Below are 57671 nucleotides of genomic sequence, written 5' to 3'. Positions count from 1 at the left end.
CGTTGAGAGTGGGTGCGTGTTGTCAAAAAATGAAAGCAGACGCATCAGAATGCCTTCTACAACAGCATCCGGACAGGATGCCCCGCAGGTAAGAAGAATAGTAATCTGCTCTTTCTCCGGAAGATAATTCTCGGTTATTTTTTCTGTTTTTTCATGCATGTCAAAATGCCGGATCAGGTTTTTGTCCAGAAGTTTGTCAGCAGAAGAAATAAAATAGGTAGGTAGTTTTTGTTCGCAGAGCTCTACGAGGTGTGAGGTATTGGAACTGTTATACCCTCCGGCCACAAGGGCAAGATCTGCCGAATGCCGCAAGAGCGCATAAGTTGCATCCTGATTATCGTTGGTGGCATAGCAAAGCGTGTCGCGGGTGTTGGCAAAGTGGTCATCTACCTCGTCGGCCCCTAGCTCAAAATGCCGGATCATGACCTGTTTGAGAAAATCGGCAATCCCTTGTGTATCAGAAGCCAACATCGTTGTTTGATTCACTACACCGATCCGGGTGAGGTCTTTGGCAGGGTCGAAGTTTTCGGAATATTGCCCGCTAAACTCTTCATAGAATTTTTCCAGGGGACTTTCTCCCGTTATGTAAGCAGCAAGGCGCTGAGCCTGCTCCATGTTTTTAACCACTACCGTCGGAGCAGACTCCTTGCTGTGCGAAAACGTCGCCCGGGTTTCTTCGTGCATCGGCTTACCATGCACCACAACCGTATAGTTTTTTTCACCAATCTGCGCTGCCCTATTCCAGACTTTTTCCACAAATGGGCAGGTCGTATCGTACTGATACGCATCAATGCCCAAACTCGAAAGCCGGGCCTGAATCTCGACCGTAGTGCCAAAGGCAGGCACTACTACGACATCTTCGGGTGTTAGCTCTTCCCAGGCGATCAGCTGATTTCCTTTGGTATCCATAATGAAGCGTACGCCCCGATCCTGTAAATCACGGTTTACATCAGGGTTATGAATCATTTCACTGAGTAGAAAAATCCGTTTTCCGGTATTTTCAGAGATCGCTTTGTAGGCTATTTCAATGGCATTTTCGACCCCATAACAAAATCCGAAATGCCGGGCAATCAAAAATTTTACCGGCCCAAAATCAAGCTCTGTGGGCTTGAAGTCCCGTTTGAGTTTGTCATTTTTCCGACGAAATTCTTTAATTGGAGAAATAACACGGCTTCTGTAAAAATCAGGAATGTCAAATGTTTTCATAGAAGGAACCTTCTAACAAAGGGTTTTTAATCTAAAATCAGCATAAACAAGATATAAGTAGCTGTTAGCTTTTAGGTTATTAGCCATCAGATCTTATGTTGTTGTAAATCAACACTTTGTGATATGATTAAACATAATATAATTTTGCACAAATACTTATAACTGCGCTGACGTTCTAGTACAAAGATACGGTAGCTTTCAGAACAACAAGCAGGCGTAAGGCTTTGTTCGTTGAAACGCAGGATTCAAAAAAGTCCGTATTTTAAAATAATTCAGCATCTGTGCAACTTCCCGTCCCCGGAAGTGTCTTTTATCCAGAACGTTCAAAACTAAACCTTCTGCTTGGAAACAAAATTGTACACCGACCGGCATGTCGAATTGGTGGAACGCTGTAAACTCGGTGAGCGGAAGGCTCAGTATGAGCTGTACAGTCAGTATTCCAGAGCCATGTTCAATGTTTGTATGCGGATGCTCAACCACGAGGGCGAGGCCGAAGATGTGTTGCAGGAAGCTTTTGTAGATGCCTTTACGCACATTCATCAGTTCAGGCAGCAGTCAACCTTTGGTGCATGGCTAAAGCAAATTGTGGTCAATAAGGCAATCAATCAGCTTCGCAGCCGCAAGATGCAGTGGGTGGATGTGGACGAATGGCTATTGACCGGTGAGGAAGTGGCCTCAGCAGAAGAAAACCACGAGTGGCAGGAAGATCAAACTTTTGAAGTAGCGCGGATCCGTCGATGTCTGGAACTTTTGCCAGCCGGGTATCGGGTAGTACTTACGCTCTACCTCTTTGAAGGATACGATCATGAGGAGATTGGAGAAGTGCTCGGGATTAGTGAAACTACCTCCCGGACACAATATATGCGGGCCAAACGTAAGTTGCTGGAAGTCATGAAAACCCATTAACTTTTGTAATAATTACCCGGCACTGCGTCCGGAAAATTTCCTTCTTTTTGCCACTATTTCCTTTATATAATTTGAACAATTTTTTACAATTTAACTAAGGAATGTACAATGAAAAAGTCTTCTGACAAGAAAGATCGGCTGGAACGATTTGTACGTGATAATCGGGAAGATTTTGACGTATGGACGCCCTCCGATGCGTTATGGGGACGCATCGCCCCCGCACTTGGGGAAGCAAATCAGACGCCCCCCCTGTCCGAAAAAAAGAACAGGCACTTGGGAAGTTGGGGCAAGGCTTATTTTGACTGGCGCATTGCGGCCGGAGTAATCCTGGCTCTAGGAGTTTCCTATCTGTTTTACCTGAATAATAAATACGGCGTTACCCGCGACCCGCAGGTGGCGCTCTCAGCCCCTGCCTATGCTCGTGAATTTACGCAGTATAATCAGGCAATTGACGAAAAAAGGATGGAGCTCGTTCGTCTCACCACGGACAATCCGGAGTTATATAAAGAATTCTCGACGGATCTGGATCGTCTTGAAAAAAGTTATAGCAACCTTCGGTCCGAACTGCCGCAGGCGCCCAATCAGGAAGCGCTTATTCAGGCTATGATCCAGAATTTGCAGTGGCAGGTAGAGCTCCTCAACCAACAGTTAACTATTTTACAACGAATTAAACAGGCTGACAAACGCCATGAAAATAATCCAATCAGTTAAGATCCTGCTCTTTGTGGTAGTGCCCGTAGTGGCTGCCTACGCCGGAGAAGCAGCCCTCATCGAAAAACGCAAAACGCTGGTAAAGGTCTACGATGTACAAGCTCGTGATCAGCTTTCGGTGGACAATCAGTATGGACAGGTAAAAATTAATCTTTGGGATCGAAAAGAAATTCGGGTAGACATCGTAATTAAAGCCAATGCGCCTACCGATCAGCGGGCAGTTGACTATCTGAATTCTATTTCGATTGACGAAAAACGGGAAGGAAATATCATTATGCTCCGCACCCGCATCAACCGCGAGCATTTTGGCAATAACAACTGGAACTCCTGGCGCAGCAAACCGGGTGAAAAGAATTTTATCCAAATCGACTACGTAATATCGATGCCGAAAGGCAATGCCCTGATTGTCAAAAATCAATTTGGCAATACCACCATTCCGTCTTTTCAGGCTCCGCTAACGGTTCTGACGCGCTACGGTGATTTTTTTGCGGACGATCTCGAAAACGCAAAAAATAGTATTGAGGTAGTCTATGGCAATGCGAAAATAGGCAAAATGGATGCCGGAAAACTCGAATTCAAATATTCGACACTGAACCTTGCACAGGTGCGCAACCTCAACATTATCAACAAATTGGGGAAGCTACATATTGGCGAGGTGGGTACGCTGGAAGCCGACATTGACTACTCAGGAGCTACTATTGGCCGCATCAGCGAATCATGTAATGTAAAGCTCAATTTTTCCGACAATTTTAACGTCGACCAACTCCCCCAAACTGCCGAGCGGGTGCATATTCAGGCGTCATATTCGTCGGTTATTTTGCCAGCCGAATCCAGTCAGTTTGACGTAACGGTCTCTAACGGTAATTTCCGCCTGCCTGCCAATGTCAAAGTTTTGTATACCAATCAGCCCAATAAAGCAGAAGCACAGCATACCACCCGGCAATATTCGGGCAAAGTAGGCAACGGTACCGGCAGCCTCATCAAGGTAGTTTCCAGATTTGGCGATGTGCGGCTGAAAGAATAAGATTTATAAAACAAAGGGTTAAAAGTAGCGAAAGGAATGGCCACGGGCTGTTCCTTTTTTGTTTTTTTACAAAATCACCGTACGATTATCCTGAATAAAAACCCGGTCATTAAATACCAGTTTCAGTGCCTTGGAAAGCACCAATTTCTCCGTATCGCGGCCCAGCGTAGCCATGTCAGCGGCAGTTTGGCGGTGGTCTACTTCTTTCACATCCTGCGCGATGATCGGCCCTTCGTCCAGATCATTATTGACAAAATGAGCCGTAGCCCCGATAATTTTTACGCCTCGCTCATACGCTTGTCGATAGGGATTGGCACCCATAAAGGCCGGTAAAAATGAGTGATGAATGTTGATAATCCGGTTGGCATATTGCTCCACAAAGCCCGGTGTCAGTACGCGCATGTATTTGGCCAAAACCAGATATTCGGGCTCATAAATGGCCAATGTCCGAAGGAGAGCTTCTTCATGTTCTTCGCGGGTTTTGTGCTCGTGCGATACGTAGTGAAACGGAATCCCGAATTTACTGACCAACGGCTGCAACACATTGTAGTTGCTCACCACCGCCTGAATCGTGGCGTCAAGTTCATCAAACGCATACCGAATCAGCAACTCCCCCAGGCAGTGGTGCTCGCGCGTAACCAGAAGCACTATATCTTTTTTCTTTTTTGGATTAATCCTCAGTTCTATTCCTTCCGGCAATTCCGCCCGGAGGGTCTCGGTGAGTTGCGTCAGGTCGGCATCACCTTCAAACTCTGTACGCATAAAAAAACGCCGCGAAGGACTAACGTACTCATCGTTTCGGATGATATTCTGATTGTTCTCAAACAGAACACGGGTAACCAGGTAAATCAGCCCTTTGTGATCGGGGCCATTCATTAGTAGTATATGACGGTGATTCATAGAATATCTATTAGCCAAAAAGTTCGCAGTCACAAAGTAACAACATTGCCCGGGTCGTCAAAATAGCAGGCCAAAACCTGAGACGGATTGAAATCGTTTCTCCTAGATTTTTTATATAAATCCTTCACTGAAAAAATCATGGAATGGCTGACGGATGCCTGTAAGTAAAGTTATCGGATTCGATACTTTCTTTATCCAACATGCGAACATTTAAATTTATCAGTTAAAAATTCTTTACCTATGAAGAAAATAACCATAGCAATAGCCGCAATAGTCTTCCTTTTGGGAGGACTGACAGAGGTTTTGGCCCAGAAAAAAGGAAAACCGCTGTACACGCATCCATTGGGCGTGCAAGCCTACACCTACCGAAATCATTTCCCCAAAGATGTGGAGAAAACCCTCAACATTATTCAGTCATTGGGCATTACCGAGCTGGAAGGTGGTGCGCCCAAAGGCCTTACGCCTGAGCAGTTTAAGAAAATGTGCGATGATCGGGGCATCAAAATCCCATCGACCGGAGCAGGCTACGACGAGCTCGTAAAATCTCCCGAAGAAGTGGCCAAAAGAGCCAAAATTCTGGGCGCTTCGTACGTGATGGTTGCCTGGATTCCTCACGAAAGAGGAAATTTTACGCTGGAAAATGCAAAAAAAGCAGTAGCCGATTTCAATCAGGCTGGTAAAGTTTTAAAGGAAAACGGCGTTACGTTTTGCTACCACAACCACGGCTACGAATTTCAACCCCACGGTGATGGTACCCTGATGGACTACCTCATTCAAAACACCAATCCTGAATACGTTTCGTTTGAAATGGATGTACTTTGGACGCAGTTTGGCGGTGGAGATCCTGTAAAACTACTTAAAAAATATCCTACCCGCTGGAAACTGATGCACCTGAAAGACCTCAAAAAAGGGGTGAAGGGCGATTTGACCGGTGGCACGCCCGCCGAAAACGATGTGCCGCTTGGAACGGGTCAGGTAGCGATGGAAGAAGTAATCCGCACAGCCAAAAAGGTAGGTGTGAAGCACTTTTTCATTGAAGACGAAAGCGATCAGGAACTCGAATTTGTACCGATCAGTATTGCGTATTTGAAGAGTCTGAAACAATAAGTAAAGGTTTCGTTGCTAAGGAACCTTCATGCATCCTTACAGGTTTTAAAGCCTGTAAGGATTTTTTTCTCAACCCCATGGCCGAAACACTCACGCTTCCTGCAACCACCTCGCGGGCCGAAATCTACGAAGCACTACATCCGCAACTCGAAGCGCTGCTTGCCTCCGAAAGCGATTTGATCGCCAATCTTGCCAACGTAGCCGCTGCGCTCAAAGAAGCGTTTGGCTTTTTTTGGGTGGGTTTTTACCTGACCAAAGAAGGTCAACTCGTTTTGGGACCATTTCAGGGGCCGCTTGCCTGCACGCGCATTCCGTTTCACAAGGGTGTTTGCGGGGCCTGCTATACGCGACAGAAAACTATTTTGGTGCCCGACGTAGAGCTTTTTCCGGGGCACATTGCGTGTAGCTCGGCTTCCCGGTCCGAAGTAGTGGTTCCCGTTTTTCACCGCAACGGCAGCGTTGCCATGGTATTGGATGTCGATAGTGACAAGCCAGACGATTTTGGCCCGGCAGATGTAGCCGGACTGGAAAAGCTGATGGCTCTTTTAGAAAGAAAATTATAAAGAAATCCTAGCAAAAAGCATCCTTAATGTGCCGGATTGAGAGCCCGCCGTTGGGCAAAATCAGTACCGACACGATGTCAAATCGAACATCAAAGTGCCAGTCGGTATCAAAAATATACTGTTCGGCAGCTTTCATGATAAGTTTGGCTTTAGTGTAGTTCACAAACTCCTCCGGCATGCCAAAGCCCGTACCGCTGCGGGTTTTTACCTCTACAAAAATCAACAGCTTGTTGTGCTCCGCAATGAGGTCTATTTCGGCGTGCCGATGCCGATAATTTTTTACCAGAATTTTAAATCCCTGTTCCTGTAAGTACTCTGCCGCCCGGGCCTCGCCCCAGTGTCCTATGTCGTTGTGTGTAGCCATCCGAACATTTTTGGTTCAAAATACTGTTATTTGTAAAAGAAACAAAGCGACCATCGGTCCGGCGTTCTTTTGATTATACCCTTTATGAATTCTATAATTAATAAAAAAACCAAGGTTATCAACCTGGGCCCCATGGGCTATCAGCAAGCCTGGGACTATCAGGAGCAGCTTTTTGCTGAAATCGTGGCTGTAAAAATTGCCAATCGGGGCCTTCTTCCTGACCAACAGCTACCTACGCCCAACTACCTGCTTTTTTGTGAGCATCCGCATGTGTATACGTTGGGCAAAAGCGGAAAACAGGACCACTTACTACTCGATGAAAAACAACTGAACGATATTCAGGCACAGTTTTATAAAATCAATCGGGGAGGCGATATTACGTACCACGGCCCCGGGCAGTTGGTGGGCTATCCGATTCTGGATCTGGACAATTTCTTTACGGATATTCACCGCTACATGCGAACGCTCGAAGAAGGGATCATTCGTACCCTGGCGCATTTTGGCCTGGTGGCAGGACGCATTGACGGCCTGACCGGCGTGTGGCTCGACCATGAAACGCTGCAAAATCCTCGAAAAATTTGTGCGATGGGCGTGAAGGCCAGTCGATGGGTAACGATGCATGGCTTTGCGCTCAACGTTAATACCGATCTGCGTTTTTTTGGACACATTGTGCCCTGCGGCATTGATGACAAGGCCGTTACGTCCATGCAACACGAACTGGGTGCTCCGCTTGATTTGGCGCAGGTGGCAGACATTTTGAGTAAACATCTCTCCGAGCTATTTCAGCTGGAATTAATACATTCTGAAAAAGAACATTTGCGATGAAAAAAGATATTCCATTTTTACCTGTTGAAGGAATTCAGGTAGCTATTGTACACAAAACTAACGAGTTAAATACGGACGAATGGCAGGTTGTGCTCATTAACCGTAACCCGCAAACTATTACGTCCATTTTTGTAACATCCAAAGGATACAGCAATTCGGAGTCAGGAGATTCTGCCGGGCAAAAGACCTCCACGCTGCGGCATTTTTTTCCCGAAATCGAATCTGGTGCGCATGTAATTGTTGAGCCTATTATGCCCGAAGTTTTTCATCTTACGAATGAGTATTGGGTGAGTTATTTTATTGAAAATCAGGTTTACGATAAAAAGTTTATCTTCGTACCGGACAGCATACTTAAAGAAAACCTGATAGCTATTGACCCCTTGGGGCTGTCGGGTGTACTTCATGAGTAAGTTTTCTGCACAACCCGACTTCTGCATGTATCATTTTTGCCTTAGCTAACCTCACCTATGACCGAAGAATTTCGCCGCCGAATCAAAAACCTGCTCCTTCTGGATATCGAAACCGTAGCTGCCTGCCCGTCCTATGACGATTTGGATGAACGCATGCAGCAACTTTGGGACAAGAAAGCCGGGAAGCTTCGCAAAAGTGAGGACACCCGCACCAATGCCGAGATGTTTTATGAGCAGGGTGCTATTTATGCCGAATTTGGCCGGGTAGTTTGTATTGCCTTTGGCGGTTTTTTTATGGACGAACAAGGCGAGCCGTCGCTGAAAGTCCGGTCTTTTTCTAATACCGACGAAGCGGCGCTGCTGCGGGAATTCAAAGCCTTACTCGAAAAATACCCTGCCGATCAGTTGATTTTGTGCGCACACAATGGCAAAGAATTTGATTTTCCCTACCTGTGCCGTCGCATGTTGATTCACGGTATTGAGCTGCCAAAAGTCTTGCAGATTCAGGGCAAAAAACCCTGGGAAATCCTGCATCAGGATACGCTGGAAATGTGGAAATTCGGGGATTATAAAAACTTCACCTCGCTGGATTTGCTCGCCAGTATTTTCCAAATCCCGAGCAGTAAGGATGAAATGAGCGGCGACCGGGTCACGCCCGTTTTTTATGAAGAAAATGACCTGGAAAAAATATGCCGCTACTGCCGCGAAGACGTGGTCGTACTGGCGCAGGTATACCTTAAATTATTTAGTCAAAATTTGATTGCCGAACCAAATATCGTGCGAATCAACTAACATGAAAACCTCAAAGTAAACTATCTTTTGAGGTTTTTTACCAATAAAAATATGAAAAGAAAAACATCCCCACGGGAACATAAAGAAAAGAAAGCGAATCCAAATCGTACGTTATTGTCGTTTGTGGATAGCCTGAAAGCCGATATTGCGGCTTTCTTTGAAATCAATCATCCCGCCACCTTTCGTGCACAGGACGTTCACGATCATTTTGGAGCCACGGATAAAAAGCTGCGGCAACTGGTTAACGAACTCATGCACGAACTGCACGATTCAGGAAAACTACTGCGACAAAACGACGGCACGTACAGCCTTGCCGATACTGCTGCCGTCGAAACCGGACTTGTAGGCCGCGTAGACCACGTCAATCGCAATTTTGCTTTTGTAATCAGTGAAGGACAGGAAACCGATATTTACGTAGAAACCGATTTTCTGAAAGGTGCACAGGACGGTGACACCGTACGCGTGCAGGTGTTTAGCGATGGCCGAGCCCGCGGACAGCGCCTCGAAGGCCGGGTAACCGAAATCGTGACTCGCGGACGTACGGAGGTAGTTGGAGTAATCGAAATATGGCCCAAGTACGCACTCGTAGAGCCCGATCACCGCAAACTCTACGAACCCATTCACATCCCGCTCGATCAGATTCAGAAAGCCAACGATGGCGATAAAGTTATTGTAAAAATCGTGCAGTGGCCTTCCCGCACCCGCAAAGCCGAAGGCGAGGTGATTGAAGTATTGGGGAAAGCAGGCGACAATAATGCCGAAATGCACGCTATTTTGGCCGAATTTGGCTTACCAAACCGTTTTCCGGAAGAAGTAGAAAAAGAAGCACAGGCGATTTCGGAAGTCATTTCGGAGGACGAAATTGCCCGCCGAAAAGATATGCGGGGCGTAACAACCTTTACCATTGACCCCGTAGACGCCAAAGATTTTGACGACGCGCTCTCGTTGCGCTACCTCGAAAATGGTCATGTCGAAATCGGCGTTCACATTGCGGACGTATCGCACTATGTGCTGCCCAATACAGAACTCGAAAATGAAGCCTTTCGGCGGGCTACCTCAGTCTACCTCGTAGATCGTACCGTGCCGATGCTGCCCGAAAAGTTATCCAACGGACTATGTTCGCTGCGACCCAACGAAGATCGTCTGGCTTTTTCGGCGGTTTTTGAAATGACTACCAAGGGCAAGCTGATCAGCGAGTGGTTTGGTCGCACGGTTATTCACTCCGACCGTCGGTTTAGCTACGAGGAAGCTCAGGAAGTACTCGAAACTTCGGTTGGTGATTATCCCGAAGAACTTACGCTGCTCAACACACTGGCGAAAATTCTGCGGAAAGAGCGTTTCAAAAAAGGCGCTATCAACTTTGAAACCATTGAAGTGCGTTTCCGGCTCGACGAAAACGGAAAACCGCTGGGTATTTATCAAAAAGAACGAAAGGATTCCAATAAGCTTATCGAAGAATTTATGCTTCTGGCCAACCGCCGCGTAGCAGAATTTGTGTTTGGTCTAAGCAAAGGAAAAACCAAAAATACAATGGTTTATCGGGTGCATCAAGCACCTGATGCCGACAAGCTTCAAAGCTTTGCTACATTTGTGGCCAAACTGGGCTACACGGTTGAGGTGGATGATGAAAAGCAAATTGCTAAGTCCATGAACAGCATGCTGAGCGAAGTGGAGGGCAAGCCCGAGCAAAATCTGATTGAGTCACTTGCTGTTCGCACAATGGCAAAGGCCCGCTACACAACAGAAGATTTGGGGCATTTTGGCCTGGCATTTCGGCGATATTCTCACTTTACGTCGCCCATCCGGCGCTATCCCGACGTGCTGGCGCACCGCCTGCTACAAAAATACCTCGACGGCGCTGAGGCAGTTAACAAAGACAGTTTAGAAGACGCCTGCCGGCATTCTTCTGAACGTGAGCGACTTGCCGCCGAAGCCGAACGCGCCTCCATCAAATACAAGCAGATCGAATACATGAGCAGCATGGATCACGAGCGCGAATTTGCCGGTATCATTACGGGCGTAACCGAGTTCGGGATCTTTGTGGAAATTACTGAAACTGCCTCCGAAGGTTTGATTCGGGTATCTGACCTGGGCGACGATTTTTATGAGCTTGATAAAGAAAATTACCGCCTTGTAGGCCAACGTACCAAGAAAATATACACGTTTGGCGATCAGGTAAAAGTGCGCGTAAAAGAAACAAACCTGGCTCGCCGTAGCATGGATCTTCTGCTGGCCGACAGCCCGCAGGCAGGCACCCGCAGCCGCCGGATCGAAGCGACCAAAGCCACGAAAGCCGCCCGCCGGGGCACTTCTTCTAGGTCGGGGAATGCCCGAGGGAAAAGTAAAGCAAAAAGCAAAGCGTCGTCGTCAACAGGTAGACGAAAGCGCTAACCGATAGCCGTCAGAAATGGCGGCTATTTTTTTGGATTTTTTACTCCATCCGCAAGATTCAGATTTTGGAATTTTGAGAAAAATGCAACTTTTGCCGGGAAACAAAACATACTTTTCATGACCATTAAAAATAGCGCTCCGAAAGACCTTCCTGAAATATTTCGTTTGTATAAAATCGCCTCTGCTTATCAGGAAAAGAAAAAGACCGTGGTCGTTTGGCCCGAATTTGAAACTCAACTCGTCGAAACCGAAATTGCCGAAAACCGCCAATGGAAGCTTTTGATTGACAATCAGATTGCATGCGTGTGGGCAACGACCTTTGATGATGCCGAAATTTGGGAAGAACGAAACGCCGATGCCGTAGTTTATATTCATCGCATCGCCGTAAATCCTGAATTTAGAGGGCGCAATTTCGTGGCTCATATTGTCGAGTGGGCCAAAGAATACGCCAAAAGTCATCAAAAAGAATTTGTCAGGCTTGACACAATCGGGAACAATACCGGGCTGATTGCCCACTATCAAAAAGCCGGATTTGAGTTTTTAGGAATTTTTACCCTTAAAAGCACCCTGGGATTACCCGCACATTATCAGAACGGTCCGGTGAGTTTGTTTGAAATAAAACTTTGACGCACGTCTATTTTTTAGGATGCAAAAACTAGCGGATTATTTCCGAACCCATCTGCGGCAGGAGTTTGACCTTGGGCTTTATTTAAAAATAGGCGCGCTACTCGTACTACTGCTCACGATCAATTATAGCCTGGATCTCGAAGATCGAATTATTGATAGTTATATCGGCAAGCCAATCCGAATTTTCTGGTACTTTTTGCTGTACGCAACGGCCTATTACAGCGCCTTGCTGCTCTGGATCGGGCACACCCGGCAGTGGCCGCTCCTGCGTAGTCCAAAGCTTTGGCTGTATTCGCTGTTTGGGTTGAGCGTGATGGCCTGGGACGGCGGTTTTTATGGGTATCAGGCATGGAGTAAACAACTTTTTGACGGTCAGATTTATGCGTATGCCTTTTATAGCCTCTCCAATCTCTCGTCCGTCCTGACCACTTTTTTACCTTTGGCGTTCTTTTACTTTTTGATAGATAAGCAGCCTTCCCGCTTCTACGGTTTGTTCAAATCCCAAAACGTTCTGCCGTATTTATTACTCCTTGGCGGCATGGTGCCCCTGCTTGCGTGGGCCTCTTTTCAGCCGGATTTCCTGCAAACGTACCCAACCTACCGCAGCACATCCGCGCATACGTTCTTTGGTGTTCCGCCCTGGGCAACAGCCCTCGCCTATGAACTGTTCTATGGCTATGATTTTATTGCTACGGAACTGTTATTCAGAGGGTTTCTGGTTATTGGCCTGGCACGACTGCTGGGAACGGGAACGGTGCTACCGATGGTCGTTTGCTATGCTTCCCTGCATTTTGGAAAGCCACTGGGCGAAACCATCGGTTCTATTTTTGGCGGGTACATTTTGGGCGTAATTGCCCTGTATTCCCGCAGCATTTGGGGCGGCATTCTGGTTCATGTGGGCATAGCCTGGGCCATGGAACTAGCTGCATGGTTACAGAAATAGAGGGTTGTTTTTGAGTGATTAACTGGTTGAATCTGTCTGGTTTGAAAGTTCTACTCTTCCTATTAAAAAGTACTTCAAAGTAGGATTGAGTGTCAAAAGTCTTCTTTTCAAAAAACAAACCAAACGTACCAATGAGCGGATTTTTCTCCAAAGCAGCTTCTCTGATTTTCCTGGTTCTCCTTCTGATTCCGGTCGCTCAGGCGCAGCGTTCTCAACCTCAGGATTCAGACTGGATTTCACTTTTCAACGGCAAAGATCTCACCGGCTGGGATATAAAAATTGCGGGGCACGCTCTGAACGATAACTACCAAAATACCTTTGTTGCCGAAGACGGCATGATCCGGGTGAAGTACGATGGCTACAAAACTTTTGATGGAAAATACGGCCACATCTACTACAAACAGCCTTTTAGCTACTACCGCTTGCGATTTCAGTACCGCTTTCTGGGCGATCAGGTGCCCGGCGGAGACTCCTGGAATGTACGCAACAGCGGCATTATGCTGCACTCCGAACCCGCCTGGAATCTCGGCAAAGATCAAACGTTTCCTGTTTCGCTTGAAATGCAGTTTTTGGGTGGTTTAGGTAGCGGAGAGCGCGCCACCGGCAACCTCTGTACGCCAGGTACAATTGTAGATATTAACGGCAAACTTGCCAACGAACATTGCATCAATTCTACCTCCAAAACCTATCATGGCGATCAGTGGGTCAAAGGTGAGTTGATTGTGTACGCTGATTCTGTCATTCATCAACTCATAGAAGGCGACACCGTGCTGACCTACACAAATGCCCGCATAGGCGGCGGCTTTGTGAGCCCTTCGCATGATTTCAAAATGGGGAAGTTTACCAAAGAAAGTGCCGAATCCTGGATGAAACTCGACAACACGCCTTTGAAGGAAGGGTACATTGCGCTACAAAGCGAAAGCCACGCGATTGACTTTAAAGATATTGAACTGCTTCCTCTCAAAGGATGCATGGACCCGAAAGCTTCCAATTTTAAATCGTACTACCAAATCAACGATAAAGGAGCATGTACGTATAAATAAAGTAAGATTTTCATGTCACATTTTCCTACCCTGACTTTCCGGCGCTTGCAGAAAGTCAGGGTATTTTGCTTGCCCAATAGTTAGCACAACAAAAAAAATCTTCAATCTATCGCCCTATTGACATTTTTACCTATTTTCACCGTTCGTTTAGTAAAAAGAGCTACTTATTTTTGGTAAAAGCTCTGATTTACCCAATTTTTTCACAACCTAATTCCTATCGAATTACACCCGAATCAACATGAAAAGAAGAGAATTCATGCAACTGTCCGGTCTGAGTTTAGGCGCACTTGCCCTACCTTCAGGACTGGTCATGGGGCGAGAAGTATCGGCAGAACAGCTCTTACAACCCGGGGCGGATGTCGCATTCAAAAAACAACTGGCGGATATTGCCCTCAACGCCGCCCGCAGCAAAGGAGCAACCTACACCGACGTACGCATCGGGCGCTACCTGCAGCAGTACATTTTTACCCGTGAAACGCAGGTGCAAAACGTAACTAATGCGGAGTCTTACGGCGTGGGGATTCGGGTGATGGCCAACGGAACCTGGGGCTTTGCCGCCACGAGCGATGTGACGCCCGACGGCATTGCAACCTGTGCGGCTACTGCCGTGGCAATTGCTAAAGCTAATTCAAAAATTCAGACCGAACCCGTCGTATTAGCTCCGCAAAAAGGCGTGGGCGAAGTGAGCTGGAAAACACCTTTAACCAAAAATGCCTTTGAGATTCCGGTTAAAGAAAAAATTGACCTGCTCATGAACGTCAATGGCGAAGCACTCAAATATGGGGCAGCTTTTGTAACGTCAAATCTATTTTTTGTAAATGAGCAAAAATATTTCGCCTCCACTGATGGCTCTTATATTGATCAGGATATTCACCGCATTTGGCCTACGTTTACCGTAACGGCAATTGACAAAGCCGCCGGAAAATTTAAAACCCGCGACGCAATCAGCTCGCCGATGGGCATGGGCTATGAATACCTGGACGGGCTGGCTTCGGAGAAAATCCCGGGACCAAATGGCCTGGTAGGCTACCGCAACTCCTACGATATGATTGAGGATGCGACTATGGCAGCCAAACAAACGAAAGAAAAAATGACCGCCAAGTCGGTCACGCCCGGAAAATATGACCTCGTGCTTGACCCCAACCACCTCGGCCTGACGATTCACGAGTCCGTAGGCCACCCGCTCGAACTAGACCGCGTGCTGGGCTATGAAGCCAATTACGCCGGCACAAGCTTTGCGACGCTCGACAAATGGAAGTCGGGGACCTTTAATTATGGCAGCAAACTGGTCAATATTGTGGCGGACAAAACACAGCCGTATACGTTGGGCACCGTTGGTTATGACGACGAAGGCGTGCCCTGCAAAGAGTGGGATTTGATCAAAGACGGTATTTTGGTTAACTATCAGGCGATCCGCGATCAGGCGGCAATCATCGGCGAAAAAGAGTCGCACGGCTGCTGCTATGCCGACAACTGGAACTCGGTACAGTTTCAGCGGATGCCAAACGTTTCGCTGCGGCCGGGTACCGAAAAGCGCAGTGTACTGGACATGATTAAAGGCGTTGAAAAAGGAATTTACATCATCGGTCGCGGCTCGTATTCGATTGATCAGCAACGCTATAACTTTCAGTTTGGCGGACAGCTTTTCTACGAAATCAAAAACGGCGAACTCGTAGGGATGCTCGACGACGTGGCCTATCAGTCCAATACTCAGGAATTCTGGAATTCGTGCGCGCAGCTTTGTGACAAAGACGACTACCGTACCTTCGGCTCGTTTTTTGACGGCAAAGGGCAGCCTTCGCAGGTCAGTGCGGTGTCGCACGGCAGTGCTACCACGCGTTTCAATGGCGTAAATGTGATCAATACCGGACGTAAGATTTAACCCCCAATCAACAAAAAAATATGGCCATCTTAACCAAAGAAGAAGCTAAGAAAATTATAGATAAAGTACTCTCGTACTCCAAAGCCGACGAAATGAGCGTGGCCCTGAGCGGCAACCGCACCGGCAATATCCGGTATGCCCGCAACTCGGTATCTACTAGTGGCGAAACGACCAACTTATCGTTGTCAGTAACGGCCGTTTTTGGAAAAAAATCGGGCACAGCTACAATCAATGAATTTGATGATGCCTCGCTGGAAAAAACCGCCCGCCGGGCCGAAGAAATAGCGCAACTGGCGCCCGAAAACCCCGAATATGTGCCGATGCTAGGCCCGCAGAACTACCTGGAAACGGCCTCTTTTGCCCAAAGCACCGCCGACATCAACGCTGAATACCGCGCTCAGGCGGCATTTGACAGCCTTGATCCCTGCCGCAAGAAAAACCTGACGGCCGCAGGCTACCTCGAAGATACCGCCGGTTTTTCAGCAATCGGAAATAGCAAAGGGTTGTTTGGGTATAATAAAGCGACCTCCGTCGATTTCTCCATTACCGTCCGCACGGCCGACGGCCTGGGTTCGGGCTATGCGATTCGGGACGTGAATGACGTGTCAAAGCTCAGCACCAAGGCTGCTACCGAAGTAGCGATGCAAAAAGCGCTGGCGTCGGTGAATGCCCGTGCCCTCGAACCCGGAAAATATACCGTCATTCTGGAACCGGCAGCTTCCGTTGATCTTTTGGGCAATATGATGCGCAGCATGGACGCCCGTAATGCCGATGAAGGCCGTAGTTTTTTGAGTAAAAAAGGCGGCGAAACCCGCCTGGGCGAAAAGCTTTTCGATGAACGCGTGACGATCTATTCCGATCCTGCGAATATCGAAATTCCCGGCTCGCCTTTTGGTGGGGGCGGTGGACGCTTCGGCGGGGGTGGCAGCGATGGCCGCCCGCAGGAAAAAGTTGCGTGGATTGAAAATGGCGTCGTTAAAAACATGTACTACTCGCGCTATTGGGCCGAGAAAAAAGGAGTTAAGGGTGTCCCGCCACCTTCCGGTTTTATCATGATGGGCGGCACGCAGTCGCTGGCCGATTTGATAAAAAGCACAGAAAAAGGGATTTTGGTCACGCGCTTTTGGTACATCCGGGCCGTTGATCCACAAACACTGCTCTACACGGGCCTCACGCGTGACGGTACGTTTTATATCGAAAACGGGCAGATCAAGTTTCCCGTCAAGAACTTCCGATTCAATGAAAGTCCGGTTATTATGCTCAATAACCTGGAAGCAATGGGCGCGCCGCAGCGTATCGGTGGCAACCTGATTCCACCGTTGAAAATCCGTGACTTTACCTTTACGAGTCTTTCAGATGCGGTATAGGCACTGCTGAATCTGATTTTTGTTGGGAGGTGATTGTTTGCCTCCCAACGAATCTTTCTCTGTCTGAACTTCTTTCGGGCAGATTTTATTCCAAAAAATCAATCTCCTTTTTATCAAAATAAAACTTTAACCTAAAATATATAAGCCATGAATCGCAGAGATTTTATGCAACTGACTGGCCTTAGTGCAGGTGCTTTCATGCTTCCGGACATTCCGGTTTTTGGACGTAATGTAGCGCCTGAGGCTCTGCTTGATAACGCTATTGATGTAGCCACCAAAAAACGGCTTGCCGATGCAGCCCTCAACGCGGCCACGGCCAAAGGTGCCACCTACGCCGACATTCGGATTGGGCGGTATCTCAACCAATTTGTCATTACACGGGAAGATAAAGTTCAAAATCTGGTCAATACGGAATCTTATGGCGTGGGTGTGCGCGTCATTGCGGACGGTTGCTGGGGCTTTGCGGCCGTGGTAGATGCCAAAAGCGAAGCTCAAACAGCGAAGGCCGCCGAAGAAGCCGTGGCGATTGCGAAGGCCAATGCCAAGCTTATGAAAGAGCCCGTGATTCTGGCTCCGCAAAAAGGCTTTGGGGAAGTAAGCTGGAAGGCTCCTATTACCAAAAATGCCTTTGAAGTTCCTATCAAAGAAAAGGTAGACCTGCTGCTGACGGTAAACAGCGCAGCCATGAAAAACGGGGCCAATTACGTTAATTCCGTACTTTTTATGGTCAATGAGCAAAAGTACTTTGCCTCCACCGACGGCTCCTACATTGATCAGGACATTCACCGGATGTGGCCCAATTTTACGGTCACAGCGATTGATCCGCAGAGCGGTAAGTTTGCAACCCGCGACTCGCTGAGCTCGCCGATGGGCATGGGCTACGAATATTTGCAGGCCAATCCTACTGACAGCGTAAAGGGCATCACAACCCGATACAACATGGGTTATGACATGCTGGAAGACGTAACGGCTGCTGCACGTCAGGCCAAAGAAAAACTCTCGGCCAAATCGGTAGAGGCCGGCAAGTACGACCTCGTGCTGGATCCGTCGCACCTGTGGCTTACGATTCATGAGTCGGTGGGCCACCCGCTCGAACTGGACCGGGTGCTGGGCTATGAGGCCAATTTTGCCGGAACTTCCTTTGCTACGCTGGATAAATGGCAAAGCAAGAATTTTAACTATGGCAGCAAGGAAGTAACGCTTTTTGCCGACAAAACCCAACCCGGGTCGCTGGGAGCCGTAGGCTGGGATGACGAAGGCGTAAAAACCAAGCGTTGGGATTTGGTAAAAGACGGTACGCTGGTCAACTATCAGGCAATCCGCGATCAGGTACACATCATTGGCGAAAACGAATCGCAGGGCTGTTGCTACGCTGATAGTTGGGGCTCCGTACAGTTTCAGCGGATGGCCAATGTATCGCTGGCACCGGGCAAAACTCCGCTGTCGGTGGAGGATATGATCAAGGATGTCAAGAAAGGTATTTATATCATCGGCGACGGCTCGTTTTCGATTGATCAGCAGCGCTACAATTTTCAGTTTGGCGGTCAGCTTTTCTATGAAATTAAGGACGGTAAAATTGCCGGAATGCTCAAAGATGTTTCGTATCAGTCGAACACACAGGAATTCTGGAACTCGTGTGCACAGATTTGCGACGAGCGTGATTACCGCCTGGGCGGCTCGTTTTTTGACGGAAAAGGGCAGCCAAGTCAGTCGAGTGCCGTGTCGCACGGAAGCTCAACTACGCGTTTTAATGGGGTTAATGTGATTAATACAGGCAGAAAAATATAACAACTTATGGCCATCATTCTTACTGAAACTGAGGCTAAAACACTGCTTCAGAAAGTATTGAGTTATTCAAAAGCAGATGAATGCGAAGTAAATCTGCTGGGAGAGCAGCGCGGCAATATTCGCTATGCCCGCAACGAGGTGTCAACAAGCGGCGGCCAAATCAATCAGAACCTGACGGTACAGTCGGCATTTGGCAAGAAGGTAGGGGTAGCGTCTATTGATGAATTTGATGACGAATCGCTGCAAAAAGTGGTGCGACGCTCAGAAGAATTAGCGATGTTGGCTCCCGAAAACCCGGAGTACATGGGCGTACTCGAACCTCAAACCTACGGAAAATCCAACGGTTTTTTTGAGTCTACCGCCAATGTTACACCCGCTAAACGAGCTGACGCCGTGGCCCAAAGCCTGAGCCAAACCCGGGAGAAAAATCTGGTAGGCGCGGGGTTTCTGGAAGATTCGCGGGGGTATAATGCCATGATGAACTCCAAAGGGCTGTTTGCGTATTACCCAAGTACAAACGTTAATTTCTCTCTCACCGTCCGCACGCCCGACGGCAAAGGCTCCGGCTACGTGATTCGTGGGTTTAGTGATTTTAAAAAACTCAATACCCAAACAGCTACGCAAATTGCCGTTCAGAAATGCCTGGGCTCAGCGGAGGCCCGCGCGCTGGAACCTGGAAAATATACAGTCATTCTGGAACCGACCGCCGCTTCGGTACTGCTCGAAAATATCTTTTTCAGCCTGGATGCCCGTTCGGCAGACGAAGGGCGCTCGTTTTTGAGCAAGCCCGGCGGCAAAACCAAACTCGGCGAGAAAATTGTCGATGAGCGTGTTACGATTTATTCAGACCCGGCCAATCCTGAATTACCTGCCTCGCCCTGGTCGGGCGATGGCCGCGCGCAGGAAAAGACCAATTGGATCGAAAAAGGAGTGGTGAAAAACCTGGCGTACTCACGTTTCTGGGCGAAGAAAAAGGGCGTCAAAGCCACGCCTTTCCCCAACAACCTGATTATGGCCGGAGGGACTTCCAGCATGGAAGCGATGATTAAAAGCACGAAACGGGGGATTCTGGTAACGAAACTCTGGTACATTCGGTCGGTAGATCCGCAAACACTGCTATTGACCGGCCTCACCCGCGACGGTACGTTCTTTATTGAAGATGGCGTGATTAAATATCCGGTCAAAAACTTTCGTTTTAATGAAAGCCCCATCATCATGCTCAACAATCTGGAAGAACTCGGCATACCGGAGCGAACCGTGAGCACGGAGTCTGACCGCAACTACCTGATTCCGCCCATGAAAATCCGGGAGTTTACGTTTACCAGTCTTTCGGATGCTGTTTAATACAATCTAATTTTTTTACAAAAAAGCCCGGAGAAGCTTGTCTGTTTTGCTTTCTCAGCACTTTTTCGGGCTTTTTATCGCTCATGAAACCATTCTTTTTCACGCGCATACAGTACGCATCCGGCGATTGGGACACCGATCAGCGCATGCCTTCCAATATTTTACATTCGTTGGTAGAATACACCACCCTGCCCGTAGATGAAAAAGAAAAGACGGTTCAGCTGGGCAGCCCCGAAATTTTCAAAAGCCCTTTTTGTTATTTAAGCGGGCACAAGCTCGTGGAGTTCTCGGCGCAGGAACGCGATACCTTCCGAACCTACGTCAACAACGGTGGTTTTGTGTTTGTGGACGACTGCAATCATGACATCGACGGGCTGTTTGCCAAGTCGTTTGAGCAGGAAATGAGCCGCACTTTTGGTCCGCAGGCGTTGCAGAAAATCCCGAATAATCACCCGATTTACACCAACTTTTTCCAGTTTAAAGACGGTCCGCCTACCACGTCCTTCGAGCTCAACGGCTGGGGCGACGACCTCGTGCATGACTATCTCAAAGCCATCATTATCAATGGCCGCATTGGCCTGTTATACAGCAACAAAGACTATGGCTGTGAGTGGGATTATGATTTTAGAAATAAGCGTTGGCTGGCCGAAGACAATACGAAGTTTGGTGTTAATATTATTCTGTATGCTCTAACGGCCTGACAAATCTCACTGTGAGCGTATTTATGAAACGACTTTTTACTGAAAAATGAAGTTCGTTTTATTCTAATTAATCTCTTCTTACCAATTGCATTTACCTGTGGAAGCAACAACCGATTTAACTCATTATAAAGCACTTGTAGCCAAACTCCCGATTCTGCGGCAGGAAATTGGAAAAATGATTGTGGGGCAGCAGGAAGCAATTGGCGAAATCCTGATTGCGCTGCTAGCCGGCGGACATTGCCTGCTGGAAGGCGTGCCCGGACTCGCCAAAACGCTGATGGTAAAAACGATGTCTGAAACGCTGGACATGAGCTTCAAACGCATTCAATTTACGCCCGACCTCATGCCGGGTGATATTGTCGGAACGGAGATTCTGGAAGAAGATCATGAGTCGGGGCGAAAGTTTTTTAAGTTTAATAAAGGTCCGCTTTTTGCTCACATCGTACTGGCCGACGAGATCAACCGAACGCCTCCCAAAACGCAGGCGGCACTGCTGGAAGCAATGCAGGAAGGACGCGTGACCTACGCCGGTGCTGATTATGCCCTACCGAAGCCTTTTCTGATTATTGCAACCCAAAACCCCATCGAACAGGCCGGAACGTACCCTTTACCTGAGGCACAGCTTGACCGCTTTTTGCTTTACATCAAGCTCGACTACCCCTCGGAACTGGAAGAACTTAACGTGCTCAAAAGTACCACCGGAACCGCCAAACCCAGCCTGCAAACCATCCTGACTGACCGCGACATTCTGGATTTACAGCTCCTGACGCGGCAGGTACATATCAGCGATGAGCTGCTGGGCTATATTAATCGCCTCGTGCGGGCTACCCGTCCGCACGAAAGTCCGTCGGCCTTTGTGAAGCAATGGGGAGAATGGGGCGCCGGCCCCCGCGCAGGGCAGGCACTCGTGCTATGCGCCAAAGCCAATGCCGTGATACAAGGGCGATTTGCGGTACTGCCGGAAGATATTAAGACGCTGGCTTTCCCGATTTTGCGGCACCGACTGGCCCTGAATTTCAAAGCCGAAGCCGAAGGAATTACGACTGATCGGGTCATTGAGGAATTAGTAAAAGAAATAAAAATTTAACACAAAACTCCCTGACGAGCGTACAAAAAACGGCACATGGCTCACCTGGCAAACGATTTATTAAAACTCAACAACCTGCAATTGGCAGCAAAAATCGTCAGCGACGAGCTATGGCTGGGGATTCACGGCAGCCGAAGGTCTGGCGTAGGCACGGAGTTTGAACAATACCGACACTACGAGCCCGGCGACGACCCCAAGCGAATTGACTGGAAACTTTACGCCCGCACCGGGAAACATCAGGTGCGCGAGTCGGCGACGGAAAGTAATCTGCACATTCGGTTTGTGCTGGATCTTTCGGGCTCCATGAACTACGCCGAAGGCAACGTGTCGCGCCTGCAATACGCCCGAATTTTGCTGGCTTCGCTGGCCTATCTGGGCTATCGACAAAACGACTCGATGAGTTTGTATGGCTTGCAAAACGGCCGGGTTGAAACGTTGGCTGCATCGGGCAAACAATCTTTTCAAAAGATTTTGTACGGCCTTGAAAAAGCACAGGCCGCCGGAAGCTGGGACCGTCAGTCGGCTGCATTTCCTGAATTTTATACCCGGCAAAAGGAAGTAGTCGTGATGGCTTCTGACCTGCTTCAGGTGCAGGACGAGTGGATTCAACTCGTGAAGAGCATCGCCAATCCGCGCCGGGAAATTGTCATTTTTCAGCTTTTGGGAAAACAAGAGTTGAATTTTGAGTTGAAAGGATTTATTCGATTTAAAGATCTGGAAAGTGGTAAAGAACTGGAATTGAACGCCGAGGCCGTACGCGATACGTTTCAGCAGCAGGCGACGGACTATCTGCAACAGCTCGACGAAGCCCTGCGGATTCCGTACGTACACCTGATTCGGCTGAGCCTGAGCGACCCGATTGCCCCCGTAATCCGAACCTTTCTAGCCAAAAGAAAAGCCTGATGGAGTTTATAAATCCTGCGATGTGGTGGGCCGCAGCGGCCGTGGCTATTCCGATTGCCATTCATTTGTGGCATCAAAAAAAAGGGCAACTCATGCCGTGGGCGGCTACGCGTTGGCTGCTTGAAAAAAATCAAACGCCTCAGCGGGGCCTGCGGCTCGAAAAATGGCTTCTCCTGCTGCTTCGCTGCCTGCTCGTGCTGCTGCTCGCTATGATTTTGGCGGAGCCTTTCCTGAAAAAAAATGATTCATCGGCTACTTTACCCACGGTTCATCTGGTTCAGCCGGATGAATTTATTCTGGAAAACTACCGATTTGAACTCACCAAAGCACAGCAAGACGGCGACGAACTACGATGGCTGACACCCGAGGCGTCGACCATAAACGACGCTTTGACGCCCGACAACCCGAGCCGGGACGTACCGTCGTCGGTGCTGATTCAGGGATTACTCAATCAGTTAGCTGACAAGGCTGCGATCGTTCATGTGTACGTCCGCAACGAACGAAACAAAGCCCAACTGCCGGTTTTACAGGCCGCAGTTCCTGTGTTTATTCACGCACCCGTCGATACGCTGCATCGGGTCGTTCGGAATTTCCGGTTGGTGAAAAACAATCAAAAACTTCATATCAATGCCCGTCAGTTGCTCAGCAACGGGCCCTTGGATACCGGTCTTCGCCTCGCTGAAAATCCCGTGGCCGAGGGACCTTTACCCGTGCTGGTTTTGTTAAAAAACGAGACCGAACGCACCACGGTTGTTGCGGCGGTAAAGGCTTTTGCAGAGGTGTATGGGCTGGAACTTGTACTTGATTTTGCCCAAAAAGCATCACAGCCTTACTCCCTTGTGGTGTCTGATGAACCGCTTACCAATCCGAATCCAAATACTGTGTACGTGCTGACCGGGGAAACGCAGGAAACCTCATCACCGAACATAAATGTGGTGAAAGAGCCGCTTACGCCTCAAACTTCGACACTTGTGGCAAACGGACAACTACCCGAATGGCTGGGTCAAAAGCTACTGACACACTGGAAGCTGCGGGGCGATGCCCTGCCGTGGAGCCGGGGTGAACTTAGCCGACGGGTAAAGCAGCTCGCACCCGATCAGGCGCAGGCTTCGGCGGGCAATCTGCACACGCTGTTGCTGCTTTTATTCCTTGTATTCATTAGTCTGGAACGTAGTTTAGCCCTGACCAAATACGCATGAACCCACTGACTAAACTTGTACAATCTGTTCAAAAACAATTAGTTGTAAATGCTGCTTTAAAAACAGCACTACTGACCGCAGCTGCCTGTATCCTGACTTTTACAATTACCCAACAGCCTTTACTTCTAACGCTTGTCGCACTTGCAGCAACAGCGGCGGGAGTGCTGCTGACGGGAATGATCCGATCAAAAAAAGAGGAGGCAGTTCTTTTGTTGCATCAGAAAATACAGGGAACGGAGTACAGCCTGACGCTTCTGGAAAAAGAATCGCTCAACATCGCCGAGCAACTTCAACTCGAACGCCTCGGACAGCAATTGCACGGTCAGGAAACACCCCGACTGTTTTTGAGACAAAGTCTGCCTTACTTTCTGCTCGTCGCCGGAGCGCTGATCATTCATCTGCTTGCGCCTTTATTCAGCGCTCGGTCGTCTGATTCTCAGAATATATCCAACTTAGAAAAGCAACAAAAACCCACCCGAACGTGGCTGCCTCCTGCGTTACAATCGGCAGAGGTTCGGATTGAGCCGCCTGCCTACACGGGCCTTCCGGTACGTGAAACGGACGACCTGATGATTCGGGCGGTGAGTGGGTCGGTAGTGCAATGGCGCATTCAGTTAAAGAATCCGGAAGCTATTCGTTTACAATTGGTTGACAGCCGGGGGCAAGAGGTGGCTTTTCAGGAAAATAATGGGCTGTTTTCGTACAAAGATCGGGTCCGGCACTCCGGTATTTATTCGTTCAAAGGCTATTTCAAGGATTCGCTCGTGTATCAATCCGATTTTTATCGGCTCGAAGTTCTGCCTGATGCTCCGCCCCGCATCGTACCGGCAAGCAAAGAACTGTATCGGTACCACACGCGGCAGGACCCGACAAAAATCTCGGTTTCAGCGCGTATTTCGGACGATTTCAACGTGAAGCAAGCGTTCATTGTGGCCACAGTAGCGCGTGGCTCGGGCGAAAACGTGAAGTTTCGGGAGTTGCGCATTCCGCTGCATTCGGGCTCTTTCAAAGATGCCAACGTTTCCAAAACCCTGGATCTGAAAGCCTTGCAGTTTGCTCCCGGCGACGAGCTTTACTACTACTGGGCCGCACTCGACAACCGACAGCCGGAAGCCAATTTTACCAAATCTGACACCTACTTTATTGTCTTTCGGGATACCACGCAGCTGGAAGAAGCCGAACTTGCGGCAATGGCCGTCAACCGCATGCCGGAGTATTTCAGAAGTCAGCGGCAGATCATTATTGATACTGAAAAACTAATTGCCAAACGAAAAAAAATCCCCGCTGCTGAGTTTAACAGTACCTCCAACGAAATCGGTTTTGACCAAAAAGTACTCCGACTTCGCTATGGGCAGTTTATGGGCGAAGAATTTGAAACCAACATTGGCGGCGCTTCTCATGCGGCAGAAGGAGCACAACCTGCCGAAGGCGGCAATATCCTTGATGGATTTATGCACAAACACGACACCGAAGAAGAGCACGCCGCCCACGCCGAAGAACCGGATCATGACCACGGGCACGACCACGGCCCCGCCGCTGCCGATGCGCAGGACCCCTTGGCGGCCCTGATGGAACAGTACGTACACGCCCACGACGACGGCGAGGTCAATACTTTTTATGAGCAATCGACGCGTAGTTTGTTGAAAATGGCGCTGGAACAAATGTGGCAGTCGGAGTTGCATCTGCGGCTTTACGAACCCGAAAAAGCGCTGCCTTTTGAAAAGAAAGCCCTGGAATACCTTAAAACCGCACAACAAAAAGCGCGCTCGTATGTCAAAAAGAGTGGGTTTGATCCGCCTCCGCTGAAAGAAAAAGAAACCCGCCTGACGGGCGAACTCGACAAATTAAATGCCCGCTATGCGCAGCAACGCACCTACACGCAGGAACAACTTGCCCCCAAAGCCCGCCGCCTGTTGGGCTATCTTGAACTAAAAAAACTGTCGCCGTCGCAGCAGCGGGACGTGCAGGATGCAGGTGCGCTGATGGCCGGGCTGATTATCAACGGTAACCTGAAAAATTGGGCGGCGCTGACGGGGCTGCAAAAACTCGCCGCCGGACAACCACGAACCGCAAAGGAAGAGCAGCAGTTGCGCGCTTTTCTATGGTCCCTTACGCAGGCTTCGTCCCAAACTCCGGCCGCAGCTCGGGGCGAACAAAAACTTGAAGAAGCCTTTTGGCGCCGACTTTTATGATTTCATTTGATTTTACCTTTCACTCCTCCGATCCGCTTCATTGGCTGCTTTTGGTTGGCTTACTGGGTTTTCTGCCCGGTTTTGGCTGGCTCATTGGGCGTAACAAAACCCTCTCGCGTTCCCGAAAAACCGTTCGGATGCTGTTGCATCTGCTCCTGTGGCTCGTGTTGGTTCTGTTCATTTTGCAGCCCGTTTGGGTCAAAACCGCTGCTTCGTCCACAATTCTAGTGGTAGGAGAGGAAGTACCTGCGGCCGTGGCCTGGCAGTGGCAGGACAGCCTCGGCTCGCCGGAGCGTGTTTCGGCAGAGGAGTTTCTGACCGAAAAGCTCGCCCAACAGGCAGACTCCGTGGCGCTGTTGGGGCAGCATTTCCCGGCCAATTTTCTAGCTCAGCTCGTGAGCACATCCGTACGGTGGCACCCCTACGTTGCGGAAGATCAGCTGCGGGCTGTTCGGTGGCAGGGGGTGGTGAAACAGGGAGAAATGCAGGAGTTTTCGGGCGCAATTAGGTCGAGCAAAAAGCAATTGCTGGCGCTTCGCTTTGCCGGAAAAACCCTGGACAGCACCACGCTGGAAGCCGGAAACCAAACGTTTCGGCTACAATTTCCGGTGTTTTCGGAAGGCCGCAGCTTTGTAGAACTTTTTCTGGACGAATCGCCGATAGATACGCTTCGCTTTTTTGCGCAGGCAGCCCCCACGTTTTCGTTTCAGTTTATTCTCCAAACTCCTGATTTTGAAAGTCGTACGTTGGCCGATTGGCTGGGCCGTCAGGGACATACCGTATCCATTCAGACGACGCTTTCGCGCAATATTTTACAAACCACCGACCTAAACCGCTCCGCTGATACAAAACTCAGCCCTGATTTTATCCTGACCGATCCTGATAACATCACGAACCCGCAGGTAAAAAAAGCCCTTGGCAGCGGCAAAAGTGTGTGGGTGTTGGGGCTTAGTCCGGTGGAAGATGCCCTCGCACGCATCAACCGCGCATTGGGTGTGGGTTTTGCAGTCAGAAAAATCAGTACCGAAAACTCCGTTTCCCTTGCTCCTTCGCTTACGGCGCAGCCTTACTCGTTTGTGCCCGTAGCGGCACAGCTCCCGCATGGCGAATTTCCGGTAGCAATCTGGAAAAAACCGGGGAAGCTGATGGTTAGCCTGTTGAACGAAACGTTCCCGGTCAAGCTTAGTGGCGACAGCCTGTTTTATGATCGTATTTGGAGTTCCCTGCTGGCATTTGGACAGCCTGCACCCCGCAATCAGCTTCGGGCCGATGCGCCTGTTTTTAGCGGTTTGTCGAGTACGGTTCAGCTGAATAACTTTGCTGCCTTGCCTGAGTTCATCCAAATTGGTGGCGATTCGGCAGCTGTGGCACCGTCGCCGCTCAATGCCCAATCGGCTACCGTCGACTATCAGTTTGGCCCTTCCGGATGGGTATCTTTGGGCGACTCGGTCGAAGTCTACGTGCAGGACTCCACCACTACGGGCTACCAAACCGCCTGCCTGCAAGCTTACATGCAGGCGATGGAACAGCCGCTTGCGACGACCAACAACCTGCGGGAGGCGCGTCCGCTGCGTCGACAAAAAATCCCGGGTTTTGTGTGGCTGTTTCTGTTTTTGAGCTGTTTTACAGCTCTTTGGCTCGAACCTCGGGTTGGGAAATAGGTAGCATTCTACTTCTCTGCTAAAAACAAAAATCGCCGGAACCGATTGCTACGGTTCAGGCGATTTTTGTGTTACCGATTTCGCAGGAAAATTTAGGGAATTCGGTTGAAGACAAATAGATCTACAAATTTCCACTGTCCGTTTTCCTGTCGTCCGCGCTGAATCACAAGCTGATCCTTTTTCCGTAGCTCGTAAATAATCCGTACCGAAGCATCGTCTTTTTCAAACAGCGCTTCATTTTTTTTGGCCGATTGAAACGTATAGCGGTCAAATGCGTCTTTTTCCTCCACGCCAATCATGCCGGGCTTAAAGTGCTTCACCATTGCCACGGGCCCTTCGGCATTTTGCTCAAAAACGAACATTTCGTAGAGCGTTGCCTTTTCATCTTTCATCATCCGGATATACCCCACGATGTTGTTTCCGGCCGGGGCCGTCCATGCGGCTTCAATAGGCCCGCCGTTGTAGGTACCCAACCAACGGCCGTCCAGAAACTTGATGTCGTTGAGCGTACCTTTTTGGGCATGCGCCAGACCTGCGCTACACAGACAAACCATCAGGACAGCGGCAGAAAGTAGTTTTTTCAAATTTTTCATACAGGATTTAGATAAATGTAAAACGGCCGGCAAGTTAGTAAAAAGTGGGGAGTGGGGGGAAAAACGTTAAAGCTTCCTTTGTGTATGCAAAAGCAACAAAGTTTTGGAACCCTTGTAGCTTTATTTATTTAAAATATTCCTAACTCCTCCTTTTGGATTGGCACAATCACCTTTAAATCTTGGAATAAGATGTATCGTAGCATGATCAATCCGTTGTCCGGCATTTTTACCAATATTCATTCCAAAGGTAAAATCATTGGTATGGTACTGGCTTTTGAGCATTTGCTGTACAAAAGTAGAAAGCTGCACCAAATCTTTTTGCTCATCAAAAGTTAGTTCAAAGTAGTTGGCTACATGGCGTTTGGGAACTATGAGCGCATGACCTTTCGCAACCGGATAGCCATCCAAAACAGCGTAACTTAAAGGTGTTTCAGCCAACAAATGCAGGGCTGGATTAGGCTTACAAAAAGGGCATTTGGAATCTGCCTCAACAACTTTATTCCAATGTTGATATTCGTAAAATTCTGTATTCTCGTTGAGAAAAATAGATTTGTAAGGAAGCTTGACGTAACACTGATAAGTAGGCTTTCCATGAACCTGATGGGTACGAAAACCATCTTTTGAAATATCTCGCCGAACCGCAAAATAGGCTTTTCCGGACGGTTTCAACAGCTGTGAAATTTGCATCAAAACCCTGTTTTGCTCTTCCGGAAAAAGTACGTTCAGAACGTAGAAGCATAGAATGGTATCAAACTTTTCGGTCGGAAATTCAGGATAGTAGTACGGATCAAACCCTTTGGCGTCGAAACCTTTGATCAGAAGGTGGTTGACATCTTTCCCAAATCCACAGCCAAAATCAAGTACTTTGCCCTGTATGAGCTTGCGTTCGAGCAACATTCGGACGGGAAGAGAAGGAGTGCTGCGTTCTTTGGCTGTTAGATGTGAATTGGAATTTTGATGTTCATTCATTTTTCATTTGGTGAAGGAGGTGTCATAAATATAGGGATACGAAAAACCGAGGTTTCTAGCCGTTTGAAAATGAGGTAAAAGATGATTTTTCAAGATTGCACTAAATTGCTCTATCGACAATGTACGCAAATCCGTCTTGAAAATCTGGTCGTAATCTTCCAGCATTTTCATGGATTCTTTTTCTCTGTAAAATTGAACTGCACCGTATTGAAGGGTCGATAATCGTTCAAAATACAATTCAAAAGAAGGCAGGCAATTTCCTTTGGAGAAATTTATAGTTTTGGGTACCGGAATAATGTTCCAAAGCTGATCATGAGCCACATACGACCAGGGTAAAAAATGGTCGAGACTCAGGTTTTGGGAGGTGATAGGACGGTCAGAATAGATACAGGTCACGTCTGGATTTTCGGCCAGGTATCCTTTCCAGAACCGACTTGCGAGGTTCAAATCACGTTTTACTGGCTTTTCCAGCTTTTCGGTCAAGCCAATTACGTTGGGATTATTCTTTTGTATAAATTTTACCAGATGCCAAAAAATGAATCCACGCAAAATGCTAGAATGTTTCTGGAAATAGCTTACCCACAATGGATTAACCTGAATGCACTCCGCAGAAATACGGTACATGACTCGTCCCGGCTCGGTATCAAAAAGTTCATTGCTCAGCTTTTCAATTGCGCTGTTTACGTTTTGATCCGAAAGCCTTTGAGTTTCAGCCGAAAAGAAAGGACGAATGAATCGGAAAGGTACCCAACGGATCAGATTCTTGTTAATTTCCCGACCCAAATCCGTTACTTCCTCGGGCGAAAATTTTTGATTGATTTGGGCTAAAAGATTTGGAGCGTTAAGACGATTATCAATTTCTATTTTGGAAGAAATAAACGTTGCTACCTGTTTAAATCCATCCTGAGCGCCAAAGGATAGTTTGAAATAATCGAGCGGGTACCACACTCTGGACAGCATGCGAAGGGCAATCTCTTTTTTAGAAATAGTGAGCTGTGTACCATCTTCTTGCAAAATATCCAGAATGGCAAGAAACCAGTAAAATTTATACGAGTTGGTCGTGTTTTGAAAAACTCCCGCCAAAGATGAGACGTCTAATTTTTCATTTTCAGGTAAAGAAATCATGCACAAGGGATTACAGCAAAAGAAGCACAATATAAGAACCTTCTTACCATAACAAAACAGGAAATCTGCCTGCTTCGGATTTTTCGGGCAAAGAAAGAGCCGGGTCAGAAAACTCCGCCCGGCTCTTTGCCTTTAACCAAAAAACTACTCTACACTGTCTCTATTTCTAACGATTCGGGCTGAGATTTGGTATCTGTCTTTTTACGGAACCATTTCTCCCGCACGCGCTCGTTGACGTAGTACATACACGGCACAATCACGAGGGTCAGGACGGTAGAGAACGTCAGACCAAAAATGATAGTCCATGCCAGAATGTTCCAGAACACGGCGCTGTCGCCACCTATCATGATGTTCGGGTCAAAGTCACGGAACAAAGTCACGAAATCGACGGTAAGGCCAAAGGCGAGGGGAATCAGCCCGAGTACGGCAGCGGAGGCCGTCAGCAACACGGGGTTGAGACGAATGGCACCGCCTTCGATGATGGCTTCGCGCAGCGGATAGCCCCGCTCGCGTAGTTCGTCGATGAACTCAATGAGCAGAATCCCGTTTTTCACCACGATTCCGGCCAAAGCGATAATTCCTACGCCCGACATAATGACGGAGAACGTTTTATCAAAGATGATAAAGCCCAACAACACGCCAATGAGCGACAGCAGGATGGTGAAGAAGATAATGAACGGCTTCACCACGGAGTTGAACTGCGTGGCCAAAATGAGGTAAATCAGCAGAATTGCAGCTCCGAAAGCTCCTACAAGGAACGTCATGGATTCTTCCTGATCTTCCTGTTCGCCACCCATTTTGACGGTATAGCCGTTGGGTACTTCCATTTCGTTTACCAACACCTGAATCTGCGCTACAATTTCGTTGGCGTTGTAGCCGGGCAGTACATCCGAGCTCAGCGTCACGATCCGCTCCTGATCTTTGCGGTTGATCTGACTGAACGTGGTCGAGTAATTGATGTCGGCCACCGCCGAAATCGGAACCTGCCGCAGGGCACCGCCGGAGTTCATGTCGCGGTACACGATGTTGAGGCTCAGTAGCCGTTCAATCTGATCGCGGTCGTCTTTTTTCAGACGCACCATGATGGGGTATTCGTCCTCGGCATCTCTGAACTTAGAAATTTCAGTTCCGAACAGGGCCGTCCGAACGGCCAAAGCGATTTGCTGTGAGCTGATGCCTTCCCGCTGCGCTTTATCCCGGTCGATGTTGATAGTGATTTCGGGTTTGTTGGTCACGAGATCCGAGCGCAGCTGATCAATTCCCTGTATACCAGAATTCTGTACTTTTTGCAGTACTTGTTTTTCCAGGATTTGCAATTGGTCAAAATCATCGCCCGAAATTTCAACGGCAATTGGTTTTCCGGTGGGTGGTCCGGTGCTTTCGCGTTCTACGGAAATTTCCGCGCCGGGAATTCCCACGAGGGCATCCCGAACTTTTAGCAGCACTTCCTGCGTCGAGCGTCCGCCGCGTTCTTCGTTTTTGACAAAGGCTACGGTTACCTTCGACTTATGCGGCGTAGCCGCGCGGTCGGGGTTTGTTGGGTCGCCGGCGTTTTTGCCCACGTTGGAAATCACCGAATTGACCATGTCCATGGCTTTTTCTTTTTCCAAAACATCAAAAACTTTTTTCTCGATCACCTTCGTCACCGAATCCGTTACACGGGCATCGGTACCAATCGGCAGTTTGTTGTAGACGTACACATAGTCAGGATCGCCGCTCGGGAAGAAAATGACTTGTGGCTGAACGATACCCGTTAGCACGAAGGTAAAAATCAGTACGCCGACCATCAGCACAATCGCCCACACAGGACGCCATCCTTTGATAAGCCACGAGATCAGGTTACGGTAGCTATCGCGCAGGGCGGGCAGGAACCGATCCTGAAAAGGCACCAGGATTTTGGGCGTCAGGATGTAGTGGTTGAAGACAAACAACAGCAGAATAAACAGCAGGAAGTTGCCCACCCCGCGATCAATAAAATAGCCAATGAAGGCAGCTGCACCCAAAATAATGATTGGCCGACGAATGGTTTTGAAGCTCTTGGTTTCGTGCTTTTCTTTGGTTTCGTCGTGTCTTTTCATGAACGATACCGCAAAGACGGGGTTCATGACGTAGGCCACAAAGAGCGACGACATCAGCGTGAGGATGAGCGTCAGCGGTAAAAACTTCATAAACTCACCAACAATTCCTGGCCAAAATAACAGCGGGAAGAAGGGCGCAATCGTCGTGAGCGTACCGGAAAGTACAGGAACAAACACCTCGCCGGCGGCCGCCTTCACAGCCTGCTGAATGGTCCATTCTTTGTGTTGGTTAAACAAACGGTGGGTATTTTCAATAACCACGATGGCATCGTCTACCACGAGACCAATACCAAGCAGGAATGCAAAAAGAACGATGGTGTTCAGGGTAAAAGCCGTACCGACGATTGGCCCGATGATCGGCATCAGTACGAACGCTACCAAGGCCGACAACGGCACCGAAAGACCCACAAAGATAGCGTCGCCCACGCCCATAAAGAACATCAGGATGAGTACCACGAAGATAAAGCCCAATACCACAGTATTGACCAAATCATGTAGCTCGGCACGTGTCCGCTCCGACTGATCGGCTGTGATGCGGATGTCGAGTCCCTGAGGAAAGCGTGTTTCTTTATAGTCTTCAATTGTCGCTTCAATATTATCGGCGGCCTGCACGAGGTTGGCACCGGCACGCTTAATGACGTTGAGTGTAACTACCGATTTATTGTCGAGGCGGGCAAAATCCTGCTGCTCTTCAAAGCTATCCTGCACGTCGGCCACATCGCCCAAACGCAAAACGGCTCCGGTACTTGTCCGGATTCGCAGATCGGCAATTTGTCGCATTTCCGAAAACTCACCTTTGACGCGGAGCGTCCGGCGCACGCCATCCACGGGCAAATCCCCCCCGGAAACGTTTACGTTTTCACCTTGTACGGCGCTCTGAATATCATAGAAGGTAAGACCGGCCGCCTGCATCCGGGGCAGGTCTACATTAATCTGAATTTCGCGGTTGAGCGCGCCTACAATGTCCACACGGCTGATTTCGGGCATCCCTTCGATGGCATCCTGCAAATCTTCGGCGTATTCTTTGAGTTGTTTCAGCGAATAATTTCCGGCAATGTTAATGTTCATGATCGGAAACTCCGAGAAGTTTACGTCCTGCGCCGTAGGGCCGGAGTCGAGCTTTTGGGGCAGGTCGCGCTTAGCCTTGTCGAGGGCGTCGCGCACACGCTGCAAAGCGTCGGTTACGTCTACATCGGGGTTAAATTCTACGAGGATAACGGATACATCCTGCAAGGCATTGGATTTGATCCGCTTCACGCCCGAAATGGATTTGAGCTGTTTTTCAATCGGCTTATTGATCGTATTTTCCACATCTGCGGGTGCTGTTCCGAAATAAACGGTGTTGATATACACCTGCGGAATCTTGATGTCCGGAAACTGCTCTTTCGGCAACGTGGTGTATACGAGCCATCCGGCAAGCGTAATGATGAAGGTGAAAATATAGATCGTTGTCCTATTCTCTACACACCAATTGGTGAAGCTGAGCGTCTTGTGATCGTCTAGTTTATGATCGTCTGCTGCTTTCATAGGTTTGAATATTTGAATAATGAATGGGTGAGCAGGAGAGGGTTTGGGAAAAACGAAGTTCTCGGATGTCCCGTTACCCTCTTCCAGGTGTCATTCTATAAGTTGGTTCAGTAGCTTATCAGCTGTCCGTCGGCTACGTCCTGATACCCCTGCGTAATGAGCTGATCGCCGGTCTTCAATCCTTCCAGAATCTCCACTTTGCCGTTGTAGCTCAGGCCTGTTTTGATAGTTCTTGCCTGTGCTACCTTGCGGTCACCTTCGGCTGCGGCCACGTACACCACTTGTCCTTTTTCGTTGGTTTGTACCAGGTTTTGGTCAATCACGAGTGCATCCGAGCGGCTTGCATCGTTGATTTGTACCTGCGCCAGCATGTTCGGTTTGATTCCGCTGCTTGATGGCAGGTTGGCTTCAATCGTAAAAGTCCGGCTCAGCGGGTCAACGGTCGTACTTACGAAGGTGATGCGGGCGTTAAATTCTTTGTTAAGATCCGGAAATTTGATAATGACCTCATCGCCCTTGCGTACGCTTGCGGCGTAGCTATCGGCTACTTTGGCAACAACTTTCAGATTACCCAAATTGACCAAACGCACCACGGGCATTCCGGGCGAGGCCATTTCGCCTACACGCACATTGACCATATCGACAACGCCACTGATGGGTGCAGCAATGTTTGCCTGCGAAAGCTGCGTATTGAGCGTCGAAAGCTTCTTGTCAAGTGCTTCTTTGTTATTTTTTGCCTGCAAGTACTGAATCTCCGTTCCGATTTTCTGTTCCCAAAGCCGGGCCTGTTTTTCATACACCGTTTGGGCGAGTGTCATCTGATTTTTCAATTCTTCGATAGATTCCCGCAAAATGCTGTCGTCTACTCTTGCAATTGTAGCTCCCTGACGCACGTTATCCCCTTCTTTTACATACACGGCCGTTACCACTCCACCGGATTTCGGACTAACCATCACGCTGTTTTTGGCATCTACCGAGCCCTGTACTTCTACATAATGCTTGAAGTTTTGGGATAAAATCGGCGATACTACTACCGATTTGACGCGCTCCTGCTGCTGACTTGTGGTGTCGAGCTGCGCTACTTCGGCTTCCAGCGTTTTTATTTTTTGATTGAGCTCGCTTTGCTCACTTTTCAGCTTGGCCAACTCTTCCTGTTTGGCTGCCAAACCATCTTTGTTCTCTCCCGAGCAGGCTAACAGCAGGACGGTGGCGAATGCTACGACTACGATACTATTGGTTTTCATGATATAGGTGCTAAATCTAATTTTGAGTTTAATTAAGTAGTTATTGGTTTGCTATGTATAAAGTAATTATGCAAATTTTGATTAGATTACTTTCCAGAAACAATATAATCAATCTTCTGATAATCAATGAAATATGCAAGCTAACAGCTAATCGCTAAATGCTCATAGCTACTTAGTTTGTGCCGTCGATCAGGAGTTCGCCCCGGGCTTTGGTCAAATCTACCTTCGAAATCAGCACGTCATAGAGTGCGGCAAAGTAGTTGGTTTGGGCTTCTTTAAAGGACGATTCAGCATTGATTACCTCAATGTTTGAACCCACACCTTCCTGATATTTTATCTTTGACACACGTACCACTTCTTCGGCAAGCGTCACGTTGCGGCGTTGCGTTTCGAGCGTTTCGAGCGAATTGCGCAACGTAATGAAGCCCTGCTGTACCTGCAAGTCAATGGATTGTGAAAGCAGGTCGCGGCCCTGATTGACTTTATCGAGCGTTATTTCGGCCTGTTTCAATTTATAGTGTTTGGTTAATCCATCAAAAATCGGAATCTGAATATTCAGGCCAAGCACCGAGTTATTGAACCACTGCGTACTAAACAAATCGCCAAAGTTGTTGCGTCCGTTGTTGTGTCCGTACGACAAAAATCCCGAAGCCGTTGGCAGGTAACCTGCGCGGATATTCTTGATGTCGAGCCTGGCGAGTTCTCCCTGCGTATTCAAAATGGAATATTCTATACGCTTTTCATAGTCGACGCTTCCGCCTACTTCGGCTTGCAGCGTGGCGAGGTTTACGTCTTCGATGCGGTCAGTGAGCGTAACCGGCTCGGTCAGGGGCATACCCATCTGATATTTGAGAAGCGTGTAGCTGAGCTCGATCAGGTTATTTACTTTTTGCCGCTCGGTTTTCAGATTATTGAGCTGTACTTCCAGACGATCCACATCAATTTTTTCAACAAACCCGCTTTCATAGGTTGCGCGGGTATCCCGCATGAGGGTATCGAGCCGGCTAATGTTCAGATCCAGCACCTTGGCGCGCTCTTCGGCCACCTGCACGGAGTAGTAGGCTTTCGTAACCGCCTCAGCTACCATTACTTTCGACTGCACAACGTTCTTTTGCGCAAGCTCACGGTACGTAGAAGCAGCTTTCAGACCCACGAGATACGACCCGTTGAAAATCAGCTGATTGAGCGTTGCACCGGCATTGCCAGCGTACTTTACCCCAAACTGCGCAGCGATAGGAGGCGCATCGGGAGAGGCATTAGGATCTACAAACGTAGCAGGCAGAAAAACACGCTGAATAATCAGATTGTCATTAAAGCCAAGCTGAGCTGAAACCTGCGGCAGCCCGGCGGCGCGGATTTCGCCGATTCGAGCCTCAGCAGATATAGCGTCTAGTTCGGTTGTTTTGATATTAATATTCTTTCGAAGCGCGTACTGAACCGCTTCTTCGAGCGTAAAGGCATTTTGGGCCTGTGCCGACAAGGTCCCCAGGAGCAATGCCACTACCAGCAGCCCTTGGTGTATTTTGGTTACTCGTTTCATGGATGGTTTGATTCAATTACTGATTTTTCTATGTAGGTGTTGTAAAGTTTAAATCCTTCTTCGGTCAGAATGCCTCGTAAAAAATGATGGATAAACTGAATCTGCACGTCCATCATGCTGAACTTTTGGGGAGGGTAAATCGTCGTGTCAAAAGCCATTTCGATTTGTTCGAGCCGGAGCCGGGCGAGTATCTCCACGTCAATATCACGGCGATAGAGCCCCATTGTCTTGCCTTCTGTCAGATTTGCGCTGATCGTGTGCACAATGTGCTCGTACTTATGTTTCTGAAATAGTGTCCAGGCTTTGGGATGGTATTTTTTGAGGTCATGAAACAGCACAGGACTGATCGTTGCGAAATTGGCCCGCATGTATTCCGATGCTTTCATAACTTCTTCAATCGGATCACGTACTTCTGATTTCAGCCGCTCCATATCGCTTTTTTCACAATCCAGTTCTTTCTCAATCACCTCCTTCACAATCTCATCCTTATCAGCAAAATGCTGATAGATCGTCTTCTTGGAAATCCCCAGTTCTTTTGCGATGTCGTCCATCGTGATACTCTTGATTCCATAGCGCCAAAACAAGTCTACGGATGCTTTTAATATTCGTTCTTTCACAGGTGTAAAGTTGCAATTTTCTAATGCGAAGAACTACGGAAACTTTAAAAAGGTTCTTAGTTTTTATAAAAATTTCATGTGTCAGCAAGGAGAGACAATAGCTTTCATACTCATTCAAATCAAAACGTATTGCAAATCAGTAATTTATACCGACTTTATATTTAAGAAAATATGACTGAATTAAATAAAAACAAGAGATTAAGTTTCCAGACAACTTTTTAACAAAAATAAAATACTGTACTTTTCCGTTAATTAGTTGAAAAAAATTAAGTGTTCAGAGAGGGGCATTATACTAATCTTGACGTTTTTTCGTTTCTGGGAATCGTTGTTAGGGAGCTTAAAGGTAAAAGGAGGCATAACCTGTGTGCAATTAGAAAAGGACGAACAGGAAGTTTTTGAGGATGGAGTAGAAAATAATGCGGATGAAACAAAGTAGGCCTGGAATGATTTAGGCCCGAACGATGTTTGGAAAAGAAGCATATTACCATCAAATTTGTAGTCCCTGCCCGTAAAAAATCAGCCATTTAATCATTTTGTGTCTCGTATAAAGGAATGAAAAGTTACATTGACCTGATTCAGCAAACGTTCGAGTTTCCTACGATGGAATTTCACGTTGATGAAAATAATGAATTGCTGTTCAACAATGTACCCCTGATGGACATCATTAAGGAACACGGTACGCCCCTGAAACTGAATTATCTTCCCAAGATTGGGGAGCATATCGAAAATGCCCGGATGTTTTTCCGGAATTCGTTTAAGCGGTTTAACTACAAGGGAAGTTACACCTATTGTTATTGTACCAAATCCTCGCATTTCAGTTTTATTCTGGAAGAGGCGCTGAAACATAACATTCACCTCGAAACGTCTTCTTCGTTTGATATTCCGATTATTCGGGAGCTCTATCGGCGCGGGAAGATCAGTAAATCGACCTTTATTCTGGCAAACGGCTTCAAACGCCCGCTGTATACGCAGTACCTCAGCGAGCTGATCAACGAAGGCTTTAATGCTATTCCTATTCTGGACAATCTCAAAGAAATCGAGACCTACGAGCAGTCGGTGACGGCGGAGTCGGTGAGTTTCGGCATTCGCATTGCCACGGACGAAGAGCCAAACTTTGCTTTTTATACCTCTCGTTTGGGCATTCGCTACAACGATGTAAATCAGCTGTATAAAGAAAAAATTGAGTCGAATCCCCGGTTCAAGCTCAAAATGCTGCATTTCTTTATCAATACGGGCATTAAAGATAGCGCGTACTATTGGAGTGAGCTCACGCGCTTTATGTTTAAGTATTGCGAAATGCAAAAAATGTGTCCCGACCTCGATTCAATTGACATTGGCGGCGGACTTCCTATTCAGACCTCGTTGCAGTCGAACTACGATTATCAGCAAATGATCGATGAGATTGTAGAGAACATTCAGTGGATTTGTAACAAAAACAACGTTCCCGTTCCGCATATTTTTACGGAATTTGGCAGCTACACCGTCGGCGAAAGTGGTGCCGTGGTGTATAAAGTAATTGACAAGAAACTGCAAAACGACAAGGAGCTATGGTACATGATCGACGGTTCGTTCATTACGCAGCTACCCGATTCGTGGGGCATGAATCAGAAATATATCATGCTGCCGATCAATAATTGGGATAATCCCTACCAAAAGGTCAACCTCGGCGGCCTTACCTGCGACTCACAGGATTTTTATAATACCGAAATGCACAGCGCGGATTTGTACATGCCGATTTTTGGAGATGACGAAACGCAGTACATCGGATTTTTCCACACAGGCGCTTATCAGGAGTCGTTGGGCGGCTACGGCGGCATTCAGCACTGCCTGATTCCCGCCCCACGGCACGTATTGGTAGACCGCGACGCCAACGGCCGCATCACAACGCAGGTATTTGCCAACGAGCAGGACAGCGAAAGTATGCTGCGCATTCTGGGTTTCAGAGATGAGTCGTACGTGCGGGCCGAAGTAGCTGAGGAAGCAAAAGAAGAAGAGACGACAGAACTCGTAGAGACAAAAAACTAGCCGTGCCGGACAACCTGCGGCTAATGTGTTCGTTAGTAAGCCAATACCGAAGTGTATCCGGGCGTTGGCTTACTCATTTAATGGCATTATCTTTGCGTCAGGAACCTATGTACCGGTACAGTTTTACACCTATATTTAATCAATTAACAGGATGAAAAAGGTTTTAATTTTCTTGATTGTGGGCGGAATGTTGATGGCTACCTCCTGTACCCGGAAACAGTGCCCCGCGTACGGTTCTTCTTCGCAGCCTACTTCAACGCCCGTCGCACAGCGTGCGTAGGGTTTTACTTTCCACATTCTGACAGCTTTTTCATAGCTTCTTTTTTATCAAAGACGGCCTAAAATCAGTGAGGGTTTACACTTCTCTGGTTTTTTCCACTACGGCATGCATTCAATTCTGACCCCCGCGCGCGTCATTTCGTTTTCACTTTTTCTGATCACGCTCGCGGTCAATGTCTCCATGCCGCTGTTTCGCCCTTACGCCGAAGCGGCAGGGCTGACAAACGGCCAAACGGCGCTTGTACTTGCGGCCTATATTCTGGGAATGTTGCCCTGTTACGTGTTTTTGGGCGGCATTTCGGATGCCGTAGGCCGAAAACCCATCCTGATCTTAAGCCTTTGCTGTGCGTTGGCCGCCGACCTGATTATTACAGCATTTCCAACGGTATATGCCCTTGTTTTTGCCCGGCTTTTTCAGGGCATTGCTCTTGGGCTAAGCATGGGTACCGGCACGGCTTACCTTGCCGAAGTACTTCATCCGCACCCGCAGGCGGCTTCGAAGGCGGCGAATGCTGCTTCGCTTTCTACGGCTTTTGGATTTAGCGGCGGTGCTTTTCTAACCACAGTTGCGCTCCTGATTTTCTTCACATTTCGGCCTGTCACCTACTATTTTGTCAGCGCTCTAACGCTCGCAGGGCTTCTTGCAGCTTTTACTTTGCCGGCGATTCCGCCAATTGGCGGCAAGATTTTGCGCCTGCCTTATTTTCCCAAAGGCTCTCTGCCGATCAATTTATCCATTGCGATTTGCTGGGCAACGGGCGGAATCGTGATTGCCGTACTTCCCAGCCAATTGGCTACGTTTGGCTACACGGCCTATGCAGGATTTTGCCTGGTTTTGGTCAACTGGACGGGGGCTTTTTTGCAACCCTGGATACGCAAAAACTTTCATCCGGCGACCTCCCTTCGCATTGGATTTTGGCTTATGCCCCTGGGTATGGGGTTGGTGGTTTTGGGGAGTTACGTGACGAACATCTTCGTTATTCTGGCAGGAACGGCCATTATTGGCTCGGCGGCCTATGGTTTTAGCTATCAGGGAGGGTTGGCGCTCATTTCGCAGGCGGGAGGCGTGCAGCGGTCAAGGGCGGTGGCGGGATATATGTGTACGGGTTATATCGGTTTCGGGATTCCGGCCATCGGCATTGGGTATTTGGCCGATTATTTCGGACTCGTCGGGGGTTTATTGGTTTTTGAAATTGCGGTGATACTTCTGAGTTTGTATCTTTTCTTTACATTCAAACAAACCTCCACCACTACCGTTAGCAGCATTTCAAACACTATCAGTCTCGACAGAGGAGGTAATTAGTTTTGCAGCCGTCAGCAAATCTGCCGCCTGAAAGTCCGGCTCAGATGAAACGTCTTCCGACTTTCGAATCAGCACAGTTCGCACGCCTGCTTTTTTACCCGCCTCTACATCCGACATCCGATCACCGATCATCCACGATTGGGCAGGATCAATGCGATGTTTGGCCATAGCTTTTTCAATCATCAGCGAGTCAGGCTTGCGACGAAGCGACTGCGACGAATAGTCGGGATGATGTGGAGAAAAGTAAAGATCGTCCAGCGTTACACCGCACAATTCCTGCATGAGTTGATGCACCGCCCGTACGTCTGCGGCCTCGTAGTCGCCCTTGGCAATACCCGCCTGGTTGGTAATGACGATGAGTAAATAACCCGCTTCTTTTAAAAGTCGCAGGGCTTCGGGAACTCCATCAAGTAATATTACATCTTCGAGGCGATAGGTATAGTACTGTTCATCGGCATTCAAAACACCATCCCGATCCAGAAACACACATTTATTTTTCATGTCTAATTTACCAATTCCACCCGATTGCGTGACAGGCGCACTTGTCCTAACTTTTCGAGCTGTTTCAAAAGTCGCGACACAACTTCCCGAGAGGTGCCCAATTCAAGCGCGATTTCTTCATGCGTTGTTTCTACTACCGCCGAGGAACTCAGATTTGCTTTGCGCTCGAGGTAATGCCACAGGCGTTCGTCCATTTTCCGGAAAGCAACCCCATCAATCGTGGCAAGCAGATCATCAAACCGGCGTTGGTAGGTTTGAAACACAAAAGAGCGCCAGGTAGAGTACTTGGTCACCCATTCTTCTACATTCTGAACCGGCAGCATGATTAGTTCGGTAGGCTCCTCGGCCACAGCCCGCACTTCACTTTTGCGGGCATTGAGGCAGCACGTCAGAGACATGGCACACGACTCACCGCTTCCGAGGTAGTACATCAGAATCTCCCGTCCTTCTTCATCCATTCGCAGGATTTTGATAGCCCCACTTAGAATTATAGGTACCGAGCGAATATAAGAGCCGGGCGTCATGAGCACGTCACCTTCTTTCAGCAAAGCGTAGTGGCCTTTTTCGGCAAGTTCTTCTACCAAAGCAGGCTCGAATCTTCCCTGAAATTGCTCTACATAATAGGCTGCTGTTTTTTTCATGGCAAAGTTTTTTTAAGAGTAAGGGGAGCGGTTCCTGAAAATAGCCCCGCAGAATTAGTACCGGTTTGCGTTTTAATATATTGAATCATTTCCATGAAATTTACTCAAATTAAGGAAACCTGTCTGTACGTAGAGGATCTTGAACGAACAAAGATCTTTTACTCAGAACAACTAGGACTGGAAATAATTTCCTTCGTTACGGATAGCCATGTATTTTTTCGGGCAGGAAGCTCGGTGCTGCTGTGTTTTTTGGCGGAGGTTTCGCGCGCCAAAAAATTTCCGCCCCCGCACTATGCCTACGGCCGTCAGCATCTTGCCTTTGAAGCTCCCGAAGGCCATTATGATGCCTTACTTCGGGCCGTGAAAGAACGAAATATTGATGTGTATCATCACGAAACATGGGCACGAGGGACACGTTCGTTCTATTTTGACGATCCCGATGGGCATGTGCTTGAAATTCTGGAATGCGGTGTGTGGGATGCGGATTAAATCGGAGTTTCGTAAGCCGATCCTCCGATTAACCAACCATTTTTCTTTCCTGGAAATTTCGTGCTTTATACCTGCGAAAATTCTTTTACGGCATCAATGAAGCAACGCACATTGTCGGGAGGAGTGTCGGGATAGACGCCGTGTCCCAAATTAGCAATGTACCGCTGCGTGCCAAACTGATCGACCATTTTTTTGACTTCGTTACGAATCTGTTCAAAGGTTCCATAGAGTGCACAGGGGTCAAGATTTCCCTGCAGGGTTTTGCCGGGAATCAACGCCCGCGATTCCTGCACATCCATATTCCAGTCCAGCCCAACCACCGCACACGACAGTTCCCCGATTTCTTTACGGGCAAAGAAAGCGCCTTTGGCAAAAACCGTCACCGGCACATGCTCCGAAAGTGCTTCGCAAATCTGTTTGATATAAGGCAGTGAAAAAACGCGGTACTGCTCAGGAGAAAGAATGCCTGCCCACGAATCAAAAATCTGGACCAAATCTGCCCCTGAAATTACCTGCGCTTTGAGATACGCAATGGTGCTGTCGGTTATTTTTTGTAGAAGAATATGTGCAAACTCAGGATCAGTGTACAGCAGTTTTTTGGCAATAGAGAACGTTTTGGAGCCTTTTCCTTCGGTCATGTAACAGAAAATAGTGAACGGAGCCCCCGCAAAACCAATAAGCGGCACGCGACCATTCAACTCTTTTTTTACAATTTTCAAGGCATCCAGCACATAGCCCAAATCGGCCTCGGGATCGGCTATTCGCAAACTTTCGAGGTCTTTGAGAGTGCGGACAGTCCGCGGAAACACGGGCCCGCGCTGTTCTACCATTTCGTAGGGAAGACCCATGCCTTCGGGAACGACCAAAATATCCGAGAAAATAATGGCCGCATCAACCCCAAGAATATCGACGGGCTGAATTGTGACCTCCGCAGCGAGTTCGGGCGTGGTGGCCAACTTTATAAAACTACCGGCCTGCTCACGAACGGCCCGGTATTCGGCAAGGATACGGCCTGCTTGCCGCATCGTCCACACGGGCACGCGCTCCACGCGCTCTCCGCGAGCGGCCCTGAGTAAAAGATCGTTTTGTAAGTTCATGCCGCAAAGGTAAGCAAGATGGGCGGCTGCTTTGCCAGGCGTCAACGGAATTTCTTGAAAATGATGTACAGCGTACATCTTCTATTTTTTACCAACAAGGAGTTCAGAATGACTCTAAACTCCTTGTTGATAAATAGCTAAGTAAAATTTCTTCTTTTTTTAAAATTTCAGGGTCAGGCCGAGCAGGAAATTACGCCCCGCCTGCGGATAGTAAAAGTTCTCCTGAATGCGGCCGCCGTAGATATACCCGTAGGTGTAGCCGTTAGAAGCGTAGGTTTCGTCCAATACGTTGTTGACCAGGGCGGTCAGCGATATTTGCTTCGCCCAGGTTGGCGTTAGGGTCCATATAAGCCGCAGATCATTGGTCAAATAAGCATCCAACGCCCGGTCGGCGGAGGAGGTATTATCGAGGTATTGTTTGCCAACGTATTTGGTTAGAAGCGCCAATTCGACATTTTTAACCGGCGTATACAAGAGCTGACTACCTACAATGAGCGCAGGAGAAAATGAAATATCGGTTTTTCCATGATTGATTTCCTGGTAACCTCCTTCGTCATAATCTACAACGTACTCCGTAAAGTTGGCAATTTTATTTTGGCTGAAAGTTGCGTTCACGTTCCATTTCCAGCGATTGTTCAAGGCAACGCCCGCTTCGAGTTCCAGCCCCATGCGGTAGCTCTTCGGCACATTGACCCGGATAGAATTCCCGACGTCGTTTACCTGCCCGGTTAGCACCAGCTGATTTCTATAATCCATGAAATAGTAATTTGCCGAAAAAGCCAGTCGGTTAGTTTGCGTCCTGAATCCGGCTTCCAGGTCACGCAGCGTTTCTGCTTTGGGAACTATGTCGGCAGCAGCTTCCGTAAAATCGTCCCGATTTGGTTCACGGTTACCAATGCTATATGAGACATAAGCCGTGCTGCGCTCCGACAGTTGGTAGTTCAAACCAGCTTTCGGATTAAAGAATGTAAACGGTTGGTCAAAATCATGCTGCCGCTGCTGATTGTCATTTCCGGAAACTGTATGTCTCACGCTGCGAACCTGTACATCGCCGAAGGCATTAAGCTTTTCAGTAAGTTGGTAGTATACTTTTGCATACAGGTTAAAATCCTTTTTTATGCCTTGATTATAGTAGTACCGCTGCCGGATGTTGCTGTTCCCGGCATTGCGCGCCCAAATTACCTCCCCGAAATGATCGCCGTCGTAGGTGTTCCACCCGCCGCCAATATTGGCTGTCAGCTTCTTAAAATTCGTATAATCGAACGAAAACGTGGTACCGTAAAAGAAATTATCGAGCCATCGGCGACGAATTAAATCAGACGTGGCAAGGGTTTGATCGCCCAAAACAAGTGGCTGAATGCCATAGGTTTCCAGATCGTCTTCATCCCGAAACTGCTCATAAAACCCTTTGCCACGCACCACAAATCCATTCAGGTTGAAGGTGAGATTTTTGCTCAATGTATGGGAAGAAACCAATTGGTAATGATCCTGCTTGTAATCGTCTACCTCATTTTCGTAGGTATAAAAATTATAAGTTCGGCTATCGGAGTTGAGCAAATTTTGGGCGTCGCGGTTGTTCAGTCCGTTGCGGTCAATGTAGGCAAGCATGCCTTCGCGGTCGCCTTTGAGGCGCGACTCGGGCGTGCCATACCACGATTGGTACGTCACTTCTTTTCCTGAAAAAACGTTGAGCCGGACAAAGCTTTTCTTACCAAAATACCCTCCGGAAAGATAGTATGACTGTAAATTGCTTTCAGCCCGGTCAATAAAACCATCAGAAACAACCTGAGAAAGCCGGGCATCGACCGTAAATTTATTATTCAGTAAACCCGTTCCGGCCTTAACCGTGTGCCGGCGCGTGGCAAACGAGCCAAAGGAATTGGATAGTTCGGCATAAGGCTCTTTGCGAAATTCGTTGGTACTGACATTCACCGTGGCCCCAAACGCCCCGGCTCCATTGGTAGACGTACCCACGCCGCGCTGAATCTGAATGCTGCTGACCGAAGAGGCAAAATCAGGCATGTTGACCCAAAATACTCCCTGACTTTCAGCATCGTTGTACGGAATACCGTTAATAGTCACGTTGATTCGGGTCGCATCTGTTCCCCGAATCCGTATGCCGGTATAGCCTACACCCGCTCCGGCATCAGACGTACTGACAAGCGAGGGCGTAAAGTTGAGAAGTACCGGAATATCCTGACCAAGATTCTGTTTTTCAAGCGTTTGAGCTGATACATTCGTGTAGGCTAAACCCGAGTGGTCGTTGGTACGAGTTGCGTTTACTACTACCTCATCGGCGGTAAAAATAGAACGGGAAAGCCTCACAACGGGATTAGCGGAAAGCGTACTTATTGGCAAACGCAGTTTTTCGTAGCCTACGTACGAAATGTCGAGGTACTGAACTTGCTCCGAAATTGAGGATAAAGAGAACTGTCCGCCAGTATTAGTGGTTGTTCCCCGGTATTCGCCGGCCCGGACAGTGGCGCCGGGCAGAGGATTTCCATCCTGAGCATCAACTACTTGCCCGGAAATTGTGGCCTGCTGAGCCAACGAAAATGTGTGCATTGCCCAGGTTAGGGCAAAGACTAACAGATAGGTCGTAACTTTTCGCATTGCGAGATAAAGTTTACGATAGGCAAGGGGCCAAACCTATCCTGAATGAAAAATATAGTACAACTACTGACGTACGCCTGTTTAAATCTTAGATTTTTGCAACCAATCCATTCACCGGGCTGCGCACACCGGGGGGAACCGAAAATTGTTTCAAAAATGTAGCTATTTTAACACGACGAATCGTCTCATCCCTTCGCCGGCATTACCCGGATCAGGTTCAATGGGTATGATCTCAGCCCGATTGGTAGGGCACCCCTTTTGAGATTTTCAGCTGCAAAGATAGGGCAGTACTTTTTTAATTTTTCAGTATTTTTTTTAAAATTTATACAAATAAAATTTAAACATCTTGTAAATCAGCAAGTTATTCTAAAAAAGAAAACAATAGGAAACTAAATGGTTTAATTATATGTATATACATTAAATGTTTATACACTTAAATTTATTTTTTCATGAACACGCTGATCAATGGCATCCACCACGTCACTTCACTGGCGAGTGATGCACAACGTAATGTAGATTTTTATGTAGGGATCCTGGGCCTGCGCATGATCAAAAAAACGATAAACTTTGACGCACCGGATGTGTATCACCTGTACTACGGAGACGAAAACGGCACGCCGGGGTCTGTGCTTACGTTTTTTCCGTACGCCGGGCTTAGCCGTGGGCGCAAAGGAATTGGTCAGCTGACTTATACGGCTTATTCAATCCCCGAGGCATCGTTGAGTTTTTGGATGGATCGTTTGGTTTCCTTCGGAATTCCGTATGCCGGACCGTACAAAAGATTTGACGAAACGTACCTGCGGTTCGAGGATTTTGACGGAACTGGCATTGAGTTAGTAGCCAATCGCGCCGATGTTCGTCCGGGTTGGGATAATGGAAAAATTCCCGTAGAATTTTCTATTCGGGGTTTTCACACGGTTTCGCTGAATGAAAATAACATAGACCGTACGGTTTCTTTGCTCACCAACGTGATGCAGCATACCTTAGTGGCAGAGGAAAAAGATCGATTTCGGTTTCAGGCCGGTGCGGGTGGTTCAGGCAGTTTTGTGGATGTACTTTTCTCGCCCAACGAGGTGCGGGCGCTTCAGGGCGCAGGCTCCGTACATCACGTGGCCTTTTCGACAGATAGTGATGAAACTCAACTTGAAATCAGAGAGCAGCTATTGAGTTCAGGCTATCAGCCCACGGAAGTCCTGGACCGGAATTATTTTCACAGCATTTATTACCGCGAGCCCGGAGGTATTTTATTTGAAATAGCCACCAATCCGCCGGGATTTACAATCGACGAACCGCAGGAATCTCTGGGTTCGGCCCTGAAACTGCCGGAATGGTACGAGCCACGCCGGGCAAAAATCGAAGCTGCTTTACCGGTTTTGGTGGCAGAGGCAAAATAAATTTTTCGAGTAGAACTTATCCCGGGACCTTCTGTGGTTCCGGGTAAATTTGAAAAAATATGCAACTACAACATAATCCCGCTCATAGAATTTCACGTGGAGCCCCGCTAAGCAAAGCAGAAAAAGTGATGCTGATGGTACACGGGCGCGGAGCTTCTGCCGAAAGTATTTTGTCATTATCAGAGTACTTTCCCGATCCAAATCTGGCTTTTGTGGCTCCGCAGGCTACTCAAAATAGCTGGTATCCATACTCATTTATGGCGCCTACCCAACAAAATGAACCTGGATTATCGTCGGCTTTGGGCGTTCTTGGTACGATCGTTGATGCACTTCATAACGAGTACGGCTTTGCCTACGAGCACATCTATTTACTGGGTTTTTCGCAGGGCGCCTGCCTTGCCCTTGATTATGCAGCGCGTAATCCGACGCAATACGGCGGGGTTTTTGGATTGAGCGGAGGACTCATAGGACCGGAAGGAATGCTACCTGACTATGGAGGAAATCTTGCTGGAACACCCGTTTTTCTGGGATGCAGCGATGTCGATTTTCACATTCCGAAAGAGCGCGTTCAGGAATCTGATGCCATTTTTAAGTCATTGAATGCAAATGTTTTAACAAAACTTTATGAAAATTTTGGGCACAGTATCAACGATGACGAGCTAAAAATTGTTAATGCTGTACTTGCAAGTGGTTCTTTCTGACACCTAATACTAGTTCCGTATGAGTCAATTTATGGTAGAAATACAACTCCCGTCGGTCCTGACCGAGGACTTTGCCCGGAAAATTCCGGCGCAACGGAAAAAAGTAAACGAGCTCATGGAACAGGGGACGCTTATGTCGTATGCCCTGACGGCCGACCGCACCCGGCTATGGTGTGTGGTACATGCAGACAGCGAGCTGGAAGTAATGGCAATTATGTCCCAATTCCCCTTGATTGACTACATGGAACCTGTAATTTCGGAGTTGATGTTCAATAATGTTGTGGCCCTTCGGTTGCCGCTTTTTTCTTTAAATTAAGCAAACAAACATTTTATTTTGTTCAAAAAACCCTTTCTCTTCGTATTGTAGAAAGGGTTTTTTATTATTTCTTTAAAAATTAATCCTCCCGAACTTTACCTTAAAAGCTTTCCTGAACATGAAATTTTTCCATAACAATTTCACGTTTTTTTTCTTGTTGATCCTGACATCATCGCTAAGTGGCTGTTGGTCTACTACGGAGCGTTCCTCAGCGCAGGTGTATCAGCAGGAGAGGGCAGCAGCCCAAAAACCACTTGTGCTGTCAGATGAAACAGCGAGTCGCGAGGGCCGAAAGAAATCGACTGCAAATGCTCAGATTCCGGCAAAGGTTTACGAAGTACTGGACTATGTACGGATTCACGGACGAGCGCCGGAAGGATATGTCGGCGGACGGAAGTTTGGAAATTATGAAAAACGCTTACCGCAAAAGACGGCCTCAGGACAATCAATGAACTACCGGGAATGGGACGTAAACCCGAAAGTTAAAGGCAAAAATCGGGGTGCGCAAAGGCTTGTTACCTCTGCGGACGGACGGGCGTGGTACACAAAGGATCATTATTCCACGTTTATTGAAATCGAAACCGAATAAAATGCTTTGCTCAAATACGTTTACGCGTTCCATTGGGTAAATTTGTGAGTTACCTTTTACTCAAAAATGCGTGAAAGTTGCGAAGAGATGAATAAATTTCAGGATTTTCCGGAGGGTCAAGTTGCGAGCGACCCGAAGACTGATTTTTGAAAAAGACTAATTTTATACGAATGAAAAGTACTCATTTTTTATTAATTGACGCCCAAACAAACCCTTCCACGGCTTTTGCCGATTGGTACATTGCTACCGTCGATGGCACTCAGGCCACTTCGTTGAAGGCTTTTTATGAGCAACTCGGTCGTGCGCTCGACTTCCCGGATTATTTTGGTTTCAACCTCGATTCCTTAGATGAGCTTCTCAATGATTTGCAGTGGATTGACGAAGAAAAAATAGTCATTTTCATTCAGAACAGTGGCGATTGGCTGCTTCATGAAAAATCGGATGGGAAACTTGGCACTTTGCTCGACCTGTTGGAGGCATCAGCCGAAGACTGGAAGTGGCTTGATGAAGATCAGGAAGAAGATTTTTCCAAAAAAGAACTTCGTATTCTCTTTGACGACAGCTCACGGATTCGGGCCATTCTGGAAGAGCAGGAAATTCCGTTTAGCCTCGTTCAGTAGCTTTCAGGAATTGCTGATTCTGCCAAAGATCGCTTCCACTGAAAATATCCGATCACGGCCAATCCCAGAAAAACGGCATAAAGCAAAGCCGTCAGATGCAGCTCTTTGTAAATATACATTCCAATGTAGCAGGCATCGGCCACAATCCACAGAAGCCAGTTTTCCAGATATTTACGCGCCATCATCCATTGTCCCAACAGGCTGGCAGCCGTCAGGCCCGAGTCAATATAGCTCAGACTTGCATCGGTGTAGCGGTTTAATAAATAGCCCCAACCCAACGTGGCTACGCAAAAAATAGCAATAAAAAGTCCATATAGCCGCCGGGGCGTAAAGCTTACGGGCAATGCTTCCTGATTGGTGCCCCCATAAAGCCACATCCATGCGCCATATATGCTCGTAAAAAAATAGTACCCTTGCAGACCCATGTCAGCGTATAGCCTTGCCTGCCAGAAAACTACTGCATAAAGTACTGCGTTGATAATTCCGAAAAACCACCCCCACACATTCTGACGGGTATTGAGGTATACGCAAATAGCACCCGTTACAAATCCCAGGATTTCGAGGGGAGTCGTGGCAAACTCAGCAAGTGTAAGCGGTTGATTCAGCCATTCCAACATGAGGTATGAGGGTATATTAAATTTAAGTGAAAGCTCTTTTTTTGCTACAAACCACTTTATATTTGTCCAAAGGCACTTTTTTTACAAACCGGCTTTGATCCACAAACAGATAGCACCGGTAACAAATGTAGGAAAAGAGTTGTTATTCAGGTTGCCGACGAGGGAATTTTGCCTTCGACGGCTTTTTGTGTTTTTACTGATTTTCAGTCAGAGCGAACGTATCGCTACTTAGTTAAAGGTTTCTAACGTACTCATTTCTTGGAAGTAAAAGATTTTCTAACATTATACGCCAACGACAGCTACATTCAGTTGCTCGTCAATCAGATTCAGTCGCAGGCACCGGCTGATGCTCACGTACAAGTCAAAGGATTGGTTGGTAGTCTTGATGCGGTTATTGCCGCCACGGTGCATAACCGGCACCTGCCGCAGCTTTCACTGTATGTTCTCAGTGACCGCGAAGAAGCTGCTTATTTTCAGAACGATATGCAAAGTTTGCTGGGAACGGAGGACGTACTTTTTTATCCTACCTCCTACAAACGCGCCTATCAGTTTGAAGAAATTGAAAATGCCAATGTTCTGATGCGGGCCGAGATTCTGAACAAACTGAACGTCAGCAAACCCGCTCCTTTACAAATCGTTACCTATCCTGAGGCACTTTTTGAGAAGGTAATCAATAAGCGTTCTCTATTAGCAAATACCTTTTCGGTGAAGGTTGGCGAAAAGCTTGACCCGGCTTTCATGACTGAGTTTTTGCATAACTATGGTTTTGAACTAACCGATTTTGTTTTTGAAGCCGGACAGTTTTCTCTTCGGGGAGGTATTGTAGATGTTTATTCATACGCCAGCGAATATCCGTATCGTATCGAGCTTTTTGGCGATGAAGTCGAAAGCCTGCGCTCGTTTGATCCTGAAACCCAGCTCTCGGTAGAAGCCGTACAGCAAATCAATATTGTACCCGATATTCAGAAAAAACTGGAATACGAAACACGCGAATCGTTTCTGAGTTTTCTGCCCGAGTCAGCGCTGATTTGGTTTAAGGATGTAGAATTGACGCTGGAAATCATTGAAAACAATTTTGAAAAAGCCCAACTTGCCCTGGCCGAAGTAACGGGTGGCGGCGTGCAAATTGTATCAAATCCTGACACTCTCTTTGAAACCCGTCGGGGTTTTTTGAACAAGGTAAAGGAGTTTAAAACCATCGAATTTGGCCGTCGGTTTTATTTCAAAAATGAAAATAAAATTCAATTTACCTCCAAACCTCAACCGTCTTTTAATAAAGATTTTGAGCGACTTCTGGGAAACCTTTCCGAAAATCAGGGCAAAGGGTACCTGAATGTACTTGTGGCCGAGCAGCCTCGTCAATTGGATCGACTCGAACGAATTTTTGAAGATCTGGATCCTTACGTCAAGTTTCGCCCGCTGAGTATTGCGCTGAGGGAAGGCTATATTGACGAGCAACTGAAAATTGCCTGCTACACGGATCATCAGATTTTTTCCCGTTTTCATAAATACCGGATCAAGGTAAAGTTCAACAAGTCCAAAGCGATTACCCTAAAAGAACTCAAAACGCTGCAACCCGGCGATTTTGTAACGCACGTAGACTATGGCATCGGGCGCTTTGCGGGCATGGAAAGGCAGGAAGTAAACGGTCAGGAACAAGAGGCCGTCAGGCTGGTATACCGCGACAACGACCTGCTGTACGTAAGTGTACATAATTTGCATAAAATTGCCCGCTACACCGGAAAAGAAGGAACACCTCCGGCCATGAGTAAGCTGGGATCAGGGGAGTGGGAAGCCAAAAAGAATCGGGTCAAAAAGCAACTGAAAGACATTGCCAAGGAGCTGATTGCCCTCTATGCCAAGCGAAGAGAAGCGCCCGGTTTTGCATTCATGAAAGACAATTATATGCAGGCCGAGCTGGAATCTTCCTTTTTGTACGAAGATACGCCCGATCAGGCCAAAGCGACTAACGACGTCAAAGACGATATGGAAAAAAGCCATCCTATGGATCGGCTCGTGTGTGGTGATGTAGGTTTTGGAAAAACAGAAGTAGCCATTCGGGCCGCTTTCAAGGCCGTTTGTGATAGTAAACAGGTCGCCGTACTCGTACCAACTACCATTTTGGCCATGCAGCACTTTAAAACATTCAGTGAACGCCTTGCTGACTTCCCGGTGCGAGTTGGCTATATCAATCGGTTCAAAAGTACCAAAGACATCAAAGAAACGCTGAAACAAACGGCCGAAGGCAAAATTGACATTCTGATTGGCACGCACCGAATCCTGAATAAAGATGTGCATTTTAAAGACCTTGGCCTGCTTGTGGTTGACGAAGAGCAGAAATTTGGCGTAAAGGCGAAAGATCGTTTGAAAGAAATGCGCATCAACGTAGACGTGCTAACGCTCACGGCGACGCCCATTCCACGCACCCTTCACTTTTCGCTGATGGGCGCCCGCGATTTATCCGTCATTGCTACCGCTCCGCCTAACCGTCAGCCTGTGACAACCGAGGTACACTCATTTAGTGAAGAATTTATTCGGGATGCGCTCAGTTTTGAGTTAAATAGAGGCGGACAAGTATTTTTTGTGCACAATCGGGTCAATGATATTGAGTCGATTGCCAACATTATTTTGCGCCTCGTACCCGATGCGCGCATTGGTGTTGCGCATGGCCAAATGGAAGGCGACCGGCTCGAAAAAGTGATGATGCTATTTATTGAAGGCGAATACGACATTCTGGTTTCGACCAATATCATCGAATCTGGGATTGATATTCCAAACGCCAACACTATCATTATCAACTCCGCACACATGTTTGGTTTGTCGGATCTGCATCAGATGCGCGGCCGGGTAGGACGCTCCAACCGAAAGGCTTTTTGTTATTTGCTTACACCTCCGACATCGTTGCTTTCCAACGACTCTCGCAAGCGCCTGCAAACCCTGGAAGAGTTTTCGGAACTTGGGGATGGTTTCAAAGTAGCTATGCGTGATTTGGATATTCGGGGTGCGGGTAATTTGCTGGGAGCCGAGCAAAGTGGTTTTGTAAATGACCTTGGGTATGAGCTTTACCACAAAATGCTCGATGAAGCAGTGAAAGAATTAAAAGAGAATGAATTTAAAGATCTCTTTGCAACATCCCTTACCGTTCCGCAAAACCTGCTGCCCGACTGTCAGATCGAAACCGATTTGGCCACGCTCATTCCAGAATCCTATGTAAAGAATATTTCGGAAAGGTTATCGTTATATACCCGGCTCGACAATCTCAAAGGTGAGTCAGATCTTTTGGCTTTTGAAGCAGAGCTAAACGATCGATTTGGGCCCTTACCGCTTGAAGTTCAGAATCTTCTGAAAACAGTGCGCTTACGACTGGAAGCGGAAATCCTGCATTTTGAAAAATTGACTTTAAAAAACAATACCATGAAAGGATACTTCGTTTCTTCCCAGAACGACAAATTCTTTCAGTCTCCTAAGTTTGGCAAAGTAATTGATTACATTCAAAAACATGGAAAACAGACCGCGCTGAAAGACACGAAAGGCAAACTTATCCTGAGTTGCTTTGATGTTAAGTCAATTGATGAAGCCCGAAGTATTCTTGAAGAACTGAATAGATAAGGCCCGATGCGTACTGAATAGATAGAAACCTTCTATCTTTGCGAGCCGTAATAAAAACAGACATACTATAAATTTAAGCAACTTAAAAGCAATGATTTGCATGCGTAGTATTGGTATCCAATCGCTTTCCCTGGTACTTATGGTATTGGTGGTGGCAAGTTCCTGTAAGAAAAAAGACCCGACAAGTCTTAAACCCGGCAAGACTAGTTCCAAAACCGGAATGGCCTACAATGCGAAAGATGGGTTTCAGGTAAAGCAATACAAAGCGCTTCCCGCTGGCCCTGATTTGGTATTTATTGAAGGAGGACGTTTTACGATGGGGTCTTTGGAAGAAGATGTGATGGGCACGCGCGACAACCTGGAACGTACCGTCAGTATTCAGTCATTCTATATGGATGAGACCGAAGTTGCCAATATTCACTATCTCGAATTTTTGGACGCCGTACAGCGTGACTCTTCGGAAGAATTTTACCGCCGCGCCCTTCCTGATACCAACGTTTGGTTTAACCCGTTGTCATTCAATGATTCCTATGTAAATATGTATCTTCGCCATCCTGGTTTTCGCCTCTATCCAGTCGTAGGTGTTTCGTGGGCGCAGGCAACGGATTACTGTACCTGGCGTACCAATGCTGTAAATCAATCCATGAATGCGCAGGGAACAGCCGCTGGTAAATCCAAAAAGGGAATTTCATTGGGTAAGAAAAAGAAAGAAGCTCAGGCCGAAGTTGCATCTGCCTCCGCACCATCTACCATGTCTGTCGAAAGCGGGTATGTTCTCCCCAACTACCGTCTTCCAACCGAGGCTGAGTGGGAATATGCCGCCAAAGGTATGATCGGAACACAATATGCTGACGAAAACCAATCCAACCAACGGATTTATCCCTGGGACGGATCGACGCTTCGTCAACCTCGTGGACGCAAACAAGGTACTATGTTGGCAAACTTCAAACGAGGACGGGGTGACTATGCCGGTATTGCCGGACGATCAAATGATGGCGCCATCATTACGCAGGAAATTCGTTCCTATCCTCCTAACGACAATGGTTTGTACGATATGGCCGGTAATGTCAACGAATGGGTACAGGATGTTTACCGCCCACTTTCTTACATGGATTTCAATGACTTGAACTCTCTTCGTCGGGACGGCTACATGGATGAAGCCAAAAATTATGATTCAAAAAATAACAATTCTTTAATAAACGATAAGATTCGCGTGTACAAAGGAGGATCGTGGTCGGATGTAGCCTATTGGCTATCCCCCGGAACCCGCCGGTTTATGGATCAGGATTCGTCTACCGCTACCGTAGGTTTTCGCTGCGCCATGATTTCTACCGGAAGAAATCGATAGTTCTTTTAACTTAACATTTTCTGTTATCCTATATAATGACACTAGCCGTGTGCTCTACTGAGCCGCGGCTAGTGTCATTATATAGAGCGAACGGCAACCTGATTCAATCAATACATCTATACAGCCTTGCAGCGTTGCGCCTGTTGTCAAAACATCATCTACCAGGATTATTTTCTTCCCGGCAACCGATTCCGGTGAATTGACCGCAAAAACTCCCTGCATAGTTTCTCGTCTTTCTATTTTGCTCTTTCCGGTTTGAGTTTTTGTATATACCGTACGCTGAAGTACCACTCCTGACCACGGAACTCCCGAAATCTCCGAAAGCCCTTCTGCAAAAGCATCGCTCTGATTATAGCCACGTTCCGCCTTTCTTTTAGGATGCAAGGGAACACTTAGAATAAGGTCTGCTTCTGGAAAACACTTTCTTTCCTGCATCTCCTGAACCATCATCGTTCCAAGAAGAATGCCAACCTCCGGGACCCCTTTATATTTAAGTGCCTGAAGTAAATGTTGAACCCTTCCTTTTTTTGTAAATGCCAGAAAGGCAAACACCTCCTGCACCTCGCTGTTGCCAGCAAACTTTCCTCGTAATACATCTTTCTGAAAACCTGCATCAATGCGGGGCAAAGAAATCCTGCAGGCTGTGCAAATTAGCTTTTCATTTCCAAGCAAAGCTGTTTCACACGCCTCACAGCAACGTGGAAATAAAATGTCCAGAAAATCATTCCAGTAGAGGGCAAGTTTGGCATTCATATAAACTCTTTCGTAAATCTGTCCGTTATACTTATTCGTGGCAACAAAAATTTAGCTTATAATCAATGGATCTTGTAGACGATTTTAATGAGTACAGAAGCCGAATGAATGACAAAATCATGCAATCGGACAATCTGATACTAAAGCGCATCTTCAATTTAGATACAAATACTTACGCACCTGGAACTGTCGACGTGGCAACCAAAGAAATGATCGGCCTTGCCTGTTCCATGGTGTTGCGATGCGACGATTGTGTAAAATATCATTTGGGTAAATGTAAGGAATTGGGAATCACAGACTCTCAGATTCAGGAAGTATTTTCGATTGCCACGCTCATAGGAGGCACTATCGTAATTCCTCACCTACGCCGGGCCTTTGAATATTGGGAAGCTTTACCTGCAACTACCCCCTCATGAACAGACACGATCTACCTATAGATACTCAGTGGGCAGAATTACTAAATATTCTTGAATCATCGGTAGGTAAAAAACCCGGCGACCTGAACGGCGTGCTTTTCCTTATAGGTGTACAGGAATTAGGAAAAGGAGCCCTTCATTTTAGTAAAGAACAAAAGCAGGATCTCATGCATATAGGCATCTGTCGCATCCTGAGCCTATCCGGATACTATGAATTTCAGGGTACAGATGCCGACGGATGGCCTCATTGGGAATTAGTTCGTGCATTGCCGCAAGGCGATCTTTTAAGTCAGGAGTCCTTACTTAAAATGCATGTTTTAGAGTATTTCAAATCCATTGAGATGTTCTAGTAAAAATATTTTTACAAAATCATTTCTGATAATCAAGCGATTAAATAAATATCATATTTTTTTTCTTCAAAGGACTTGCATCTAAAAAAAAAGGCTTGCACCTTTGCACTCCCAATCGGGGAAACGGGTAAGACGAACGAGTTTTGCCACTAGTTTTAAGGAGACTTAAAGCGCCGTTCTTTGACATGATGAAGAGAAGCACAAGATGTAGTGTATAAAGACAGGTTGCTATTTTCGGATAGCGGCCATACAATAAGTAATTTACTATGGAGAGTTTGATCCTGGCTCAGGATGAACGCTAGCGGCAGGCTTAATACATGCAAGGCGAGGGGGCATTTCGGTGTCACCGTCGTACGGGTGCGTAACGCGTATGCAACCTAC

At 47.5% G+C, this 57671-nt stretch carries 51 protein-coding genes, 1 rRNA gene and 1 riboswitch (1 of these 53 running past the window's edge); of the genes, 35 read left to right on the top strand and 17 right to left on the bottom strand.

The annotated features are described in order from the left end of the window. On the bottom strand, positions 1-1206 hold the 5' portion of the coding sequence (locus EZE20_RS20485) for a 4-hydroxy-3-methylbut-2-enyl diphosphate reductase (RefSeq protein ID WP_132121242.1). 33 nt of this gene lie to the left of the window's left edge; only the first 1206 of its 1239 coding nucleotides appear in the window; the start codon lies at positions 1204-1206; its stop codon lies beyond the left edge, outside the window. Between the two features lie 342 nt (positions 1207-1548). On the opposite strand from EZE20_RS20485, the gene EZE20_RS20480 reads away from it, so the two are divergent. The 3 genes from EZE20_RS20480 to EZE20_RS20470 all read left to right on the top strand — a co-directional run bounded on the left by EZE20_RS20480 (position 1549) and on the right by EZE20_RS20470 (position 3847). Continuing rightward, positions 1549-2112: an RNA polymerase sigma factor gene (locus EZE20_RS20480; protein WP_132121240.1), complete on the top strand. Its 564-nt coding sequence runs from the start codon at positions 1549-1551 to the stop codon at positions 2110-2112. A gap of 108 nt (positions 2113-2220) precedes the next feature. Continuing rightward, positions 2221-2823 carry a hypothetical protein gene (locus EZE20_RS20475; RefSeq protein WP_132121238.1) on the top strand — a complete coding sequence of 201 codons (603 nt, stop codon included), beginning with the start codon at positions 2221-2223 and terminating at the stop codon, positions 2821-2823. Then, positions 2801-3847 carry a DUF4097 family beta strand repeat-containing protein gene (locus EZE20_RS20470; RefSeq protein ID WP_165933540.1) on the top strand — a complete coding sequence of 349 codons (1047 nt, stop codon included), beginning with the start codon at positions 2801-2803 and terminating at the stop codon, positions 3845-3847. The genes EZE20_RS20475 and EZE20_RS20470 overlap by 23 nt, the downstream gene beginning before the upstream one ends. A gap of 66 nt (positions 3848-3913) precedes the next feature. Here the strand turns inward: EZE20_RS20470 and purU are convergent, their stop codons facing one another. Beyond that, a complete protein-coding gene (purU, locus tag EZE20_RS20465) occupies positions 3914-4747 on the bottom strand; it encodes a formyltetrahydrofolate deformylase (protein WP_132121236.1) in 834 nt (277 codons plus the stop codon). 240 nt (positions 4748-4987) lie between these two features. On the opposite strand from purU, the gene EZE20_RS20460 reads away from it, so the two are divergent. Continuing rightward, positions 4988-5854 carry a sugar phosphate isomerase/epimerase family protein gene (locus tag EZE20_RS20460; RefSeq protein ID WP_132121234.1) on the top strand — a complete coding sequence of 289 codons (867 nt, stop codon included), beginning with the start codon at positions 4988-4990 and terminating at the stop codon, positions 5852-5854. Between the two features lie 77 nt (positions 5855-5931). Then, on the top strand, positions 5932-6417 hold the full coding sequence (locus EZE20_RS20455; protein ID WP_132121232.1) for a GAF domain-containing protein: 486 nt from the start codon (positions 5932-5934) through the stop codon (positions 6415-6417). A gap of 7 nt (positions 6418-6424) precedes the next feature. Here EZE20_RS20455 and EZE20_RS20450 read toward each other — a convergent pair whose 3' ends face one another. Further along, positions 6425-6781 (bottom strand): YraN family protein, encoded by a 357-nt coding sequence (locus EZE20_RS20450; RefSeq protein WP_132121230.1) that lies wholly within the window; start codon positions 6779-6781, stop codon positions 6425-6427. Between the two features lie 84 nt (positions 6782-6865). Here EZE20_RS20450 and lipB point away from each other — a divergent pair, with 84 nt between their 5' ends. The 17 genes from lipB (at position 6866) to EZE20_RS20365 (ending at position 27936) form a co-directional block, all read left to right on the top strand. Next, complete coding sequence (gene lipB / locus EZE20_RS20445) at positions 6866-7606, top strand: lipoyl(octanoyl) transferase LipB (RefSeq protein WP_132121228.1); 741 nt, start codon at positions 6866-6868, stop codon at positions 7604-7606. Further along, positions 7603-8016, top strand: a complete 414-nt coding sequence (locus tag EZE20_RS20440) for a hypothetical protein (protein WP_132121226.1) — start codon at positions 7603-7605, stop codon at positions 8014-8016. The genes lipB and EZE20_RS20440 overlap by 4 nt, the downstream gene beginning before the upstream one ends. A gap of 57 nt (positions 8017-8073) precedes the next feature. Next, positions 8074-8808 carry a 3'-5' exonuclease gene (locus EZE20_RS20435; RefSeq protein WP_132121224.1) on the top strand — a complete coding sequence of 245 codons (735 nt, stop codon included), beginning with the start codon at positions 8074-8076 and terminating at the stop codon, positions 8806-8808. A gap of 51 nt (positions 8809-8859) precedes the next feature. After that, on the top strand, positions 8860-11199 hold the full coding sequence (gene rnr, locus EZE20_RS20430; protein WP_132121222.1) for a ribonuclease R: 2340 nt from the start codon (positions 8860-8862) through the stop codon (positions 11197-11199). Between the two features lie 117 nt (positions 11200-11316). Beyond that, positions 11317-11826 (top strand): GNAT family N-acetyltransferase, encoded by a 510-nt coding sequence (locus EZE20_RS20425; RefSeq protein WP_132121220.1) that lies wholly within the window; start codon positions 11317-11319, stop codon positions 11824-11826. 19 nt (positions 11827-11845) lie between these two features. Beyond that, complete coding sequence (locus EZE20_RS20420) at positions 11846-12769, top strand: CPBP family intramembrane glutamic endopeptidase (RefSeq protein WP_132121218.1); 924 nt, start codon at positions 11846-11848, stop codon at positions 12767-12769. A gap of 131 nt (positions 12770-12900) precedes the next feature. Next, positions 12901-13812, top strand: a complete 912-nt coding sequence (locus EZE20_RS20415; protein ID WP_132121216.1) for a 3-keto-disaccharide hydrolase — start codon at positions 12901-12903, stop codon at positions 13810-13812. A 238-nt stretch (positions 13813-14050) separates the two neighbouring features. Beyond that, positions 14051-15694, top strand: a complete 1644-nt coding sequence (locus EZE20_RS20410) for a TldD/PmbA family protein (RefSeq protein ID WP_132121214.1) — start codon at positions 14051-14053, stop codon at positions 15692-15694. A 20-nt stretch (positions 15695-15714) separates the two neighbouring features. After that, complete coding sequence (locus EZE20_RS20405) at positions 15715-17061, top strand: TldD/PmbA family protein (protein WP_132121212.1); 1347 nt, start codon at positions 15715-15717, stop codon at positions 17059-17061. Between the two features lie 147 nt (positions 17062-17208). Then, complete coding sequence (locus tag EZE20_RS20400) at positions 17209-18849, top strand: TldD/PmbA family protein (protein WP_132121210.1); 1641 nt, start codon at positions 17209-17211, stop codon at positions 18847-18849. Between the two features lie 6 nt (positions 18850-18855). After that, entirely contained in the window at positions 18856-20193 is a 1338-nt protein-coding gene (locus tag EZE20_RS20395) for a TldD/PmbA family protein (RefSeq protein ID WP_132121208.1), read from the top strand. A gap of 83 nt (positions 20194-20276) precedes the next feature. Then, entirely contained in the window at positions 20277-20894 is a 618-nt protein-coding gene (locus EZE20_RS20390) for a DUF4159 domain-containing protein (protein ID WP_132121206.1), read from the top strand. Between the two features lie 97 nt (positions 20895-20991). Continuing rightward, a complete protein-coding gene (locus EZE20_RS20385; protein ID WP_132121204.1) occupies positions 20992-21981 on the top strand; it encodes an AAA family ATPase in 990 nt (329 codons plus the stop codon). A gap of 36 nt (positions 21982-22017) precedes the next feature. Further along, positions 22018-22884, top strand: a complete 867-nt coding sequence (locus EZE20_RS20380; protein ID WP_132121202.1) for a DUF58 domain-containing protein — start codon at positions 22018-22020, stop codon at positions 22882-22884. Next, positions 22884-24083: a BatA domain-containing protein gene (locus EZE20_RS20375; RefSeq protein ID WP_132121200.1), complete on the top strand. Its 1200-nt coding sequence runs from the start codon at positions 22884-22886 to the stop codon at positions 24081-24083. The genes EZE20_RS20380 and EZE20_RS20375 overlap by 1 nt, the downstream gene beginning before the upstream one ends. Continuing rightward, positions 24080-26275, top strand: a complete 2196-nt coding sequence (locus tag EZE20_RS20370) for a hypothetical protein (protein ID WP_132121198.1) — start codon at positions 24080-24082, stop codon at positions 26273-26275. Before EZE20_RS20375 ends, EZE20_RS20370 begins: the two co-directional genes overlap by 4 nt. Beyond that, positions 26272-27936, top strand: coding sequence for a hypothetical protein (locus EZE20_RS20365; protein WP_132121196.1), 1665 nt, complete (start codon positions 26272-26274; stop codon positions 27934-27936). Before EZE20_RS20370 ends, EZE20_RS20365 begins: the two co-directional genes overlap by 4 nt. Positions 27937-28028: 92 nt before the next feature. Here EZE20_RS20365 and EZE20_RS20360 read toward each other — a convergent pair whose 3' ends face one another. From EZE20_RS20360 to EZE20_RS20330, 7 genes are all read right to left on the bottom strand, one after another. Continuing rightward, on the bottom strand, positions 28029-28490 hold the full coding sequence (locus tag EZE20_RS20360) for a DUF6265 family protein (RefSeq protein ID WP_228713924.1): 462 nt from the start codon (positions 28488-28490) through the stop codon (positions 28029-28031). Between the two features lie 159 nt (positions 28491-28649). Next, positions 28650-29498: an HIT family protein gene (locus tag EZE20_RS20355; RefSeq protein WP_132121192.1), complete on the bottom strand. Its 849-nt coding sequence runs from the start codon at positions 29496-29498 to the stop codon at positions 28650-28652. 3 nt (positions 29499-29501) lie between these two features. After that, a complete protein-coding gene (locus tag EZE20_RS20350) occupies positions 29502-30623 on the bottom strand; it encodes an HNH endonuclease domain-containing protein (RefSeq protein ID WP_132121190.1) in 1122 nt (373 codons plus the stop codon). 149 nt (positions 30624-30772) lie between these two features. Further along, positions 30773-34228 carry an efflux RND transporter permease subunit gene (locus EZE20_RS20345; protein ID WP_132121188.1) on the bottom strand — a complete coding sequence of 1152 codons (3456 nt, stop codon included), beginning with the start codon at positions 34226-34228 and terminating at the stop codon, positions 30773-30775. 107 nt (positions 34229-34335) lie between these two features. Next, positions 34336-35472, bottom strand: a complete 1137-nt coding sequence (locus EZE20_RS20340) for an efflux RND transporter periplasmic adaptor subunit (protein WP_132121186.1) — start codon at positions 35470-35472, stop codon at positions 34336-34338. Between the two features lie 172 nt (positions 35473-35644). Further along, the gene (locus EZE20_RS20335; protein ID WP_228713920.1) at positions 35645-37012 is read right to left on the bottom strand and encodes a TolC family protein; all 1368 of its coding nucleotides are present in this window, start codon (positions 37010-37012) and stop codon (positions 35645-35647) included. Further along, on the bottom strand, positions 37009-37629 hold the full coding sequence (locus tag EZE20_RS20330) for a TetR/AcrR family transcriptional regulator (protein ID WP_228713918.1): 621 nt from the start codon (positions 37627-37629) through the stop codon (positions 37009-37011). The genes EZE20_RS20335 and EZE20_RS20330 overlap by 4 nt, the downstream gene beginning before the upstream one ends. 552 nt (positions 37630-38181) lie before the next feature. On the opposite strand from EZE20_RS20330, the gene EZE20_RS20325 reads away from it, so the two are divergent. Next, positions 38182-39654, top strand: coding sequence for a type III PLP-dependent enzyme domain-containing protein (locus tag EZE20_RS20325; protein WP_132121184.1), 1473 nt, complete (start codon positions 38182-38184; stop codon positions 39652-39654). A 135-nt stretch (positions 39655-39789) separates the two neighbouring features. On the opposite strand, the gene EZE20_RS24150 is transcribed toward EZE20_RS20325, so the two are convergent. After that, entirely contained in the window at positions 39790-39951 is a 162-nt protein-coding gene (locus EZE20_RS24150) for a hypothetical protein (protein WP_165933539.1), read from the bottom strand. A gap of 88 nt (positions 39952-40039) precedes the next feature. Between EZE20_RS24150 and EZE20_RS20320 the strand changes: the two genes are divergently transcribed. Beyond that, complete coding sequence (locus EZE20_RS20320) at positions 40040-41236, top strand: MFS transporter (RefSeq protein WP_132121182.1); 1197 nt, start codon at positions 40040-40042, stop codon at positions 41234-41236. Here the strand turns inward: EZE20_RS20320 and EZE20_RS20315 are convergent. Together EZE20_RS20315 and EZE20_RS20310 are read right to left on the bottom strand one after the other, a co-directional pair. Beyond that, positions 41201-41737 carry a D-glycero-alpha-D-manno-heptose-1,7-bisphosphate 7-phosphatase gene (locus tag EZE20_RS20315; RefSeq protein ID WP_132121180.1) on the bottom strand — a complete coding sequence of 179 codons (537 nt, stop codon included), beginning with the start codon at positions 41735-41737 and terminating at the stop codon, positions 41201-41203. The genes EZE20_RS20320 and EZE20_RS20315 overlap by 36 nt on opposite strands. Positions 41738-41739: 2 nt before the next feature. Continuing rightward, on the bottom strand, positions 41740-42378 hold the full coding sequence (locus EZE20_RS20310; protein ID WP_132121179.1) for a Crp/Fnr family transcriptional regulator: 639 nt from the start codon (positions 42376-42378) through the stop codon (positions 41740-41742). A 93-nt stretch (positions 42379-42471) separates the two neighbouring features. Between EZE20_RS20310 and EZE20_RS20305 the strand changes: the two genes are divergently transcribed. After that, positions 42472-42867: a VOC family protein gene (locus tag EZE20_RS20305; protein ID WP_132121177.1), complete on the top strand. Its 396-nt coding sequence runs from the start codon at positions 42472-42474 to the stop codon at positions 42865-42867. Between the two features lie 65 nt (positions 42868-42932). Here the strand turns inward: EZE20_RS20305 and hemE are convergent, their stop codons facing one another. Beyond that, positions 42933-43964, bottom strand: a complete 1032-nt coding sequence (gene hemE, locus EZE20_RS20300) for a uroporphyrinogen decarboxylase (protein WP_132121175.1) — start codon at positions 43962-43964, stop codon at positions 42933-42935. 159 nt (positions 43965-44123) lie between these two features. After that, the gene (locus tag EZE20_RS20295; protein ID WP_132121173.1) at positions 44124-46577 is read right to left on the bottom strand and encodes a TonB-dependent receptor; all 2454 of its coding nucleotides are present in this window, start codon (positions 46575-46577) and stop codon (positions 44124-44126) included. A 171-nt stretch (positions 46578-46748) separates the two neighbouring features. After that, a riboswitch (TPP riboswitch) is annotated at positions 46749-46844 on the bottom strand. Positions 46845-47026: 182 nt separating this feature from the next. Between EZE20_RS20295 and EZE20_RS20290 the strand changes: the two genes are divergently transcribed. From EZE20_RS20290 to EZE20_RS20270, 5 genes are all read left to right on the top strand, one after another. Continuing rightward, a complete protein-coding gene (locus EZE20_RS20290) occupies positions 47027-47971 on the top strand; it encodes a ring-cleaving dioxygenase (protein WP_132121171.1) in 945 nt (314 codons plus the stop codon). A 59-nt stretch (positions 47972-48030) separates the two neighbouring features. After that, on the top strand, positions 48031-48672 hold the full coding sequence (locus EZE20_RS20285) for an alpha/beta hydrolase (RefSeq protein ID WP_132121169.1): 642 nt from the start codon (positions 48031-48033) through the stop codon (positions 48670-48672). Positions 48673-48691: 19 nt separating this feature from the next. Continuing rightward, complete coding sequence (locus EZE20_RS20280; protein WP_132121167.1) at positions 48692-48988, top strand: muconolactone Delta-isomerase family protein; 297 nt, start codon at positions 48692-48694, stop codon at positions 48986-48988. A 118-nt stretch (positions 48989-49106) separates the two neighbouring features. Then, entirely contained in the window at positions 49107-49577 is a 471-nt protein-coding gene (locus EZE20_RS20275) for a ribonuclease domain-containing protein (RefSeq protein ID WP_132121165.1), read from the top strand. 170 nt (positions 49578-49747) lie between these two features. Beyond that, on the top strand, positions 49748-50197 hold the full coding sequence (locus EZE20_RS20270; protein ID WP_132121163.1) for a barstar family protein: 450 nt from the start codon (positions 49748-49750) through the stop codon (positions 50195-50197). Here EZE20_RS20270 and pnuC read toward each other — a convergent pair. Next, positions 50191-50814 (bottom strand): nicotinamide riboside transporter PnuC, encoded by a 624-nt coding sequence (gene pnuC / locus EZE20_RS20265; RefSeq protein ID WP_132121161.1) that lies wholly within the window; start codon positions 50812-50814, stop codon positions 50191-50193. The genes EZE20_RS20270 and pnuC overlap by 7 nt on opposite strands. A gap of 258 nt (positions 50815-51072) precedes the next feature. On the opposite strand from pnuC, the gene mfd reads away from it, so the two are divergent. Both mfd and gldJ read left to right on the top strand, forming a co-directional pair. Continuing rightward, entirely contained in the window at positions 51073-54423 is a 3351-nt protein-coding gene (gene mfd / locus EZE20_RS20260; RefSeq protein ID WP_132121159.1) for a transcription-repair coupling factor, read from the top strand. 100 nt (positions 54424-54523) lie between these two features. Beyond that, positions 54524-55771 (top strand): gliding motility lipoprotein GldJ, encoded by a 1248-nt coding sequence (gene gldJ / locus EZE20_RS20255; RefSeq protein ID WP_132121157.1) that lies wholly within the window; start codon positions 54524-54526, stop codon positions 55769-55771. Positions 55772-55825: 54 nt separating this feature from the next. Here the strand turns inward: gldJ and EZE20_RS20250 are convergent, their stop codons facing one another. Next, positions 55826-56524 carry a ComF family protein gene (locus tag EZE20_RS20250; protein WP_132121155.1) on the bottom strand — a complete coding sequence of 233 codons (699 nt, stop codon included), beginning with the start codon at positions 56522-56524 and terminating at the stop codon, positions 55826-55828. 65 nt (positions 56525-56589) lie between these two features. Between EZE20_RS20250 and EZE20_RS20245 the strand changes: the two genes are divergently transcribed. From EZE20_RS20245 to EZE20_RS20235, 3 genes are all read left to right on the top strand, one after another. Beyond that, positions 56590-56940 (top strand): carboxymuconolactone decarboxylase family protein, encoded by a 351-nt coding sequence (locus tag EZE20_RS20245; RefSeq protein WP_132121153.1) that lies wholly within the window; start codon positions 56590-56592, stop codon positions 56938-56940. After that, the gene (locus EZE20_RS20240; protein ID WP_132121151.1) at positions 56937-57290 is read left to right on the top strand and encodes a hypothetical protein; all 354 of its coding nucleotides are present in this window, start codon (positions 56937-56939) and stop codon (positions 57288-57290) included. The genes EZE20_RS20245 and EZE20_RS20240 overlap by 4 nt, the downstream gene beginning before the upstream one ends. 263 nt (positions 57291-57553) lie before the next feature. Next, positions 57554-57671, top strand: a 16S ribosomal RNA gene (locus EZE20_RS20235); the annotation flags it as partial.

The organism is Arundinibacter roseus (genome assembly GCF_004348825.1).
GTDB lineage: Bacteria > Bacteroidota > Bacteroidia > Cytophagales > Spirosomataceae > Arundinibacter > Arundinibacter roseus.
Note: the sequence above shows the minus strand (reverse complement) of the source record. Positions and strands in the feature narration are given on the sequence as shown.

Bases quoted from the DNA above. Each gene is read 5' to 3' on its own strand.
- EZE20_RS20410 (WP_132121214.1), top strand. From the start codon at position 14,051: ATGAAAAGAAGAGAATTCATGCAACTGTCCGGTCTGAGTTTAGGCGCA.
- EZE20_RS20315 (WP_132121180.1), bottom strand. From the start codon at position 41,737: ATGAAAAATAAATGTGTGTTTCTGGATCGGGATGGTGTTTTGAATGCC.
- EZE20_RS20250 (WP_132121155.1), bottom strand. From the start codon at position 56,524: ATGAATGCCAAACTTGCCCTCTACTGGAATGATTTTCTGGACATTTTA.
- EZE20_RS24150 (WP_165933539.1), bottom strand. From the start codon at position 39,951: ATGTGGAAAGTAAAACCCTACGCACGCTGTGCGACGGGCGTTGAAGTA.
- EZE20_RS20380 (WP_132121202.1), top strand. From the start codon at position 22,018: ATGGCTCACCTGGCAAACGATTTATTAAAACTCAACAACCTGCAATTG.
- EZE20_RS20390 (WP_132121206.1), top strand. From the start codon at position 20,277: ATGAAACCATTCTTTTTCACGCGCATACAGTACGCATCCGGCGATTGG.
- EZE20_RS20370 (WP_132121198.1), top strand. From the start codon at position 24,080: ATGAACCCACTGACTAAACTTGTACAATCTGTTCAAAAACAATTAGTT.
- EZE20_RS20345 (WP_132121188.1), bottom strand. From the start codon at position 34,228: ATGAAAGCAGCAGACGATCATAAACTAGACGATCACAAGACGCTCAGC.
- EZE20_RS20355 (WP_132121192.1), bottom strand. From the start codon at position 29,498: ATGAATGAACATCAAAATTCCAATTCACATCTAACAGCCAAAGAACGC.
- EZE20_RS20395 (WP_132121208.1), top strand. From the start codon at position 18,856: ATGGCCATCATTCTTACTGAAACTGAGGCTAAAACACTGCTTCAGAAA.
- EZE20_RS20435 (WP_132121224.1), top strand. From the start codon at position 8,074: ATGACCGAAGAATTTCGCCGCCGAATCAAAAACCTGCTCCTTCTGGAT.
- EZE20_RS20295 (WP_132121173.1), bottom strand. From the start codon at position 46,577: ATGCGAAAAGTTACGACCTATCTGTTAGTCTTTGCCCTAACCTGGGCA.
- EZE20_RS20340 (WP_132121186.1), bottom strand. From the start codon at position 35,472: ATGAAAACCAATAGTATCGTAGTCGTAGCATTCGCCACCGTCCTGCTG.
- EZE20_RS20405 (WP_132121212.1), top strand. From the start codon at position 15,715: ATGGCCATCTTAACCAAAGAAGAAGCTAAGAAAATTATAGATAAAGTA.
- EZE20_RS20245 (WP_132121153.1), top strand. From the start codon at position 56,590: ATGGATCTTGTAGACGATTTTAATGAGTACAGAAGCCGAATGAATGAC.
- lipB (WP_132121228.1), top strand. From the start codon at position 6,866: ATGAATTCTATAATTAATAAAAAAACCAAGGTTATCAACCTGGGCCCC.
- EZE20_RS20450 (WP_132121230.1), bottom strand. From the start codon at position 6,781: ATGGCTACACACAACGACATAGGACACTGGGGCGAGGCCCGGGCGGCA.
- EZE20_RS20335 (WP_228713920.1), bottom strand. From the start codon at position 37,012: ATGAAACGAGTAACCAAAATACACCAAGGGCTGCTGGTAGTGGCATTG.
- EZE20_RS20305 (WP_132121177.1), top strand. From the start codon at position 42,472: ATGAAATTTACTCAAATTAAGGAAACCTGTCTGTACGTAGAGGATCTT.
- EZE20_RS20280 (WP_132121167.1), top strand. From the start codon at position 48,692: ATGAGTCAATTTATGGTAGAAATACAACTCCCGTCGGTCCTGACCGAG.
- pnuC (WP_132121161.1), bottom strand. From the start codon at position 50,814: ATGTTGGAATGGCTGAATCAACCGCTTACACTTGCTGAGTTTGCCACG.
- rnr (WP_132121222.1), top strand. From the start codon at position 8,860: ATGAAAAGAAAAACATCCCCACGGGAACATAAAGAAAAGAAAGCGAAT.
- purU (WP_132121236.1), bottom strand. From the start codon at position 4,747: ATGAATCACCGTCATATACTACTAATGAATGGCCCCGATCACAAAGGG.
- EZE20_RS20275 (WP_132121165.1), top strand. From the start codon at position 49,107: ATGAAATTTTTCCATAACAATTTCACGTTTTTTTTCTTGTTGATCCTG.
- EZE20_RS20420 (WP_132121218.1), top strand. From the start codon at position 11,846: ATGCAAAAACTAGCGGATTATTTCCGAACCCATCTGCGGCAGGAGTTT.
- EZE20_RS20360 (WP_228713924.1), bottom strand. From the start codon at position 28,490: ATGGTTTGTCTGTGTAGCGCAGGTCTGGCGCATGCCCAAAAAGGTACG.
- EZE20_RS20475 (WP_132121238.1), top strand. From the start codon at position 2,221: ATGAAAAAGTCTTCTGACAAGAAAGATCGGCTGGAACGATTTGTACGT.
- EZE20_RS20310 (WP_132121179.1), bottom strand. From the start codon at position 42,378: ATGAAAAAAACAGCAGCCTATTATGTAGAGCAATTTCAGGGAAGATTC.
- EZE20_RS20400 (WP_132121210.1), top strand. From the start codon at position 17,209: ATGAATCGCAGAGATTTTATGCAACTGACTGGCCTTAGTGCAGGTGCT.
- hemE (WP_132121175.1), bottom strand. From the start codon at position 43,964: ATGAACTTACAAAACGATCTTTTACTCAGGGCCGCTCGCGGAGAGCGC.
- gldJ (WP_132121157.1), top strand. From the start codon at position 54,524: ATGCGTAGTATTGGTATCCAATCGCTTTCCCTGGTACTTATGGTATTG.
- EZE20_RS20290 (WP_132121171.1), top strand. From the start codon at position 47,027: ATGAACACGCTGATCAATGGCATCCACCACGTCACTTCACTGGCGAGT.
- EZE20_RS20375 (WP_132121200.1), top strand. From the start codon at position 22,884: ATGGAGTTTATAAATCCTGCGATGTGGTGGGCCGCAGCGGCCGTGGCT.
- EZE20_RS20470 (WP_165933540.1), top strand. From the start codon at position 2,801: ATGAAAATAATCCAATCAGTTAAGATCCTGCTCTTTGTGGTAGTGCCC.
- EZE20_RS20240 (WP_132121151.1), top strand. From the start codon at position 56,937: ATGAACAGACACGATCTACCTATAGATACTCAGTGGGCAGAATTACTA.
- EZE20_RS20320 (WP_132121182.1), top strand. From the start codon at position 40,040: ATGCATTCAATTCTGACCCCCGCGCGCGTCATTTCGTTTTCACTTTTT.
- EZE20_RS20325 (WP_132121184.1), top strand. From the start codon at position 38,182: ATGAAAAGTTACATTGACCTGATTCAGCAAACGTTCGAGTTTCCTACG.
- EZE20_RS20425 (WP_132121220.1), top strand. From the start codon at position 11,317: ATGACCATTAAAAATAGCGCTCCGAAAGACCTTCCTGAAATATTTCGT.
- EZE20_RS20460 (WP_132121234.1), top strand. From the start codon at position 4,988: ATGAAGAAAATAACCATAGCAATAGCCGCAATAGTCTTCCTTTTGGGA.
- EZE20_RS20415 (WP_132121216.1), top strand. From the start codon at position 12,901: ATGAGCGGATTTTTCTCCAAAGCAGCTTCTCTGATTTTCCTGGTTCTC.
- EZE20_RS20350 (WP_132121190.1), bottom strand. From the start codon at position 30,623: ATGATTTCTTTACCTGAAAATGAAAAATTAGACGTCTCATCTTTGGCG.
- EZE20_RS20365 (WP_132121196.1), top strand. From the start codon at position 26,272: ATGATTTCATTTGATTTTACCTTTCACTCCTCCGATCCGCTTCATTGG.
- EZE20_RS20285 (WP_132121169.1), top strand. From the start codon at position 48,031: ATGCAACTACAACATAATCCCGCTCATAGAATTTCACGTGGAGCCCCG.
- EZE20_RS20455 (WP_132121232.1), top strand. From the start codon at position 5,932: ATGGCCGAAACACTCACGCTTCCTGCAACCACCTCGCGGGCCGAAATC.
- EZE20_RS20270 (WP_132121163.1), top strand. From the start codon at position 49,748: ATGAAAAGTACTCATTTTTTATTAATTGACGCCCAAACAAACCCTTCC.
- EZE20_RS20440 (WP_132121226.1), top strand. From the start codon at position 7,603: ATGAAAAAAGATATTCCATTTTTACCTGTTGAAGGAATTCAGGTAGCT.